Source organism: Ochrobactrum sp. PL_is483 (assembly GCF_055816855.1).
In genome coordinates this window covers 1-55938 of sequence record NZ_JBVPGS010000039.1, presented here as the reverse complement: position 1 = coordinate 55938, position 55938 = coordinate 1, and the positions used below count along the sequence as shown (strand labels likewise).

The window sequence follows — 55938 nt, the reverse complement described above, 5'->3', positions numbered from 1 at the left end:
CCTGCTTTCGAGCGCCATTGCTTTCGTCCTGCCGTTCCTGGTGCGGCTGCGTGGAAAGCTGCCCCTGTCGGACACCGCGCTCGACGGCCTCAACGCCGCCTATCCCAATACCGGCTATATGGGCATCCCGCTTTCGATGATCGCCTTCGGGTCGGGGGTTCTGGCGGCGACAACCATTTCGATCATCATCACCGTCTGCGCTACCTTCGCCTTTGCAATCGTGCTGATCGAAATCGGCCTGCAAACCGAAAAGAAACCGCTCCGTCTCATCTGGAAGGTCATGCGGTCCCTGATCCGCAATCCGCTGCTTGTCGCTCCGGCATTGGGCGCGGTCGTGTCCTTTCTGGGACTCACCATCCCCGCCCCGGCAGAAACCTTCCTCAAGATGCTCGGCGGTGCCGCCTCCCCTTGCGCGCTTGTCGCCCTTGGCCTGTTCCTCGCCCAGCCGCGCAAGATCGAACGCGAGAGCGTCAATGCCATCGCCTTCCTTGTTTCGGTGAAGCTCATCGTGCAGCCGCTCGCGACCTGGCTGCTTGCGGTCTATGTGTTCGGACTGCCGCCCCTGCTCGCGCAAAGCGCAACCCTCCTCGCAGCGCTTCCGACCGGCACCGGCCCCTTCATGCTGGCCGAACATTATCGTCGGGAGGCAGCGATAACCTCCAACGTCATCCTCTACTCCACCGTGTTATCTATCCTCACTTTGTCGGCATATCTGGCGCTAATTCGCTAAAAATCGCAAAAAACATGCCTAAAAACCTGTGGCAACTGCGGCGAAAACAGTACCAAACGTGGCAGTTCGGTGTCTTTTTCATGAAATGTGAATAAATTTTTCTGGTTATATATTTCAATAGTTTAGGTGGTAAACGATAGGTTTATTTCTCCATCACGGCAGATTGCAGAACGAAATCTTCTTTTGTTCGAGGCGTTTTGCGCTTAGATTCCGGTTTCCTACCAGCGCGCGTCCGCTCCGTCGGGCGCATATGAAGGAGACAGACCAATGGGACTTACGCGATCTTTGAATGTCCTCATGATCTGTGCGGCATTTGCATTTGTTGCAGCGTTGATAGCAGGCGTTATTCCTTAGAGCATGTCTCCCGAAAGTGGGAATCGGTTTCGGGATAAAGACATGCGTGGAAGCAAACCGATAGAGCATTTCTATTGTTTTAATCAAAACAGAAAATGCTCTGGGATTGAGCCTAAACCATTACGGCGGCTTCGGTTTTTGAGGATAGGCCGACCCGCACGAAAACGAGAAAGCCCGGCGAAATCGCCGGGCTTTCTTTGTTTCAGGCAACCTCCAGAGCCGCCTCGGCCTTCGGCCTTATCCCGATCATATGGCAGATCGCAAAGGGCAGATCGGCGCGATTCATCGTGTAGAAATGGAAATCCTGCACGCCGCGTTCGATCAGATCCATCACCTGTTCCGCGGCAATCGCCGCCGCCACCAGCTGATGCGTCTGCGGATCGTTGTCCAGTCCCTCAAAGCGCTCCGCCAGCCAGCTTGGAATATGCGTCGCCGACCGCGCGCAAAAATTCTTGACCTGCTTGAAGTTGTGCACCGGCAGCACGCCCGGAACGATCGGGATATAGATGCCTGCACGGCGAACCCGCTCGACATAACGTTCGTAAAGGTCGTTCTCGAAGAAAAACTGGGTGATGGCGCGCGTCGCCCCATTATCGACCTTGCGCTTCAGCATATCGATATCGGTCGCAAAATCCGGGCTTTCCGGGTGTTTTTCCGGATAGGCGGAGACCGAAATGTCGAAATCCGCAATATTGCGCAGGCCAGAAACCAGCTCGGCGCCGTTCTGGTAGCCACCCGGCGTCGGCACGTATTTTTCGCCGATACCCGCCGCCGGATCGCCGCGCAGCGCCACGAAGCGATTGACGCCAAGCGATGCGAACTCACGCACCACACGGTCGACTTCGTCGCGCGTCGCATCCACGCAGGTCAGATGCGCGGCGGGCTTGACGTCGGTTTCCTTGAGGATGCGCGCCACGGTGCGCGCCGTGCGTTCCCGCGTGGAACCGCCGGCGCCATAGGTCACCGAAACGAATTCAGGCTGTAGCGGGGCAAGCCGCGTAACCGTATCCCAGAGACGCTGTTCCATTTCCTCCGTCTTGGGCGGGAAGAATTCGAACGATACCCGGGTGGTCTGGCCAACATCCGGTCGGCGGGAAAGACCATAAAAACCCATCAAACTGTCTCCGTCATGCTCGGAGCATTTTGCAGCCAAATGGAAAGTTTGGCGTCGCATAAATGCGGTGAATACAAATATTGAGAGCGCGTTTTGTCTAATGTTATCAGGCCGAAACGCGCTCTATCGTTTTCGACACCGGGTCGGCGATCAGAAGGCGTGGATCGCGAGCAAGCCACAGCTTCACTGTCAGCCCCTCATCGCCATTGGCCGCCTTCGGTTCCAGTTCCAATGTCTTCTCCGGCTCAAGACCGGCATCCTTCATCCAGCCCAGCATCTGCTCATCGCTGAAACCAAGCCGCAAATGGGCGTGTTCCTCGCGCAGAAACTCAAGCCTGTGCGGCGCAAAATCGACGATCAGCAGCCGTCCATTGGGGCGCAGTGCCCGCGCGCCCTCCCGGATCGCAGCCAGCGGGTCATCGAGAAAGTGCAGAACCTGATGAATGGTCACCAGATCGAAACTCTCGCGCTCGACTGGAAGCGCATAGACGTCGCCCTGGCGAACCTGCGCATTGCCGATAGCCGCCAGATCGAGATTGGCACGCGCGACGGCCAGCATGTCGCGATTGATGTCGATGCCGACGCCGCGCAGGTAAAGCGGCGCAAAAAGCTCCAGCAAGCGGCCCGTACCAGTGCCAACATCCAGCATGGCCTGAAACGGCTTATCGCCGACAATCTTCTTGAGCGCGACCTCGACCGCATCCTCGGAAACATGCAGCCTGCGAATCTGATCCCAGCTTCCGGCATTGGCGCTGAAATAGGCGGCGGCCTTTTCCTGACGGCTGGACTTCACCTGTGACAGCCGCTCCATGTCGCGCTCAACCAGCGCATCGGCACTGTCCAGACGCGCCAGAAGACCACGTGCAAGATCGCCGCTGATCGCATTGTCGGCGAGGCGGAAATAGGCCCATGCGCCTTCCTGATAACGATCGATGAGATCAGCTTCGGCCAGCAGCTTCAGATGACGCGAAACCCGCGGCTGCGACTGCCCCAATATCGTCGTGAGGTCGGAGACGGTCAGGTCGCCCCGCGCCAAAAGCGCCAGAATGCGCAAGCGGCTTGGCTCCGCCACCGCTTTCAACACATCCACCATCTGATCGAGTTGCAGCTGCAAACCGCTCATCGCTTGCCCTCGGGCTGAATAAAAGACATAAAGATATGTTTATATGAAAAACAATTTCGGCGCAAGGACTTTTCATGCACAATGGCTGCGACAGGGGATTCGCGATCACGCAATAGAGCGCGTTTCGATCTGACTGGATCAGACCGGCGCTCTAACTATTTATTTTACCACGCATTTTTCCGAAAACCGTTTCCCGCTTTTCGGAATGCGCTCTAACGGAACGAAAGCAATGCGCGCAGGCACCAACCGCCAGAAGGCAATCGCCAAATCGCTGACACTTCTGCTTCCTGCTGTCCCCTATTCGGACTCCGAGCCCATTCGCGCCGCAGCACTTGCCCCGCACATGAAAACGCTGCCGCCGTCCACTGCCGTGTGGCTGGCGACCGTTGCGCATGTGCGCCACACCCATACGGATTACGACGCGCTTCGGGACGAAGGATATGACAAGGATTCCGCGCGCTTCTTCGTGCTGGACGCGATCAATGCCAAGCTGACGGAATGGCGCGCAACCCGGCTCGTCTCGCCGGAGGACGACGAGGCGATGCAGATGTAAATCAGCTACGGCGAAACGGGTTTATCGTATGGCTGATCCGCACTTTGCGCGTGAAAGTTTTACCGTGAAACGCCTGGGGCCGACCAGCCCGTCAGGCATTGGCATTGTAACGGTTGCGGCTTTCAGCCTGCACCGCCCCACCACAACATCGTAGGTGCCGAAATCCTCGCGCGGAGTAACGCTCTTGATGGCTTGGCCGGGAAACCTCTTTTGCACGGCTTCCGTCACTGCGGCCACTTCACGAGCCCGCTCGATGTCAGGCGCCAATACCGCATGCGCCGGTTGCGCCAATGAAAACAGCGTGAATAAAGTCAGCAGATATTTCATGATCACACCCCCATATGGGCATCACGACGCATTTCGACCTGATTGACCCTGACCGGCACGCTAACCATTTGTTTTGACGCGCATCCCGAAAACCGTTTCACACTTATCGGGATGCGCTCCAATGGGCGGAACAGGCCGTCAAACTTCTGCGTAATTTTTAGCGGTCAAGCGGATTCGATCAGCTAAATCATAGATTTCATCAAGGCTATCAATCTTAATGCGCTCTTCCTTCTCGCCATCGAAAAGCCCCACATATTTTACACTTCGGTTAAACCAAAGACGGGCAAGGGGTTTTCTATTATTATTGTCAACCAATATCCCGCAATAACTCTTCTGATCTCGAATAATAACCCTGGAAGGCTTTAGAATATCTCGCACTATCGCCCGGACCACCATAAAACCTTCGGTTTCTTCCTCGGTAGTGACAATTTCTTCTTCAAGTTCATCGTTGATAGCCAGCTCGGAAACCTGTGTCTCCGCCAAGGCATTGGATAATCTCGATTGCACTGACTCTCGAACAATATCACGGAACGCCGCCTTGACCATCGGCGCGAATTGTTCTTTTACCTGGGCGGTAAAGCGTCCAGAATAGAGGCCATTAGTAACCATCCGAATGAATTCTTCGGGAGGCTCCTCCATAACTTGATTAATTTCTTTCTTGATCGCCGACGTGTATTTCAACCGGTGGGCAGACTGCAGAATGCCATCCACATTGAATTCTGACTTGGCGAATTTTTTCAGTTCGGAGATCAGCTGCCCTTGAATATCCGAAAGATCGAATGTCAAGAATGGACGCTCATCCAGCTTATTGGGTGCCACCAGATCACTATGGAAGTGAAAAGTCCTGCCATTTGTGAGAATTGCGAATTTAGCATTCGTCACAGAAAAGTAGCGATAAAGCTGAGCTAAATGAACCTTATCAAGAAGCGTCGTGATAGGCTTGCACTCAATTAAGATCCGGATCTCATTATCGATCTTAATCGCATAATCAACTTTCTCGCCCTTTTTCCCGACAGCATCGGCAGTAAACTCTGGCACGACCTCTTCCGGATTGAAAACGTCATAATCCAGAGCTGCCAGGAATGGTAAGACAATGGCAGTCTTGATTGCCTCCTCAGTGACCATTGCACTGGAATGGGTCTTGATGCGTTCTGAAAGAACGCGAAGTTTTTCTTCTACGCTCATGCTTAACCCCGCCCTCTTAGCACAACTCTAAGATGACAGAAGAAGCAAGAAAGGCAACACCTTATGCGAGATCCATATTCAATTAGATATACCTAAAGTATACATGTAAGATCGAACGCAATGTCTGGGCTGCGTTCGATCCTATTAAGGGCCTCGCTGCTCATCCCTTGCAGATATCCATGCTCGCGCGGGTTCGGCATCATGACGCCGACGAGGACGGCAATCACCATGATCGCCGTCACATACCAGAAGAAGGCGCTTTCCATGCAGTGCCGTTTGAATCTTGCGATGACAAACCGCCCTTGAACCGGTGGCCTCGGCGTTCATTCCCATCGAAAATGCAAACAGAACAAAAGCATCGAAACCAGCGCCCTGAAAGAAATCACAACGGGATGAAACGCATCACGGCGTTGCGATCATGGTCTCCATATTCAGAGCGTTTCAGGATGCGGCCAGACCATAGGAACAAAATCGCTTGCATACAATCTATTCCAATTGAGAGCACCCCAATCGATATAAGCGATTGTATTATCTTGCAAATCATGACCCGCTTCTACACGGGAGACCGGTCATTTCCCGTGTAGAGCAATCTCGCGGGCAGCTATTTCTTCTGAACGACCAGAAAGATACGCGGAAAACGCAGCAGGACTTTTCCGTCGGCGGCAGCAGGATAATGCGGCGCGATCCGTGCCTTGTAGGCCTTCAGATAGTCAGCCTGCTCCTGTTCGTCGAGCGGATCGAGGAAAGGACGTAATCCGGTGCCCTTCACCCATTCCACAATGGCGTCCACGCCATCCAGCGGATGATTATAAATCGTGTGCCATATGTCGATACGGGCGGACTGTCCGGCCAGAGCGTTATAATATTCCATGACCGGCGGCAAAAGCCCCCTGCCCTTGTTACCGATTTTCGCAGCGAATGGCGCGGTCTGCGCCACCTCCCGCATCGCAACATGCGTCGGTTCGCCCATATTGTCCGGCATCTGGACAGCCAGCACCGCGCCGGAGCGAAGCAATGACAGCAAGCGCTTCATCTGCTCAACATGGTCCGGGAGCCACTGGAAAACAGCATTGGAAAATAGAACGTCTGTTTCCGCGTCAGGCTCGTAGCTCGTCGCGTCGCCGATAGTGAAATTGACCTGCGGCAGGCGCGCCCTGGCTTTTTCGATCATGTCCGGCGATGTATCGAAACCGGAGATATCGGCATCCGGCCAGCGTTCGGCCAGCAGTTCGGTCGAATTACCGGGACCGCAGCCGATATCCACCACCTTGCGCGGTGCGGCCAACGGTATCGCGGCCAGAAGGTCACGCGCCGGGCGGCTGCGTTCGTCTTCAAACTTCAGATATTGCTGTGCAGACCAGTCTTTCATCATGTTTTCCTTCATCAAATAAAAAGGCCGGTGCAATGCACCGGCCTTAACTCTAAATCGCCAAAGGTTCGTTGAAGTTCTGGGTATGGCGAGGCGAAAATGGTGAGGTTCGAGAACCGAAGCGGAGCGCACTTTGCGTAGGTGAGCACCGGAAGCGCGGAACCTCGCCATTTGCAGACCGCCAGAACCTGCACATATCGAACCTTACCGCGTCAGCGGCTTGTAGGTAACCCGCTTGGGGTTGACGCTATCCGGCCCGAGACGACGGATCTTGTCGGCTTCATAGTCCTCGAAGTTGCCTTCGAACCATTCGACGTGGCTATCGCCTTCGAATGCGAGGATATGCGTTGCCAGACGGTCGAGGAACATACGATCGTGGCTGATGATAACGGCGCAGCCAGCGAAGTTTTCCAGCGCATCTTCAAGCGCGCCGAGCGTTTCCGTATCAAGATCGTTGGTCGGTTCGTCGAGGAGCAGGACATTGCCGCCAGACTTCAGCATCTTGGCGAGGTGAACGCGATTGCGCTGACCACCGGAAAGATTGCCAACCTTCTGCTGCTGGTCGCCGCCCTTGAAGTTGAACGCGCCGCAATAAGCGCGGGAGTTCATTTCAAACTTGCCGAGCTTGATGACGTCATTGCCGCCGGAAATCTCTTCCCAGACAGTCTTGTTGGCGTCGAGCGCGTCGCGGCTCTGGTCCACATAGGACAGATGAACCGTATCGCCGATGCGAACCGAGCCGTTATCCGGCTGTTCCTGCCCCGTCAGCATCTTGAAGAGCGTCGATTTACCGGCGCCGTTGGGGCCGATCACGCCGACAATGCCGCCCGCAGGCAGTTTGAAGCTCAGATCGTCGATCAGCAGGCGGTCGCCAAAGCCTTTCGACATGTTCTCGACCTCGATAACCACCTGACCAAGGCGCTCGCCCACCGGAATGATGATCTGCGCATCGCCCGGACGGCGTTCTTCGGCGCTTCTGACCAGTTCGTCATAGGCCTTGATACGCGCCTTGGACTTGGCCTGACGGGCTTTCGGGCTTGCTGAAATCCACTCGCGTTCACGCGACAGCGCCTTTTCGCGAGCAGCTTCTTCGCGGCCTTCCTGCGCCATGCGCTTGGCCTTGGCTTCCAGATAGGCGGAATAGTTGCCCTCGTATGGAATACCGCGACCGCGGTCGAGTTCGAGAATCCAGCCCGTCACATTGTCAAGGAAGTAGCGGTCGTGGGTGATGATCAGCACGGAACCGGGATATTCACGCAGGTACTTTTCAAGCCATGCGGTGGTTTCGGCGTCCAGATGGTTGGTCGGTTCGTCGAGAAGCAGCAGGTCCGGCTTCGAAAGCAGCAGCTTGCACAGCGCCACGCGGCGCTTTTCACCACCCGAAAGCTTGGTCACGTCCGCATCGCCCGGAGGGCAGCGCAGCGCTTCCATGGCCATCTCGACCTGGCTTTCCAGATCCCACAGGTTCTGGCTGTCGATGATATCCTGAAGCTTGGCGCCTTCGTCGGCGGTTTCGTCGGAATAGTTCATCATCAGTTCGTTGTAACGGTCGATGATCGCCTTCTTGTCGGCGACGCCTTCCATCACATTGCCGAGCACATCCTTGGACGGATCAAGCTCCGGCTCCTGCGGAAGATAACCGCAGGTAGCACCTTCGGCGAGCCACGCCTCGCCGGTATATTCCTTGTCGAGACCGGCCATGATCTTGAGCACGGTCGACTTACCGGCGCCGTTCGGACCGAGAATGCCGATCTTGGCGTCAGGGTAGAAGGAGAGATGAATATTCTCCAGAATCTTCTTGTTGCCATAGGCCTTGTTGAGGCCGGACATGTGATAAATGAACTGGCGTGCCATAAAGCGCGTCGTCTCCGCAGGTTGAGAAGCGCGGGTCGTCAATCGTGCGAACCGCGCGGAAATTGCTGACGCGTATGTAGGCCAAATATGCCCCGGAAGCAAACGCCAACCCGCGAACTGGAAGTGGTCGGAACCACCCGTCTGTATCTGATTGTGAAACACATATAATGAAACCGGGCGCGGATATTTCCGTCACCCGGTTTCCCCTCTGGCCACCGTCCGCGAAAGTTTCCTCCCTTTCATCGGACGGCCTGCAAGTTATGACGTGAATTCTGTCTCTCGGCGCCCCTGAATGCCCTTCAAAAACCCGTCTGCAAAGCTAGATTTGCCCAAGTTTTTGCGCTTTTCAAGCAGAATCTGCACAAAAAACGCGGTTGCCTAAAATTCATACACCCGCCGTTCAAATGCCTGTTTAAGCGACGCCGCATCAGGGGAGATTGACTATTTGCACGGCATAAAATCAGATGGCGAAATGACATTCAAAACCATTCACCGTCTGCCGATCTCAGACAAATCAGAACTTCCGTTCCGCACAGTTCGCGCCGGTGCGCCGCGAGCGGTCGTCCAGATATGTCATGGCCTTGCCGAACATTCGGCGCGATACGAACGCTTTGCATCCGCACTCGCTGCGGCTGGCTGCCACGTCTACATTCATGACCACCGGGGGCATGGCAGCAATATCGGCGCGCATGCGCCTAGGGGAATGTTCGCGCCAAAGCAGGGGCATATCGTGGCCATCGGGGATGTCCGGGCGCTCAACCGCCACATTCACGAGAACCATCCCGGCTTGCCGGTTGTTCTTTTCGGCCACTCCATGGGCGGGCTGATCGCGCTGAACTATGTGCTGAATCACGCCGACACGGTCGATGCGGCGGCGATCTGGAATGCAAATTTCGATGGCGGAGTGGAAAGCGCTGCCGCCCTTGCGCTTCTTTATATGGAGCGCATGCTGAAAGGCTCGGACGTTCCGAGCAGCATCCTGCCGAAAATGACTTTCCGCGCCTGGGGCCGATCCATAAAGGGCCACCGCACGCTGTTCGACTGGCTTTCGCACGATACAGCCGAGGTCGATGCCTATATCGCCGATCCGCTGTGCGGCTTTGATGCCAGTGTAGCGCTGTGGATCGACATTTTCCGCATGATCCGGCGCGGCGCCGACGACCGCAACTTCTCAAAGGTTCCGCGAGACCTGCCGTTCAATCTGGTTGGCGGCGCGGAAGACCCGGCAACGGCAAACGGTGCGGCAGTGCGCAGGCTGGCGGAAAGAATGCGGAAGATGGACTTCAAGCGTGTCGATTGCACGATCCTGCCCGGCACCCGCCACGAAAGCCTCAACGAGATCAACCGGGATCAGGTGACGCAGAATTTTCTGGATTGGCTGGGGCAAGCTCTTCCGTATCCGCCAATGTCCGGCTAAAACGGCGGTCAACCGATTAATCGAGCTATTGGGCCAAAGCTCACGATTACTTGAACCGTCTTGGCTTTGCCATGCAATCAATGCTATGCAGCGCGCCTTGCGCACTATCGGGTTTCCCGCCCAAAAGCCGGGCTTAATCAGATAGCGCGAGGAACAAAGGAACACCCCGCTTGGACACACCGACGATTTCTGTGGTTATCCCCTGCCGCAATGAAGCCGACAATCTTGCCTTTCTGCTGGATGAAGTCGATGCCGCCATGCAGGGCCGCGCATATGAAGTCATCGTCGTCGACGACGGTTCGACGGACTCCACCAGCGATGTGCTCGCAGGCCGCATCCATGCAGGCAAGCCACTGCGCCATCTGCGCCATGACCGCTCGTCGGGCCAGAGTGCGGCTGTGCGCTCCGGTGTTTTTGCAGCGCGCGGCAAGATCGTGGTGACCATGGATGGCGACGGGCAGAACAACCCCGCCTATCTCCCGGTACTGGCCGACGCCTTGATGAAGGCCGGGCCTGATTACGGCATTGCTGCCGGACAGCGCCTCAAGCGCACCGATACGAAACTCAAGCAGTTGTCTTCCCGCTTTGCCAATAATCTGCGCGGCGCGATCCTCAAGGACAAGACGCGTGACTCCGGCTGCGGCCTGAAAGCGCTGCATACCGACCTGTTCCGGCAACTGCCTTTCTTCGACGGCTGGCATCGCTATTTGCCTGCCCTGGCGCTGCGTGAAGGCTACGACGTGGTGCATGTGGATGTGGTCGACCGCGAACGCCGCCACGGCAAATCCAATTACGGCATTCTGGACCGTGGAATACGGGGTATCCTGGACCTCTATGGCGTCTGGTGGCTGCGCAAGCGCCGCAAGGTCGTTCCTCGCGTGAGGGAGATCACCCATGACTGATATTTTCAACAGCCTGTCGCAATGGCTCCACGATGTTTTCGTGGCGCAGTGGGACGGCTGGATCGTGCTGGGCTTTGTCGCACAGGCTTGCTTCACCATGCGCTTCGTCGTGCAGTGGCTTGCGTCCGAAAAGGCGAAGCGTAGCGTCATGCCGGTCGCCTTCTGGTTCTTCTCGCTGTTTGGCGGTGCTTTGCTGCTGATCTATGCAATCCAGCGCAAGGACCCTGTCTTCATTGCAGGGCAAGCGCTTGGCCTGATCGTCTATATCCGCAATCTGTGGCTCATCGCCAACGAGAAAAAGCGGCTGACAGCCGGGGAGTAAACTCCCCGGTATTTCATTCAGATTGGAAGCGTGCGCCCCACCGAACGGTAATCAAGTCCGGTGCCTGCAATATCTTCGGCCTTATAGACATTGCGCAGGTCTATCAGCACATTTCCGGCCATGGCGCTGGCTATCCGTTTCAGATCGAGCGCACGATAGGCGTTCCATTCGGTCAGCAGAGCCACGACACCCGCACCCTCTGCCGCTTCATAGGCTGAATTGCACCAGACAACATCGGGCAGCGCCACCTTGGCTGCGTCCATGGCTTCCGGATCATGCGCCTGCACCTTGATCCCGGCTGTCTGGATGGCCGCGACAATGTCCAGCGCAGGAGACTCGCGAATATCATCGGTGTTCGGCTTGAAGGCGACGCCCAGAACCGCGACCGTATCCGCGCCGCTTTCCTTGGCGGCGGTCACGATCCGCTCGGCCATGGACTGCTTGCGCGTTTCATTGACCGCAATCACCTGCTCAATCAGCGACTGCCGCGCATCATATTTCTTGCCAGTTGCAGCAAATGCGCGCGTGTCTTTCGGGAAGCACGATCCGCCAAAGCCCGGTCCAGCATGCAGGAACTTGGAACCAATGCGGTTATCCATGCCGATGGCGCGCGCCACTTCCTGCACATTGCCGCCTGTCTTTTCGCAAAGGTCGGCAACCTCGTTGATGAAAGTCACCTTCATGGCCAAAAATGCATTGGCCGCATATTTGATGATTTCCGCATTTTCGAGCGACGTGACGACCATCGGCGTTTCACGCAGGTAAAGCGGACGATAGAGGCGCTGCATTGCGCCCTTGCCGCGCTCGTCCTCCACGCCGACAACCACGCGGTCAGGCCGCATGAAGTCCTCGATTGCCGAACCTTCCCGCAAAAACTCCGGATTGGACACCATCGAGAACGGCACGCCCGGATTGGCAGCCTTGATACGGTCGCGTATGCGCGCATTGGTGCCAACCACGACCGTCGACTTGATGACGACCACGGCACCGGGCTTCATGGCAGCAGCGATTTCATCCGCAGCCGCCTCGATATATTGCAGGTCTGCCTCGCCATCACCGCGACGCGACGGCGTGCCGACCGCTATGAAGATGACATCGGCATCCGCCACGCTTGCCGGAAGATCGGTGCTGAATTCCAACCGGCCATCGCGAATGTTGCGGGTCATCAACTCATCAAGCCCCGGCTCGAAGATGGTGACCTTACCGGCTTTCAGCCGTTCGATGATCGACGGATTCTTGTCGACGCAGGTGACGTGAAAGCCGAATTCGGCAAAACACACACCCGAAACCAGCCCTACATAGCCCGTTCCGATCATCGCCAGCTTCATATGTTCAGTCCTTCAGTTTGCCTTCACGAGAGCCTGATTGAGATTCCGGCTCCGGTTTGCCGGAAATGGAGGCGTTAGAGAACCGGAGCATCGTTCACTTAAAGTTACATGCGGACCGGAAGCGTCATACCACGCCATTTTCAGGCTGCCAGAACCGAAATCTCGGTAGGCTCACAGCCATTTGTCGTAGTCCGACACCAGCAAATGCAGCGGCTTCTCATTTTCTTCGATGTTCGAAAAGCGGCCGATCGGCTCGCGGAAAATATTGTCTGTCAGGTCATCGTTGACGGTCGAAACCTCGCCGATCAGCACATCGCCGCCCTCGCCCCAGAAGGCGTGCCAGTTGCCGGGCAAGAGAGTCACGCTTTCACCCGGCTGCAGCTTCAGATGCGCGCCAGCCTTCTGCGTCACAAGGCGACCATCGGTCGCGACCGTCACATCGGTTTCCTCGTCCACGCTGCCGTCCGGCAGCGAATTGAACAGTTCCAGCACCAGCGTGCCGCCGCCGCGATTGATGATGTCTTCCGCCTTCACCACATGACGATGCATCGGGGAAAGCTGGTTTTCACGCGAAATCATGATCTTTTCGGCATAAAGCATGCCGCCGCCGCGCTTGAGGTCCTCGGCATTGCCGTTGCGCGTGGTGAAGAGAAACAGTCCGAGATCGGCAAACTTCCCCTGTCCATAGTCGGTGATATCCCAGCCCAGGCGCGCGTCGCGGATTGCACGCGCATCGGACGAGGTGCGCGCCTTCAATTCCTCAGGCGACCAATAGGCGAATGGCGGCATGACGTAGCCGAAAGAGCGAATGAATGAGTCGCTTTCGCGAATGATCTCGTTGATTTCAGAACGTTTCATGGCCACCGACCTCCCATGGAATGAAACAGATTGGGATATGGTTGACGTGGTAACTGGCTTTTAAACCAATTTGCAATCCTGGAAACGTCGTGAACTCGATTTTTTGACGTGTCGTCTTTACGCGAAAACCATGTCGCATCCCAATGCGCGTTTAGAATAGTTCAGTGATTGAATCAGGAGAACGGAAGCCAGTCCGCAGACCTCGGGAGATGTGGGCAAGCCATTGAGATAACGGGACAAGCCGTGCTTCCGGAAGACAAAGGGAACACCGGATCGCGCCATAGTCGCTGGGAGAACAGCAGAAGGCCGGTCCAAGATGGAAAGCAAGGGTTCGAGGCTATGGACGTTCGCAACGAAATGCTGGGGCTGTTGACCGGGCGCGACCCCAATTTCAGCCTGGAGCAGAAATTCTATACCGATCCTGAATACTACAAGCAGGATCTGGAGAACATTTTCTACAAGGACTGGCTGTTTGTCGGCCACGACTGCGAGCTGCCGAAGACCGGTTCCTACATGACCGTGCAGATCGGCGCTTATCCCGTCGTCATCGTTCGCGACGCGCAGGGCGGCATTCGTGCTTTCCACAATTCCTGCCGCCATCGCGGTTCGCGCATCTGCGCCGCCGAAAAGGGAACTGCCGCAAAGCTCGTCTGCCCCTATCACCAGTGGACCTACGAGCTGGACGGACGCCTGCTCTTCGCGCGTCAGGTCGGCCCTGACTTCAAGCCTGCCGAATACGGCCTCAAGCCGGTGCATTGCGAAACCGTCGCTGGCTATATCTATATCTGCGTCGCCGATGAAGCGCCCGATTTCGCTGCCTTCCGCAATCTGGTCGAACCTTATCTCGCGCCGCACAACATCAAGGATGCCAAGGTCGCCTTCGAAATGTCGATCGTCGAAAAGGGCAACTGGAAGCTGGTCTGGGAAAACAACCGCGAGTGCTATCACTGCGCCGCCAACCATCCCGAACTCTGCCGCACCTATCCGGAAGCGCCATCGGCAACCGGCGTGCAGGGCGTCATGGAAGACCCGGAGATCAACCAGCTCTGGAAGAATTGCGCCAGCGTCGGCCTGCCTGCGCAATTCAACATGTCGGAAGACGGTCGTTACCGCATCACCCGCATTCCGCTTCTGCGCGACGCGGTGAGCTACACCATGTCCGGCAAGGCAGCGGTGAAGAAGCCGCTGAGCGATCAGGTGGCTGGCGGCACGAATATCGGCGCCATGCTGCTGTTCAACTATCCGTCGACCTGGAACCATCTGATGGCCGACCACGCGATTTCCTTCCGCGTTCTGCCGATCAGCGCCGAGGAAACGCTCGTCACCACCAAATGGCTCGTTCACAAGGATGCGGTCGAAGGCGTGGATTACGATCTCGACGAACTGACCCATGTCTGGATACAGACCAACAATCAGGACCGGCAGATCGTGGAGGAAAATGCCGTCGGCATCCGCTCGCCCGCCTATCAACCCGGCCCTTACTCGGTCGAACACGAAGGCGGCGTGATGCAGTTCCTTGAATGGTACACCAACACCATGACGCCGCGTCTGCGTGGCGAAGCGGCCAAGCTCAGCCGCGTCGCCTGATACTGTAATATGAATCGAGAAGTGAGAAGGCCATGCAGCCTCTGAAATATCTGGATGAGATGCTGCCGTGGAACGACAGGTTGCAGATGCTCGAATGCATCTCGGCCATCGAAGAAGCGCCAGACGTCATGACCTTCTCCTTCAAGACTGCCGAGGACAACTGGTTCCGCTATACGCCCGGCCAGTTCGTCACCCTCGAACTGCCGATTGAGCGGGCCGATGGCCTGGGGCCGGTGCTGCGGACCTATACGCTGTCCTCGACCCCTTCCCGTCCCTACCACATCTCCGTCACGGTCAAGGCGCAGAAGGGCAGCATCGGCACGCGCTGGATGCTCGACAATCTGCGCCCGCCGATGAAAATCAAGGCTTACGGGCCGAATGGCGATTTCTCCCTCGCCAACCATCCGGGCGAAAAATATCTCTTCGTCTCCGCCGGTTCCGGCATCACGCCGATGGTCTCCATGACCCGCTGGCTTTTCGACTGCGCCCCGGCAACCGACGTCGCCTTCATCAACTGCGCGCGCACGCCGGACGACATCATTTTCCGCCGGGAGCTGGAACTGCTTTCCGGACGCATGGAAGCCATGCGGCTGGCCTTTATCGTTGAGCAATCATCGGCACGCCATGTCTGGCCCGGCCTTCACGGGCGCATCGACCGCGCCCGGCTGGAACTGCTGGCGCCTGATTTCCTGCACCGCACGGTTTTCTGCTGCGGGCCGGAGCCGTTCATGAACGGCGTGCGCGGCCTGCTGGAAGATGCCGGCTTCAACATGGCCAACTATCATCAGGAAAGCTTTAATCCGGCGAGCGAGATTTCGTCGGTTCCAGTGCCTTCCACGCTTTCCGAGGCGGCTTCACCAGCACCTGCCACCCCGGCGGTAGCTTCCGCCAGCGTCGTCTTCAGCCTTTCAGGTGTCGAAGTCGAATGCACCGAAAACGACACGATCCTGCTTGCCGCCCGCAATGGCGGGCTCAAGATTCCAAGCGCCTGCGAGTTCGGCATCTGCGGCACCTGCAAGGTGAAGTGCCTCGGCGGCGAGACCGAAATGAACCACAATGGTGGCATCCGCGATGACGAGATCGCGGAAGGCTATATCCTCGCCTGCTGCAGCCGCCCTCGCGGCCGCGTGGAGATCGACGCCTGACCTTGCAGTCACAGCACGAGTTCTGGAAGAGGCTTAGGCTTTTTTCAGAAATTCGGTCCGCAGCACTAGTCCCTTGACCTGCTTGGTGCTGCAATCGACTTCCGCCGGGTTTCCGGTAAGGCGAATGCCCTTGACCAGCGTTCCGCGCTTCAATGTCGTGGAGGTTCCCTTGACCTTCAGGTCCTTGATGAGCGTGACGGAATCGCCCTCATTCAATTGAGTGCCATTGCTGTCGCGGACGATTACATCTGTCATGATGGGCTCCTGTCTGGTTGTCGTTTGAGCCGTCCGTAGCACTCTTGCCGATGTTATACCAGAACACGCATATTTGCTGGTTTCGCGGAAACCGCGTGGGTATAGTCCGCCAAACACCAGCGAAGCGGAGCGCATTATGATCGGTCATGCACTTGTGGTTATCGACGTCCAGAATGATTTCTGCCCGGGCGGTTCGCTGGCGGTTGATCGCGGCGATGAAATCATTCCCACCGTCAACCGGCTGATCGAGGAAAGCGAGAACGTCATTCTCACGCAGGACTGGCACCCGGCCAACCATTCAAGCTTCGCCTCGACCCACCCCCGCGCCAAGCCTTTCGATACGATCGAAATGGCCTATGGCCTGCAAACGCTCTGGCCCGACCATTGCGTGCAAGGCAGCCACGGCGCGGATTTCCACCCCGACCTGCATTGGACGCGGGCACAGCTTGTCATCCGCAAGGGCTTTCGCATCGGCATAGACAGCTATTCCGCATTCTTCGAAAACGACCATAAAACGCCAACCGGCCTTGGCGGATATTTGCGCGAACGCAATATCGGCTCGCTCACGCTGGTGGGGCTGGCCACCGATTTCTGCGTCGCCTATTCAGCGCTCGATGCCATGGCACAGGGCTTTCAGGTACGCGTCCGTCTCGATGCCTGTCGCGGCATCGATCTCAACGGCTCCATGGACATCATGCTGCAAAAGATGAAACAGGCCGGCGTCGAACTGATCGACGAGCCTGTTTCAGCATCACATCTACTCTAGCTCGCCGTCCGGCATCGCCACGAAGATAAGCACAGCGATGATGGTGATGAAGAACCGGAACGCGGATTCGATCCCGTTCCAGGTTTGCGACATCCACATGCCGAACCATTCTCCGCCAACGGACATGAAGCCCACCTGCCAGACCAGAAAGCCGAGCGACAGACCGGCAATGGCCCATTTCTTAGAACGGTTGAAGCTCACCGCGCGGTCGCTCAACCGGCCGAGCATGGCAAAAGCCCCGATCCAGCACAGGATTGCCGTCAGTGTTTCCGCCGCGATGATGAGAATATAGGCGGCGTTATGCAGCATCGGATTATCGATGGCACGATACTTGATCGTGGCATCTGGAAAGATCGTGTCCATCATCAGAACGTGCTGCACAAATCCGAAATTGGTGTCGTAGTCTGTGATGTTGCCGAACGAAACCAGCGTTGCGAAAAAGGCAATCGCCGCCACAAGGGCGGTTTTGCTCAACCGTGTCACTATCATGGAAATTCCCTTCCCCCGAATTGATCGCAGCGCACCGAAAACGATGTCGCTCGCATTCGGTGATGGTCCTCAACTGCGGCGATTCGGTCAAGGGCAACAAAAAGGGGCAGCCGAAGCGGCCCTTTTCAATCTTGCCGCATAAGGGAGATTTAGTGCCCCGTGGCCTCCTCGGCGTCTTCCTGCCAGTTCGGATTGAGCCGGTTATAGCGTAGCGACGACATGAAGGAGAGACCGATCAAAGCCGCACCGATAAGGCCGGTGATGACTTCGGGAATATGCACCAGCGTCTGGACATACATGATGACCGCCAGAACGAGGATCGCGTAGAAAGCGCCATGTTCGAGATAGCGATACTGTCCGAGCGTCTTGCGCTCGACAAGCATGATGGTCAGCGAGCGCACATAGAAAGCGCCGATGCCAAGACCGATGGCGATGATGAACAGGTTCGTGGTCAGCGCGAACGCACCGATAACCCCGTCGAACGAGAAGCTGGCATCCAGCACTTCCAGATAGATGAAAGCGCCAAGACCGCCGCGATGCACCATGTCCATCTGCTCCTGTGTGGCGTCCAGCACCTCGCCCAGCCCTTCGACAGCCAGGAAGGTCAGAAGACCGAACAGGGCAGCGATCAGAAACGTATGCGAATGCTCGGCATCGAGCTGATAGGAGAAGAAGATGATGAGAGCGATCGCGACGCCGATCTCCACCCCTTGCACCGAAGCGAACTTCGACATGCGGCTTTCGATGGCCTTGATCCAGTGCACATCTTTCTCGACGTCGAAGAAATACTTCATGCCGACCATCAGCAGGAACGTACCGCCAAAGGCCGCGATACCCGTATGCGAATCCGCAATCACGCGGGCATATTCATCAGGCTGCCAGATGGCGAGTTTCAGCGCGGAGATCGGATCGGTCCACATGGCAACCGCGACGATGGCCAGCGGGAAGATGATGCGCATGCCGAAAACGGCGATAATGATGCCCCAGGTCAGGAAGCGGTGCTGCCATTCCGGCGTCATGTCGCGCAGGATGCGGGCATTGACGATGGCGTTATCGAAGGAAAGTGAGATTTCCAGAACGCTCAAAACCGCACAGATGATGAAGACGGAGACCATTCCCCCAAAGGTGCCGGTCAATTCATAGCCGAGCCAGACGGCACCTGCGAGACCCAATACGGTGAAAACCATGGGCCAGATGAAATAACGAAGAGTGGCCATTGCAAACCATCGGATTATTATTGTTATCAAACGGAAACAGGCAGCGGGCACCGCACAACGGACCCGCGAAGCGAAATCCGCTTCCCGCATACGTTCTGCCTGACCACTGCTCTTCCCGCCAAGGCGTATCGGCTATGTAAGTAGGCGGCCAGATGCAAACAAGAGAAAGCGTGGCAATAAATTGGCAATTTTGCGGATTTGATGTGTTGAAATATTTCGTTACCGGGGGCCGTTACTAAACCGCAATCCCAAGCGCCCCTCCACACAGTAAAATTCCCAAAACATCCGATTTGTACGAATTGTCACGTAGCAAAAACTTCGTCTCAACATAGATTCATTATATGGGCCGGATGCCTCTCTCGGTCACGCCCGTTTCAGGAATGAGGAAATTCAGCAGATGATTGCTCCGGAAGAGCTACAGCGTCGAATAGAGAAAAGACTTGCCGAAAGCAGTTTCTCACAACCGGAACTTCTTATCCGGAGGGCCCACCGCATGACGCAGGACGACAAGAATGGTTCAGCCGCTCTCGCCGGCCAACTGTTAAGGGAAGCCGGGTCGGATATTGGCCTGCGTGAGCTTTCCGATATCATCGACCGCAAGCCCTGGCTGCTCGAAGCCATCATCAGCGGGGCAGGTAAAAAGGGCGGCAATTCCAGCCATCAATAGAACGGTTCCGATTGAGAGTATCCGCCCTGCCGGGGGAGAGCTGCCAATGGGCAGCGTCGGTCTCTTGATCAAACGGATACTTGGTTTTGAGCACACTCCAGCCAGAGAAAAAACCACTGAAAACAGCAGGGCACCCCCCAATACAAGTATCTGTTTTCTGTTTATTTCCCAAAACGATTAACATATATAGGGTAAAAGATTTGATTCCGATGTATTACCAAAAATGCTAATACATAAAATGAGGGGGTTTTCACAGTGAAAGACGGAAGATCACGTAACCAGAACGGGAATTTACTGTTAAAACTTTTTAGAGACAGTATATTAGCATCAACTGTTTTAATAGGTTCATCAATGGCATCGCTTGCCGCCGATGCCGTGGCGCCACAACCAGAAATTCAGGACCAGCAGCGCTGGCGCGTTATCTTCAGCCCCTATGTCTGGGGTGCATCCTTGAACGGCAGCGCCGGCCTGTTCGGCCGCAGCACCGATGTGAACATGCCGTTTCGCGAGATATTCGAAAATCTTGACATGAGCTTCATGGGCAATGTCGAAGTCAACAACGGCACATTCGGCTTCTACATCGACGGGCAGTACGTCAAGACCAGCCAGGATGAAAGCCTCCGCGATAACGAACTCTCGCTGGACATCAAAACGACAAGCCTGTCGGGCGGCGCATTTTACCGCATTTATGAGCAGCAGCTCGAAGGAACGACGCTGTTCGGAGGCCAGCGTATTTTCGCGATTGAACCGACAATCGGCGTGCGCTGGACAAAGCTCGAAGCGGGACTGGAAGTCGAGCGCTTCAGCGGTTCGCGCAAGGTGGAATGGACCGACCCGTTCATTGGCACCCGCGTCTTCTACGATATCAATGACCGCTGGAACATTTTCGCGGAAGCCGACATTGGCGGTTTCGGGGCCGGAACCAAGCTCAGCGCCAACGGCCAGATCTATCTCGGCTATCGCACGCTGGTTTTCGATGTGCCGACGACATTCCGCGTCGGTTACCGTGCGCTCTATCAGGATTATAAGGACAACGATACGGTTTCGAAATTCAAGTATGACGTGACCCAGCATGGGCCCGTCATCGGCCTTTCCGTCTCGTTCTGATCGCGACAGATTTGGCTTCACCCATTTGACCCGCCGGCTCAACCGGCGGGTTTTGCTATTTACCCCGCTTCAATTGGCGCAACATAGCAGGCCCAACGATCTCGTTAAAACAGCGACCGCTCTAAGTAAAATTCAACCACTTCTCCCTAATATTAGCTGGTACTATGCCGAATATCAGAGCGCAGCGGAAAGCAGCTTTCGGGAACGATATCCGCCAGAAATAGGTTGGAGCGGCACCGATTGACTGGAAGCGCTCCAAGTGGGGGAAGAATGGCCTTTATCTTCGAGCTGCCGATTTACCTGTCATTTGCGGCCTTCGTCATACTCGGAATCGTGTTCTACGCGGTCGGGCGCTTCGCACTGGACATGCTGTCAAAACACGCAGCCAGCGACGCTTTGTCTATTCCGATCGGCGCCTTCATCGGCACCATCGCAACGGCCTGGGCTTTATCACTCGGCTTTGTCGCAGCCGATATCTGGAGCGTCAATTCCCGGGCCGATCAGGCTGTCAGTGAAGAACGTTCGGCGATTTCCCGTCTGATCGGAACCTCCAAAGCGGAGATATTGGCCGCACCTGCCCTTACTACCGCCCTCACCGGCTATCGCCGCGCGGTGATCGACGATGAATGGCGCGACAAGATCAATGTCGAGCCGGCAAGCTCCGTCGAAACCGCGTTGCAGGACATAAGACGCGAAATCATCAATCTGGCGCGCACCGATGTCCCCGCGCCCGTAATCTCCCAGCTTATCAACGACTTCGATGAATTGCAGGACGCCCGCAATACCCGTCTGGCTGTTGGATCGACCTCAATCGACTACTACAAATGGTATCTGGTGCTTTCGCTGACATTTCTGACGGCGATAACCATCGCCGCAACCCACGCCGATCGCGTCCGGGCTGGCGTGAAAGCGCTCGTCATCTATTCGCTGACCGCCTCGTTCTGTCTGTGGATTCTGGCAATCCATGCCAATCCCTATCAGGGGCTGGAGCGCTTGGAACCGTCCCTGCTTTTCACCAGCCATAAGCAGCGCTAGGATAGCGGGAGATTCTGTCTATTTTATCTTACTGAAATTGCACGGAAATTCGGTCAATCGAATACGGAGCAGCGATTTGATAAAACTACTGGGTGCAGGCGTCCTCATTGGTTTGACCTTCCCGGTTCTACCGGCTTTGGCGCAGACCTTCAGCGTCTGCCACGGTTACGAATGCCATTACCGAACTAAGGTTACGCTGACCCCGAAGGAAGAGCAGCGCATTCGCAGCCTTCTGCAAACCGGCAATCGAAGCGCCGATAACGAACGCAAGGCATTGCGGGCGGCGGTGGCGATTTTCGAACAGCGCAGCACTACGACTATCGGCGTTCGTGACAACCCGAGAATGCAGTTCGGTAAAGCCCGCATAAGGGGCCAGATGGATTGCATCGATGAATCGACCAATACCGACAACTTCCTGCATTATCTGCAATCACGCGGGTTGCTGAAGCATCACACCGTCGCCCGGCGCACATCGCGCGGCGCTTTCATTGACGGCCGTTATCCGCACTGGACTGCTGTTATCGAAGACCGGCAGGGTCAGCGCTGGGCGGTCGATTCCTGGTACGAGGAAGGTGGCGGGCCACCGGACATCATGCCGCTCCGACAATGGAAGCAGCGCGGATATATGGGCGAACGCTAGAGCCGGTCAGCCTGTCTTTCCTGTAACCACTGCCTTATATTGCGTTACGGGACATTCGCTCGATAGCCAACGGGCATCCTGCCTTGATTGCCGGGCATCACCGAGGGGGACTATCCATGCCGATTTCGAAGCGGTCATTTTCCAGCATCTGCATCACAGCGCTTCTGGCAGGCAGCATGCTCGCCGCACCAGTTGCTGAAGCCTGTACGCGTTTCGTTTATCATGGGGCGAGCGATCAGGTGATGACCGCCCGATCCATGGATTGGAAAGTGGATGTTGCGACCAATCTCTGGATCTTTCCACGCGGCATGAAACGCTCCGGCGAGGCAGGCAAGAATTCGCTGCGGTGGACGTCCAAATATGGCAGCGTCATCGCCTCCGGTTATGACATCTCCACAACCGACGGCCTGAACGAAGCAGGCCTTTCCGTTGGCGCGCTGTGGCTGGTCGAATCCGAATATCCCAAATATGACGGCACCACGCCCGGCCTCAGTATCGCGGCATGGGCGCAATATGTGCTCGATAATTTCGCTACCGTCGATGAGGCGGTCAAGAACCTGCGCACCGATCCATTTACAATCGTGACGGACAAGGTGCCCGGCGAAGACAGACTGGCAACACTGCATCTGGCCATATCCGATTCCAGCGGCGACAGCGCGGTCATCGAATATATCGATGGCAAGCAGGTGATCCATCACGGCAGGCAATATCAGGTAATGACCAACTCGCCGACTTATGACGAGCAGCTGGCGCTCAACGCCTACTGGACCCAGATCGGCGGCACTGTCATGCTGCCGGGCACAAATCGCGCTGCCGACCGTTTTGCGCGCGCATCATTCTACGTAAATGCCGTTCCGAAAACCGAAGATCCGGTCAAGTCGATCGCCAGCGTGTTCAGCGTCATTCGAAACACATCGGTTCCTTTTGGCCTCACGACACCAGACCAGCCGAACATTTCCTCGACGCGCTGGCGAACGGTGGCCGACCAGAAGCGCAAGCTTTACTTCTTTGAGTCAGCTTTGACACCCAATGTCTTCTGGGTCGACCTGAAGAAAATCGACTTTTCAGCCGAGACCGGCAAGGTGAGGAAACTAGACCTCGGCGTCAATCAAACCAACACTTTCAACGGTGTCGTCAACGACAGTTTCAAGGAAAGCGAACCCTTCCAGTTTCTCGGTCTCTGAGCGGTTTCCGCAATTTTTTGCTGAACCATTTTTGGTCCGTTGCGTTAGTTAACCATAACCAACCCAGAACGGAGGAACGACCAATGGACTGGAATCGCGTTGAAGGAAACTGGAAACAGGCCAAGGGCAAGATCAAGGAACAGTGGGGCAAACTCACCGATGACGATCTTGATCAAATCAACGGCCGGCGCGAGCAGTTGGAAGGTAAAATCCAGGAACGCTACGGTATTGAGAAAGACCGCGTGCGTTCCGAACTGGACGATTGGTACAATCGTCAGACCTGGCTTTCATAAAGCTGCATTATTCACGAAAGAGCCCTGCCGCACGGCAGGGCTTTTGATTGCATTTTTATCGGCAGCTATCCACGCGCTGCAGGGACGCCGACAGCCCCATCAGGGAAAACGTATAGCGTGTCTGCGTACCACGTGCTGATGTCGCATGCACATTGAGCGTCTTGCCAGCGCGCATGGCACGCATCAGCTTTGCCTCGTCGGCAACATTTTCAGCCCAGGCACGGTTGCCCTCGCTGAAAAATGGAAAGCGTGCGCCATCCACCATGACGTTGACCGCGCTATCGGCTTTCAGCTCATACCCCATCACAAGTTGAGGGCTGTACTGACCGTCCGCCTTGGAAATAATCACAAAATTATCGCCGTGCCGCACTCCCGCCGGGTGAAAATTGACCGGGACTGTCAAAGCATAGCACTTGTTGCCCGCAAGTTCGGTGTTCTGGTAAACGCCCCAATCGCGGAATTCACCCAAATAACTCGTCTTCGCTGAAGCCGCGAGAGAACTCGCCACCAACCCTGCCAATGCCAGCGCAACGGTGGTTGCATTTTTTCTCATCGCTCAAAACCTCCATTTTGTTGCCAGTTCACGTCACTTAAAAAATTGTTTCATTGCGTTACTATTTCCTTAACGAACTGCTAAAATTTGTTGAAAGTTTGCGGGGGAGAACCGGAACGTCAATCAGCAGAAGGAAACCGGCGTGCGTGGGTGCGATTATCGGCAAGGCCCGCACGACAAAACTGCTGAAAGGAAAAATGGTGGGCCCGGAGGGAGGCTCCGGCCTCATCGGTCCTAAGTCGTTGATTCTTTATTGAGAATCGCGCTGCTTTTTCAAACGGGGTTTAACGTTTGTGCACCCAGATAGGTGCACAATTTGGTGCACCTAGGCAAGCAAAAAACGCGTTGTGCACGGTGAAAGGAGAAGAAGGGGCGCGCCCCTCGACATGCTTCGCATGTCTCACCTGCGGATATTTTTAGCTCAACCGGATGGGATGGGCATTGAAACTTGTTGGCCGACGTGAGGTAATGTGGTTGCAGAACAGGCAGGGATGCCGATGGCTGTGCGATATACGGATGATCTTCTTGAATTCCCGCCCCGTCTGAGTGGCGGGTTTTCTTGTTTTAGGCTTCGCGAATGCGACCGCGCTGCGGCTTCGCGTTCGCTGCGGCTTTGAGTGGTCTGCTGCCAGTGCCTTTGCGAGCAAATTTGGGGTTCACTTTCGATTTCGCCAGCTCGGTGTCCGACATAGGCGCGATGCGCTGTTGTGCTGCGCGTTGCATGGCATCCGCACCCGCCTGACGCCATTTGCGAAGCGCTTTCAATCGGCCTTTTGTGCATTCCTTCAAAAGCCGCTGCCAGTAGTATGGCGCATCGGCGCTGCCGTCCAGCGGTGCGGTAAGCGTCCAATACGCTTGCAACAGCGGGTCGGAATGGATTGAGACGTCAAGCCCCAACCATTTGCACCAGGCCGCGCCCTTCTGGCGGATTTTGCGATAAGGCATGGCCTTAGCAATTGCGAAATCTTCGCTGACGTACTGCCCGCCCGACGAGCATTCCAATGTTTGCAAGCCAACTACACGACGATAAAGGTAGCGGCGCAAGCTGTGTGCCTGCGCCGTTTCGGTATCGAGTTGAGACTGAAATTCGTTAGTGACAAAAATCATAGTCGCGGCCCCTGAGGTTCTGGCTCGTCGTCCAAAAAGTCGAAGCCGTCTTCGAAGTCTTCGTCAAAGTCGTCGTCGTCGTTGAATCCGATTTGCGTATCGAAACTAAAATCGGGTTCTACTGCGGGTGATGCCTGCACTTCCGGTCTACGAATACTGGAATCGAGCGTTACATCGTTTTCGGTGACGTATTTAGCTACCGCATCATTCCAGATTTGTGCTGACACAGGGCAATCCTGAATAATTTTCTCATACTCGGAATCGGACAGGATATTGCGGGGGCTTGTCCATAAATCAGGATGTTCCCAACTTATCTCACGCCCGATTTCCCGCAATTTAGGCAGTATCAAACCTGCATACTTTCTATCTGAATAGAAATCTTTCAAGCTACCATTTTCATTCTTATAAATGGTTGGCGAGTTGCCGAATGTATCTTCATCCATCTCCATGAAGTATGAATGGAAATCCTCATCGTGTTTTCTAATGCCATTGAAAGCCTGATGCCGGACTTCATCGCTTTGAGCTTCTTCTGATGCAGCTAGAAGCGCGATACTCCAATCATCCGTGTTTCTCAGTATCAGGTTAGTGAGGCCTATGGTCTTGCTCATTTTAGTTCCCCTTTCTTTGGTTAAGCTGGCGTCGGTGCTGGAGCCTTGGTTTTCTTTGGCTCCGGTTCGTCGGGTGTGTTGGCTGGCGTCGGTGCAGCGCTCTCGCGACCTTCGTCCGCGACGTCTTTGCCGAAGGCGCGATAACCATCCAACTGCGGCTCTAGGTCTTCCGACTTCTGCTGCTTGAATTCTTCAAGCTGGTCTGCGTCAAGAAACTCGGTGAGATACGCAAACAGATGTGGGTCACGTTCCTTAAGATCGGCCAGAGCCTGCTTGTCCGCGCCTGCGGCTTCAAGCATGAGGTCAGACAGCTTTTTGCGGGCTTTCACGCCTTCTAGGTCTAAGGCCTGCTCGGCCAATTTGGCGCGGTCAGCTTCATATTGGGCGCGGACTTCCGGCGATGGCTCGTATGGCTTGCCGTCCTTGTCGAAAACCTTGATTTCCTGACGTTGGGCTTCCAGCCACAGGCGGTCTTTGAATTCCTGCGAACCATAGATTTCAAGTTCACCGCCCCACTCGTCTGCCGCCTTGGCGAGAAGCGCATTGATTGCGGGATCTGAGGTTTTGCCGTGAATGCGAACTTCGTTGCCTAGGTCCTGAATTCTGGTGCCTGCCAGATTGATATAAACACCGTCTGGTGCTTCAAGAATGTTGGTGTAGCCACGCGAACGCCACTTGTCCGCGATGCTCTCCGCAACCGTTTCCGGCAACTTCCACTCGGCAGGAACTTCCTCCACCTCGGTCTGCGGGCGCTGGCGCGGCTTCTTATCACCATTGGTGAGGGCTGCGGCTTCTTGAAGACGGTCGATATAGTCGGCATGGTCTGCGGACACGATTGCTGCGGCAAGCTTATCTGCCTGACCTTTTGGGCCGTAGATGGTGGCCTTACGGTTCTCGACTTCAACCCACCCGCCGTCTCGCATCTGGATTTTCACGACGTTCGGCGTCTTGGTATCGATCATGTAAAGCTGGTCCGCCTTGACCGATACACCTGGCAGGCGCTCGGACAGAAGGCGGGCTTTATATTCCTGCTGGTGGCGTGGCTTCACGCCGTTGGGGTCGCTTTGGGTTCGTGGAAATTCACTCATGATTTCATCCTCCGTGGTTTTGAGTGCGTTTTGCAGGGCGCGGGCCTTGCGGTGTTGTGCGACGTCGTTCATGACGGCATCGCTCTTCTTGCGGCTGTTAGCAGCATGAAGTCTGGCTTCGCCCATGGTTGGCTCTGGCTCTTGCTCTAGGCCTCGGGCTGCATTTGAAAGGTGGCTGACACGGCGCGGGCTGTTGGCGCGCTCAAGGAATTCGTTCATCGTGGCCGCGATGCGCTCACGTTGGATTTTAAGGGCATCGCCGCGCTCGCCGCCGTAACGGCCTCCGCTGGCGTGAAGGGCTTCCAAACAGGCGTTTTTCTTCGTTGAAAAGCCTGTTTCCGTGGTCTCGTCCAACTCACGCAGTGCAAGCATGAAATGGAAGTGGGGCTGCGGCGATCCGTACTGATCCAGCGGACAGTGAATTGCGACGTCAACTACTGCGCCAGCTTCAACCCATGGGCCTGCGAGTTCGCGGCCCAATGCTTCCCATTCGTTCACAGGAACATCGCGGGGGATGCTGATTTCCCATTCGCGGGCAACCTGAGCGTCAACGCGCTTCTCCGATGCCTCAACTCGATTCCAAAGTTCTTCGCGGTTCTGCGCCCATGCTGGGGCTGCGGCGGGTGTCAGGATGAAAGCGGAAATAGCCTGTTTCTTGCGATAGTCGAAAACCTCGCCCGTGCGCTTATCGGTGATTTTGGATGCGCTGCGATAAGCCGCTGCGGCGGTCGCGCTGCGGCCTTCCGATCTTTTGAAGATCTTCGCAGCCGCATGATAAAGAGCCTGATCGGGGGCAAGGGACGTTTTCATTTACGCCCCTTCCAGTCGTCTAGTTGCTTCTCAATATAGGCCCATTCATCTTGAGGTGCGGCAGCATCAGGTTTGTTGTCCTGATCAGCAAGCGCACCCAGAGTTAGAACGTCGAAAGCTTTGACTATAGCGACAACCGCCGTCTCGATAGCGAGCGCGATCACCTGCAATATGCAAACAAAGCAGACCAGAAACACCACTTTCGTAAGTGGCCACGCGACGGCTAAGATGATGGCAATCGCCGTCAACAGCCAATCCCAAAACGTAAACGCGCCAAAGAATGAGGTGGGTGTCATCGTAGCACCTCTCCATCCTCTACGGCCTTTCGGGTAGCTCGCCGCTGCCAATACCTGACGATGTAGTGAAGAGCCTGAATCTCGTCGCCACGCTCTTCATAGGGCGTCGCAAAATCATCGGTGACGGCTTGGATGTAACGGGACACGGCAACCTTAAAGTGATCAAGGTCGGAATAGTCTGCGAACATATCCCGCGTGTTGTCGGTGCCAAACGGATCCGTTTTGCTTGCACGTTTTCCTTTAATCATGGCGGTTTTCCTTTCTGACGATTTCTTCGATGTCTGCCCATTCGTCATCGAGCGATGACGTGGCGGCGTCAGATTTCGGGCGGCGAACCAGCTTCACGACGAATGCCGAAAGCTTGGAAACAAGCTTCGCGACCAGCCAAAAAATGAGCGCTGTAAAAACGACTAGGATGCCCATGGCGATCCAGAATTCAGTTGGTACATCGGAGAGACTGTTGATCGGCTGGATCTCGATCATCTGTTGAGCCGTGTGGTGTGGTGTATCTGTCATTTTTGTTTCCCCTATTTTGCCTCTGAGGACATCTCAGAAGGTCTGCTTGAGCGGTGCGTCACGAAGGGACGCATAACCGCGCCCTTCTTGGCAGGGAGCCAATACTTTCGGCTTCAAGGTTATTTTGGGCTTGCGTCTTGACTGGCGCAAGTTGCCGAAAAAGAATTGTTAGAGAAGCCAGAAATACAGATACGGTTTTCCGTCTATATACATCGCGAAGTCTACATTTTTGGTTTTCGGATTTTGGCATCTGTCGGCGGTTATATTAGCCGACAGAAATTTTATTGGAGGACACGATGACTTATAGTTTAACGAATCCGCGTCTGCAAAAGTTGATGCAGCAAAAAGCGAAAATTGAGAGTGAACTTGCCCGCGCACAGGCAGCGGAAAAGACAGCCCAGCGAAAGTTGGATTCACGCAGAAAGATCGTGCTCGGAAGTTGTGTTTTGAAAGCTCTGTCCGAAGGCCGCTTGCGGTCAGACTGGGCAGAAAACTTGGTCAACGCATTCGCTAGCGAGCGTGACAAAGCGATCTTCGCGGATTTCGCTTTTCCATCGCCCGTGGCTGCTGAATCTGATGGCGTGGCAAGCGCACAGCGGGAGTAAGTGAAATGAATCCTTTCACTGATCTCCTGAGAGAACCATCTGAGCACAATATCGCGTGGGCCGCTATAAAAACACTGGTCCCTTCGGATTACACTTCGCCGCTTGGGCTTGGGATGGGAATTGTCACGTCAGTACTGGCCTACATCGGCGCGTTGTTCCTCATCTGGCACGTTATCCTTGGTATTGTTTCATCTGCATACAGTGGAAAGGTTTTGGGTGAAAAGTATCACCAGATCTGGGCTCCGATCCGCATAGTCATCGGGTTCGGTTTGCTTATACCGATAGCCGCATCTTTCTCGTCGGGTCATTATCTAATCCGCGACGTTGTTGCCCGTGCAGGCATTAATTTGGCTGATAACGTGTGGATCGCGTTCGTCGGACAAGGACAGAAGTCTCCTATGATCCCACCCGTCAAAAACGGTCTGCCGCTGGTTCTCGATATCTACGAGACAGAAATCTGCGCAGCGGTTGGCAACATGTGGGCTGAAATCGCTCGGCCCATCAAATACATTCCGCTCCCTGCGGGCATGGGGGATCGCTCCGACAGGTTCACGACATGGAGATATAGCGATTGCGGGTATGTCGCTATGCCAATGCTAGAAAAACACCAAGACCTGAATCTAGCGAGACAAGTCGCGGTAGGTAAGATCGTCATGGCTGCGCGTAATGACGTTAAGGCATTTGCAACGCACAGGTTTGACACACCGAAAGTGAAAAACGCAGCAGACGCAATTGCTTTCATCAAAGACGGCCTTATCCCGAGCCTTGCCGAAAAAGTTAAAACACTCGCAAAAGAGTACGACGACGCGAACACAAAAGCAGTGTTAGCTACGCTAAAAAATGACGAAGAGGGCAAGAGAATAAATGAGCTGCTTCTGTCGAAAGCCAAACAAGAAGGCTTTGCAACGGCAGGAATGTATTTCACGTATCTGGCCCAGCAAAGCCATTTAATTCTTTCAATAACCGATGTTAAGCACCAACGCGCCGTTGCTCAACGTGACGCCAATGGGCAAGGCCCCCAAGAAATGGCAAAACACGCCATTTCAGCATTCAGAATTGCGCTTTACGCCGAAGAACAAGAGATCGTTGTCGATGCGAACGTTTTCGCTTTTGCGAGTGATCAAGACAGCAACATTTTGACACGAATGACAGCCTCCATGACACGTAGTCTTGGAGAATGGATGGCGACAAAAAGTGCCGTCGACGGTGAACCAACAGTGCAACAGATTGCAAAAAGTAATCCAATCGGAGATCAGGTCCAGAGCGGACACATGTTCATGTGGATTGCTACAGGTGCGGTATTGGCTGCATTCTTTCCTATTATTGCAGCTTTCACGGCAGCAGGCTGGGCATCTGGTGCTTATGGCGCAGCAATTTGGGCCATGGGATGGCTCTCACCCATAATCGGCATTCTCTGGACGGTTGGTGCAGTTCGCGCTTACGTGCAGCCGATCCTGCCATTTATGTACATGTTTCTGTTCTTCTCGATCTGGCTACTAGCGTTCGTTGAAGCGCTGATTGCGCTCGGCGTTTGGGCTTTATCTTGGATTAGAATGGATGGTGATGACCTGATCGCCCAAGGCTCCAAGATCGGCACCATGCTGATTTATCAAGTCTTTCTGATGCCTGTTCTCGGCGTTCTTGCATTCTGCGCAGCCTTCATTTTGCTTCCGCTAATCATCGGTGGCGTCGAGATTCTTTGGGCTAGAGCGTTCTATGCACAAACGGGCGGGTATCTCGACAAGCTGGGCGAAACTCGTCGCGCTGAGCGTGAAAAGGTGCTGCTGGATCTGGTAGGTTGGGATGGGCTGGAAATTCTCGGCCTGCGTGCTGAGCCGCTGGCTAAGAAATCCGTGGCGATGGCTGCGGCATATACTGAGAAATTTCCAGCCCGCGACAAGGCTGACAACCCAATCAACCAGGCTGCGGAACATCTGCGCGGACGGGATTCGAGCCATCACCTGCGTAAGTTGAAAAAGCTCCAGAAGCGGGCGCTTTTGAGGGTAGAAGGCGCATTGCAGGCTGTCGGCGGGCCGAATGCGTGGGCAAGGCCGCTTTATGTGTCTGACTATCTGCTCGGACTGTATCGTGAGCACATCGACCGGACGGAAGAGATTTTGAGCGGCCTGCGGCTGATCAAAACCGATGATCCGACCGTGCAAATCCCAATGCTGGAATTGAATGAAAAGGCCAAAAGGGCCGATGCGTCAAAGCGCTCGCTGATGATCGACATGCACATAAAGCGCTGGCAAGCTCTCGGATGGCGAGTTTGCTGGATAACTGTCACATTGCCCGGTGAGTACGTTTGCCACTCGACCAATGAGGAAAAGCGCGTCAGCAAGCATGATCCAATGAAATTTGGACCATGGCAGGCGCTCGACAAAATTCAAACTGATATGAAAATCGTACTGCAAATCCTTCGGGACAAGGGTATTCGCCCGTCGGGTTTCTGGTGCCTCCAGCCCCAACAGAGCGGCGCGCCGCACCGTCACATTCTGCTTGCCGTGCCGACGCTGGAGGAGGCTCGCGGAGTTTGCGATGCATTCCGGCGAAAGTTCTCGACACGTCTGGAAGCCGACGCGAACGGGCAGGATCGCGGATGCGACGCCCGTGTCATTGGCGATAGTGACAAGCGCTATTCGCCAAAAGAGGCAAAGGACGGCGAACAGGAAACCGCGACGTCAGCCGCCCGTTATGCTGCACGGTACTCGACCAGAGCGGAACGCAAGGCCGATAAAGTGCGGATTGAGAAGTTCGAAAAACTCAAAGCCGAAATAGGCGACAGGGTGCTGATTGGTGCGGAAAAGGCCGATTTTGAAAAGGAAGAAAAGGCTGTGAAGGAATTGCGAGACACTGAGCGCTATCGCGCTTGGAAGTGGATTCGCAATGCCCGCACTCATACCTGGATCGACCTGGACAGCGCTCGTGCTCCTTCTGAGCAATGGGATACGCTGTGGGCATGCGCGCAGCGTGGCGAGCGCGAACCGGAAGACGCCCGCATGGCAATCGCGATGCGTCATTTGATCAAGGCACGGGACTTTTCGAAGCTAGCTGAAGCCACTAGGGCAGATGTTAAGGCGCTGGGCGACGAGGTTGAAGAGTCTGACGCGCTGGAAAAGTCAGTTGGAAATGAGAACGGCACTCCACGCCGCCAGCTTCTGGATAAGCTGCTGGAAGGCAAGACGGTCGCAAAGTGTGAGAAAGAGCGGCTGAACGAGGAATTGCGCAAGCATTCCGATGCCGCCGCGATTGAGGCATGGCATGCAGCCATCGCGATTGGAATGTGGCCTGATACGGATCTTGATCCGATTGAACTGAAATGGCTCAATGAAGCTGTGGCGGAATGGGTTATATCGGGGTTTGATGTTGATGAAGCTGAGGAAGCGGCGCAGATCATCAATCGCGATATGAATTTGTCCGATCCGCTTCCGCCTATGCCTCTGCGCGAAACACGCGAAAATGGCTATGGCGAGGAAGTTCAAAAGACCATTGGCGTCGTCGGTGCGGTAACGCAGTGGGTCTTTCAAAATCAAATGCCGCAATTTCAGGAAATTGCCGATGCTGCGGAAGCGCTCGGCCTCACAGCGGCCTATAAAACGATAATCGACAAGCTGATTGAAAAACGTCGCGGTAGAGAACTGACGATCTGGAAACAGCGCAAGGTGTTTTTCGGTCTGGCAGAAACTGCGGGATTCGGATTCAGCAAACGACCAAGCGGACGCTTGGCTGTCTTCAACAAATCTGGAGAGATAATGCTTCGGACTCCCGAAGCTTGGCAGATTGTCGATGAAGATACTGCTACGCAGTTATTGGAGGAATATCAGGCAGGATTTGAATCAAACGAACTTTTGGATTCCAGAACCTTCACTCCATTTACTCATACCAACCCAAGTTTAGAGGCTGCGCCTCTTACCTTGGGGGCTTTGCCCCCATCCGATGTCCCGCCAGATTAACGGCAGACATCCATAACCACCCAAAAAGTTGACGGCTCAGAGCTTCGAAGGATCGAAGACGGGAAAGCCTTATGCTATTTTCAAGGGATTAGATTTGCGTGGGGTTTTTATGAAACTTGCATTTTCTGGCTTGGCTATTTTCCTTGCAATGACTTCAGTGTCATCGGCCGCAGACAGCACCATCACTTGCAGCCGAGTAGGCGAAGACAAGCACAATGGGCGCGAGGCGTTAATTATCGACGGCGATAAAGGTGCGTATAGCTACAACGCGTTCGATGGGAACCGCGAGACCATTAGCTTGAAGTGCGACACCTTCACCACAGACGGCGAGCAATCCGCTATCTGTGCAAGGGTGTTTTCGCGACCGGAGGGCTTCACGACAGAGCATTACGTAGTCAAGAAGCTTGCAGATTTCTCGACCGTTTCAATATCGTCATTCATTGAAAACTCAGATTCGAAGAGCGCCCCGCATATGCACAGCGCTAACATTCGGCAGTTTTCAGCGTCGTGTAAAAATGGGCCGAAAAGCTGACAATCTGCTGATTTTCAACAAATTTGGCCGTTCGATCAAATTTGGAGGGCCATAAATTCGATTCTGTGCGTGTTTTGGAGGCTGGCGGGTATCAGCTCATCGGGATCTTCTGAAAAACTGAGACGCCACGTTTGATGAGATCGGGCATATCGCTGGATTTGATGCGCTCCCAAGCATGGCTAGATGAGATGTCGCGGCACAATGCAGCGATATCGCCCCATGTCTGATCGGCGTATGGCTGGCGCTCAAGTTTCGTCTGATGGACAGTTTGCACTTTGGACGTCGCGCCGCATTGTGATAGCTGCTCCAGTGCGTCAGTCAGCCATTGGCACGTTTCGCGAGTCTCCTTCATGAACTGGCCTTTGTTCGGAGATTTGCCCGACGCTAGAACGGTGTTGGCCTGCTCGAATGTGCTGCGGACTTCGGCCAGACGCCCGACGATCTGAGGAATAAGCGTTGTCGCGCCCCGTTGGGCAAGTTGGTGCAAGCTGGCTTCGGCTGCGGATATTGCGACGTCCGTTTTCAGAACGGCTCCAGCTTTGAGCTTCGCCATATGCCGCCGCTGCCGCTCGCGCCCCGACATTGGGCGGTCACCTTTCGTTGGACGTCCACGCTTCTTCTTTTCAATCACTTCCTCTGTCATGTTGCCTCCTCTATTTTGTCACTGACAAAATTATCAATGATGGCGCAACCCGACACAAGGCCTATTTTCCCTGCGCTGACGAAAAATGAGGCCCCAGAAGTGCCAAAATTTGCGCGAAAATAGCCGCTGGCGTGTTTAGACACGCAGTAAAAATGGGCGTCTGCGGCCATAGGCGGCTGCGCGGCTGATTGCTGGCACCTACTGCGACGCCCGATTTTCGTGCCGTGTCCCTTTGAAGGTTTCATACCATGCGACGCACGGCTCGCAATTACTGATTGGCGGGGCTGTTGCGATCTTTTAACGTCTGAAGCAGCTCGCGCAATATGACGTTTGTTTCGTCTTGTTTCTGGCTAACCTCACTCAAGAGCCTTTCAGCTACTTCGTCGTTACGCTCCTTCAGGGCTTCAATTAACTGTTGATTATCGGCGTTAGCTGACTGCCGAGAGGAAATGACCTCACTTGTTAGAGCCTCAATCGAAGGAACTGTGCGGTTAGGGGAAAAGTAGTCTACGACCATTGGAGCAAACGGGCTTAGCGTCGCGATTACAAGCGCAATTACGCCAACCAGAATTGCTTTCTTGGCCGACTTATCTGTCTGGGCGGACGCCTCCTCGAATTTGTCGATAAACGTAGTTGCCTGAGCTTGGATGTCGTTTCCGATGCGCGCCGCATTTGCCATAACATCCAACATGCTCTCGAACTTCTGTTCGATGTCGGCAAGCTTTGCGTTCGTGTCCAGAATTGGATTCCTCGGTATCTCGAATTCTGGCATTCTGGGAACGGGAATATGCTCATTGATCCCAGCACCTGACTTTTGGTCAAGTGCCTTTCCCGCAGAGAACGAGCCGAGCAGTCGCTGCTGATTCTCAACCTGATCCAGAATGGATTTCATGGCAGGATTCGGCTTGGTGAAAGACTCAAGTCGATCTCTGAGAGCTTCCACTTCCTTCGACGGACGAAGCAAATTGTCGTACATACTCTTTTGAGCTTCGATTTGCTTTCGAAACTGTTGTGCTGCCTTCAGTTCCGGCCCAAGATCAGCTAAAGCCTTGGCAGCATCTCCAAATGGCTTCATGTCATCTGGAAGGCCCAGCTTTGCAAGATCGGCTAGCTTTACAGGTTTAGGAGGATTAGACGTATCGTCAGTCATCTGTCAGATAAATTCCTAGCTGATGAGTAATTCTTGCAAATATAGGGGGAGCGCTCGCCTTCCGCGAGTATAGCAAAGTCTTCGGTTGCATTCCTCTTATTCAATGCGAAATCCACAATTCTAGGTGGCCGAGTCGACAACGGAAGCTCTGAAAGGCCCTGTTTCGTGTGTGGCTTTATGGGCGGGCATGACGTCGTGGCAACGACTATAGGGGCCACGGGAAATGAGCAAAATTGTTCGGTTGCTTGTCGGCTTTTGGTCCGTAATGAGCTTTGCAGCCACGGTAAAGACCACAACTCTGTTGCTTTCCTTCTGATTGAAACTGCTACCCTTTGACAACCTTCCTCGAGTCGATCACGACTAGCTCAGGGCAAAAGTATTGGGGCAAACATGTCTTTAAATCAGGATGTTCTTGTCGGCTATCTCCGATCAGAGTTTGGTCGTACAGCGAAGCTTCGCGTTTGGCTTTTCATCATTCAGTTGCTGGTCGCCGTTCCCGGAGCGGTGGCAGTCGTGGTGGTGGACGTCACCACGACATACGTTTTGGCGGTTTCCGGAGCTTTTTTGCTCACAATGTGGTGGGGATTTAATTTTTTTTACCAGCGAGGAAGGGCGGCCGCCCAAGCTGCAAGGCGGGCGGCAACGCTCATTGGCGGATTAGGACGAAATATCTCAGCCAACGAGATATCGTCGCTGAGAGATAAGATGACCGTCTCACTAGAGACCGCCCAAGCCAATGCAAAGGGCGACTACTATGCGACTAAGCTACCCCATGGATCAGCCCGCTTAGGCGAAATGATCGAGGAGTCCGCGTTCTACAGTGCGGAGCTGCAAAAGATAAGCGCGAATGTCATGCTGCTTCTCATGGGGCTATTCGCTTTGATGTTCGCTATAATCGCATTCTCCGCGTTTCCATTTGTAGAAAAAGGAAACGTGATAACCATCCTGAGAATCGTATTAGCAATTTTCGTCTTTGTAATGTCTTCGGACGTCATCGGTGCTTGGGCGCTTCATAGATCGGCTACCAATAGTCTGAACGACATTAAATCTCGACTGAAAGTCGCTCGTATTGCGGGATTTCCCGACACAGACGTCATGCTCATAATGGCCGATTACAACAGCGCAATAGAGGCTGCCCCAGAAAGCGTTCCTTATGCATATTCATGCCGCGAAGAATCTCTGAATGCTCGTTGGAAGCAATATCAAATAGATAACAATAATTCTGGGGCAGATGAACAATGAAACATTTAAAGCTTTTTGATGATTTTTTACGCGACACCGTCAATCTCAACACAACGCGTATCGAAAGCCTCGAAAGCAGTGTTGATGCGATTAAGAATTTCATTGAGGCATCGGATTGGGCACCTAATATCCGTGAATGGATGGCTCAAGGCTCATGGGCACATAAAACAATCATAAAGCCTGTTGATGCGGGCGAATTCGACGCTGATTTGATTGTCTTCGTAGATCCGGTGGATGGCTGGACAGCCAAGGACTACTTAAACAATCTCTATCTAGAGTTCCGAGGAAGCCCTGTTTATCAAAACAAGGTTCGGCGTTGGTCGCACTGTGTGACTATTACATACGCAAACGAAAAGAAGATCGATATTGCCCCCTGCATTATGAATCGCAGTTGGAATGGTTCTCTCGAAGTTTGCAATCGCGATAGCGATGAATACGAACATTCCGAGCCAAAACAATACACAGATTGGCTTGTTGAACGAAACACTTGGTCGGGAGCAAATAGTTTTCGAAAGGTCACCCGTTTAATTAAGTACCTTCGAGACATAAAGACTACTTTTACGTGCTCATCGATACTGCTTACAACGATGTTAGGCTATCGTATGAGTTCAATTGATCGCTACGGAAGCGATTTTGTAGATACTCCAACGGCACTGAAAACAATCTTCTCGCGATGGGATAATTGGCTTGCTAATAATTATAACAAGCCGAGGGTCAGCAATCCGTTCGTGGATTGCGATTTTGCTAGCGAGTTGACTGACGTTCAATACGACAATCTAAAAAAGATGGTCTCGAAGTACCGGGGATGGATTGACGATGCCTACGCCGAGACTGATCGGAATGAGAGTATCGCAAAATGGCGTCGCGTTTTTGGGGACGACTTTGCTAAGGACGAGGTGATTGAAGAGGCGAAATCCGTTAGCAAGAACGCAGTCCTTCTTCTAAAAGAAGCTCGGAACTTGGCAATTGATGCAACGGCGGACCTTGTTAGCCTAGTAAAACGCTTCGGTGGAGCTGCGCTACCATCCGGCTTCAACAATTTGCCTCATATGAAACGCCCAACATGGCGGGTCGCGACGAACACCAATATTTCGGTGCAGGTGAAAGCAGAATTATATCAATCAAAAGGCTACAACAAGCTTTACGATATCCAGTCGCTGCAACCTTTGCCACCAAATAACTGGATTAGATTCCGAGCTACCGCCTTAAATGGCTTTCCTTTTCCAAAGGATGATTATGAGGTTCACTGGCGGATAACCAATACGGATCAAGAGGCATACCGAGCGAACTGCCTTCGCGGTGGATTTGAACGATCTGACACGCACGGGGAAAAGTGGGAGCAGCTAGCCTATCGTGGTGTTCATCCTGTCGAAGCTTTCGTCTTGAGGAAACGGGATAATAATCTGGTTGCCAAGAGCGCGCCGTTCTATGTGACAATCGAATAGTTTGTCGCTGCTTCAATTAGGTTTTATGATTTGGTGAATAGAATGGACCTCAAGTTTCTTTTCCAACGGCAGCAGCGTCTTCTTGAGCTAGAGTTAGAGATAGCTCGTGAAAGATTTAAGCACTATGGTTTAAGAGGCAATGCAGTAGAGATTGCAGTTCGTAACTTCCTTGAAAACCATCTTCCTCGATCTTTGACTGCTGGCACCGGAGAGGTCGTGGCGTTGCACGGCGATACGCATGACAGAACCTCTGGCCAAATCGATATCGTAGTAAGCAATGCTCAGCAGCCGTTTATGGGGCCGCGTGACACGCCTACAACATTCTTTATCGAAGGGGTTCATGTAGCAGGTGAAGTCAAAACGTCATTGAATCGTTCGATATTGCAGGGCGAATTTACGAAAGCACGGCGGTTTCGCGCCTTACGTGCGCGAAATCTTTCTCGCTTGGTGGCTGTTCCAAAACCTGACAACTGGCTGAGCTATTACGTTTTTTACCGACCTTATTTCTTGCTAGGATTGGAAACTCCAGCCAACTGGCGAGTTATCCTGCTAGAGTTGATGGAGTACATTGAAAAGCATCGAGCCATTCCGTTAGATAGCATTTTCATGCTTGATCAGGATGTTGTAATACTTGTATCCCCCTATCTTGATTACCCGATGTCTAAACAAACAGGCATTCCATTCAAGCACTTTATTGATGGTAAGGAGAATTTAGGTTCTATTCATATATTTAATACTGACGCACCTCTGGCTTTTTTTATGGCTTGGATTGCTACTTTCAGAAGCAGTTTCTTCGATGATGAGAACCCGTTGGCATTTTACCTTCAAGATGTTTTGAGTTCAGTGCCGCCAAAAGAGATAACTATTTCAGAAAGCATTGCCAACACTGAGGGATTCATTAAATTGGCCGAGGAAGGCGATGCACTGAAAGCGCTCATCGACGCCTTGCGATTAGATTTTCCAGTTCGAAGTGAAACAGAGCCAAGAACATAGAAAAATTACATTCGCTAGGCCAAATAAGGGGATCGCCTAAGCGACGATCCGGCCCTTGCTGCGGGCGTCTGCCGCGTATTGCGACAGGGGCTTGTCTGCGCGGAAGTGCCTATCGCGCTCGACAAGCAGGCGGAGAGGGCCGCGCAAGGCTGAGATTTCGGAAAGCGAGGCATAGCCGAGTTCTGGCGTACCCTGTCCGAGATCGCAAAGACCGAAAAGCGTATCTTCGTCGGCTGCGAGTTCCGAAAACAACCAGGTTGCCTGAGCGTCGGGGGTGAAGAACTTTACGACTGGCTTGTGATCGACCTCGCCGCGTTCGGAAATATCTGCATTGCGACGAAGGTGGGTGCGGATTTCACGGGTGAGCAACATTGCTTGGCCTCCTGTCGGTCGCGGGATTGCGACCGTTCTGGAAGCCATGAACATCGGCAGAGTGGAGCTAGCTGGGTGACGTCAGGAACGCTTGCGCTTGCCCATAAGCGTAGCGACACGACCGATGTAGGCAGCAAAAGAACGGTGTATCAGGACTTGTGACCGACCTGGAAGGCCATGCACTGCATGCCCTAGCCCATCCGCCCTACTTTGCAATGCAATTCGGAGAGCAAATGAGCGGAATGATAAGCCAGTGGGCTATTTCTTCACAAAGCCCGAAAAATCGACTCCTTTTGGCAATGGAATGGCTTCGATTTTCGCAATCTCGTCGCTTTGGAGGACAGGGAAACCGTAGTTGTCGCCCACACTGGTAGGCTTGTGGCCGCATTGCCGATCCGCAATAAGCTTGCCCGTGTCGCCTTCGATATTGACGCGTAGCCAGTGCTTGGCGTTGTGTCGCAAACTGTGGAAGACATGCTTGTATTCCGAATGGATGCCCAGATTCTGCATCCACGTGCTCATTTGTTTGCCCGCTGCGCCTGCGGGGTCTTTGGCCTTATGAAACTCTCCGAAAACCCAGACACGGCGTTGCTTCGCCCATTTGACGAATCCACATTCAATCAAAAATGGATGAAGTGCGACAATACGAGGAGAGGTCTCTGTTTTCAGTTCACGACCAACTTCCTTACGGTCGATAACCAGCGGAAGACGAAGGTCTATGACTGTGTGACCGTCGATTTCCACGATGTCTTTTGGCTGGAGATAGACCAGTTCGCCAAGCCGCATGCCAGTCAAAAGACCGACTAGCGGGAGGTACTTTTTGAAATCGTCGCGAGGATAAAGCTCAGCTGCCGACTGCATCCAAATGCTTTGAGCTTTGACGGGCAGGCCTTCCCGCACGATGGCTTTTCGAGTGCCAGAAGGCTTCGTAATCTTGAGCGATTTGAGATTGCGGACACCTTCGACGTCTGCGGTCGCCTTTTCCCACAAATTACCGATCTCTTCGCAAAGGTTCTTAACAGTCGATTCGCTGAGCGTGTCGATTGGCTTGGGTCGCGCCTTGTTGGTCGCACCCATTTCGCGAAGGGTAAGCCCCTTCAAAAACCCATGCTTTGTGCGGTTTTTGGAGACTTTCGCCATGACATTGGCGAAATCCTGCATATGGGCGGGGACGTAATATTTAAGGGGTTTGTCGCCGTTTACGTCGATAAATGCCGCAAGCGCATGCTCAAGCCGTTCCTGATAGCGGTCGCCGCCGCTACCGACATCGCCCCTCGCCTCCCTGCGAAGATCAAGGATGATCTTGCCAGCCACGCTAAGCAAGGTTTCTGCTGTGATAGTGCGTTCGTCCTCATGTTCGCACCTCTCGACTAGTGCCACCCTGGTCACTGGCGCGGGCGGTGTTGCTGGCGGGACCAAATTAGCCTGAATGGAGGCGACGGCAGAAAGCGCATGCGCATATGCCGCCCGTTCTGCTGTCAGTGCTGCGGCATCGGTCTGGAGAGCTTGCCCGACTGCATCTAAGCGGGTGCGTATAGATTTGAGTGTATTTATCTTGGATCGAGCGGCAACCAGCAATTCCCGCTGCTCCTTATAAGCCAAGGGGTCTACCTCTAAGCCGCCCTCTTCCCTCTCCTCCAACTCTTCGAGGCGTTGAAGCGCGTTGCCGAGATCAAAAGTTGCGCCAAGCGTTTGCCGCTTCAACGTTAACAACTCGTCCGCCAACGCTTTAAGGCTTCGGTTTAAAGTGTCCCTATCCATCCCGCTTCTAAATCCTTCCAACGCCAACGCCGCCAGCGTTGTCGCTCGTCGTCTCGCTTCCGTTTTGGAAAGCTGCCCCAGCCAAATTCTGAAATGGCTTGTTCCTAAATCACCCCGATAGGACGGGGGCCGGATTTGGAAGAAATAGCCATTTTGCTTCTGCCAAAGATACATGATTCGGATATCTCCGCGTTCAGGTGCACATTTAGGTGCACAAAACGGAAAATCCGGAGAAAAAGCGCTAATAAAATCAAGAACTTAGGCGATGGTGGGCCCGGAGGGACTCGAACCCCCAACCAAGCGGTTATGAGCCGCCGGCTCTAACCAATTGAGCTACAGGCCCCACGCATCCTTGCCCTACCCTAAAGAAAGCCGGGACACAAGCTGTCAAATGCATCAGTTGCCCTAATGCGCACATATTCAGTTGCGAAGCATGCAACCGGGAGCATGTCTCCGAACGTGGGAACCAGGTTCGGGATAAAGACATGCGACGAAACAAATACTTAGAGCGGCTCCTAGCACTTCCGCTACTTTAACCGGAGGTTGCATTTGGCGCGCAATTCGAATCTGATATCGTCGGCTCCACGCATGAGAGGGAACTTAAGAAATAAATGATTTCAAAGACAAAGCGGCCAGCCCTTCCGGCACGGCCTGCTCTGCCAAAGCTGCCTCAACTTTCTCTACAGGAGATTTTATGAACAACCGCGCTACCACTCTTCTTGCAACCTCCTTTTCTGCAATCATGCTCGCAGGCGCGCTGACGCTGCCGGCTCTGGCACAGGAGAATCAGATGACGAAGCAGCCTGCGCGTATCGCCGTCACCGGCGAAGGCACCATGACCGCCTCGCCCGACATGGCCATTCTCAATCTCTCCGTGCTGCGCGAGGCGAAGACCGCTCGCGAAGCCATGACCGCCAACAACGAAGCCATGGCGAAAGTACTCGCAGCCATGAAGAAAGCCGGTATTGAAGACCGCGATCTTCAGACCGGCGGCATCAACATCCAGCCGCGCTTTGTCTACCCGGACGACAAGAACGGCCTGAAGGAACCGAGCATCACCGGCTATACGGTTTCGAACAGCCTGACGGTGCGCGTCCGCGATCTGGCCAAGGTCGGCAACGTGCTCGATGAATCCGTCACGCTCGGCGTCAATCAGGGCGGCGATCTGAGCTTCGTCAACGACAACCCGTCCGCCACGATCAATGAAGCGCGCAAGCGGGCCGTTGCCGACGCTATCGCCAAGGCGAAGACGCTTGCCGATGCTGCCGGTGTAGGTATCGGCCGCGTTGTCGAGATCAACGAGCAGAGCCGCCCGCCAATGCCGATGCCGATTGCTCGTGCCCAGTTCAAGACCATGGCCAGCGCAGCGCCGGAAGATGCCGTGCCTGTTGCAGCGGGCGAGAACAGCTATAATGTTTCGGTCAACGTCGTTTTCGAAATCAAGGAATAACGACAACTCATCTGGCAAGAGCAAAGGGGCGCACCAGCGCCCCTTTTCTTTACCTGTCGGCAAAGAAAAGCCCCGGCCTGATTGCTCAGGCCGGGGCTTTTCAAACTCAAACCTGATTTAGCGAATGATCGGGCAGCCGCGTACATTTGCGAATACGACCCCGGCGGGACGACCATGGCGGAAGCCGCGAACCTGAACCGACTTGCCGCGATAGACGACGCGCGCATTGCGGATGCCCATGCGGTTGGCCTTCATCTTGGCGCCTTCAACCGAGCAGGCAGGACCGCGATAAACCGGGCGGCCGTGGCGATGACCACGGTAGTCGACGTTCACGATGGCGGAGCCTGCCGACGTGCTGACAGCGGGAACGGCAACCGGCGATGCAGCGCTGGCCGTAGCTGCCGTCGTGAAGATGGCAGCAACACCAAGAGCGGCGGTTACGACGAACGACTTGAGCGAAATAGCAGACATCTTTGAACCTCTTTCGATTTGTTTCCAGGTCTTGCCTGAGACACCCGAGAAGTAGCCCGCAATAGATGAACAGAATGAAAAACCATCATTCATGTGCCGTTCAGCTTACCGTGAAGCGGAAGGGGCATCTGCACCGAACCCCTATAAAACAAATAAATTCAATATGTTATTCCATTAAAAAAATCGCGCAACTCTGTCCCGGTTGCGGATTAAATTTACGCAATGTTTGAAAAACGCAAGCCGGCCGTCACCGCTCGCCCGGCATCACCATATGGTCGAGATAATCATCGTCGTCTTCCATATCATGATCAAAGGCCGTCACCTTGCCGCGAACCGAGACACCTGCCTCATGCACAGTATCGGGCGATCCCGAAACAAGCGGATGCCACCAGTATAGGTCCGAGCCTTCCGCAACCAGGCGATAAGCGCAGGTCACGGGTAGCCAGTCCACCTCGTCAACGATTTCGGGCGTCAGGAACACGCAGTCCGGCACTGTCTTCTTCCGGTTGGGATAGTCGCGGCACTGGCACGTTTCGGCATTGAGCAGCGTACAGGCGACGCTGGTCCAATAGATCTCGTCGGTGTCCTCGTCCTGCAATTTATGCAGGCAGCATTGGCCGCACCCGTCACACAGACTCTCCCACTCGCTGCGGGTAAGCTGGTTCAGGGTCTTGGTACGCCAGAATGGTTTGTTGTTCATGATGCAGCGTATAATGGAATTGTGTCGGGAATGGCATGGACAAATCGCCGCCATTCAGAACAGTTGAAATCGATTCCTGATTAGGTTACTCATCCGGCGTCATCATCATGACCGTAAGCGTCTTACGTCAGGCAACGCATCAATCCCGCCGGGAACGGCAATTCGCTTTGATGTTTCGTTGCGCCTTCCCGGCATAATAATCAGGATTATACATGTCTCAGTTTGAATGCGCACGCCGCAGAAAGCTGCCCGCGCGCTATGCATCCATTGTGATGCCTTTCATCCTCTCGATCATGATGACATTCATCGTGTCGCTGATCGCGACTGCCAAGAGCCTTGGTCTTACCCATCCCGACCTCGCATCAAGCTGGATGGGCGCCTGGGGCCTTTCCTGGGTGGTGGCTTTTCCGGTGCTCCTCGCCATTCTGCCCATCGTGCGCAGACTGGTCGCCATCGTGTGCCACTCGCACTGAACTTGAAACAAAAAAGCCGCGCATTTTACGTGCGCGGCTTTTTTGATCTTCTTGCAGGCGGTCAGCGAAAAATAGCTTCGCCTTGCTCATCCACGATCTGCCGTCCCTTGTTCAGCGCAATGCTGGCGGCATCTTCGATACCGGGGCAACGGTCGGCGCGGACAAAGCGATATTCCTTCACTTCGCCATCGATTGCCTTGGAAATGACGCCGCAGACCTGATACTGCCCACCCTCGCTATAGGGCGTGGCAATGATCAAAAAGTCCTTGTGCTCAAGGCGACCAGCCTCTTTCGGCTCCGCTGGCGTTTCGGAGGCGGAGCCTCCACCAAAAAGACGCTTCAAAAAGGACATATCGCCTCCCCTTCCCGTATCGTTTAGCTGTCCAGGCCTAGATGTTCAGGCCTAGCTATCCAGGAACGAACGCAGCTTACGCGAACGGCTCGGATGCTTCAGCTTGCGCAGTGCCTTGGCTTCGATCTGGCGGATACGTTCGCGGGTGACCGAGAACTGCTGGCCGACTTCTTCCAGCGTGTGGTCGGTGTTCATGCCGATGCCGAAACGCATGCGCAGAACACGTTCTTCACGCGGGGTCAGCGAAGCCAGAACACGGGTCGTCGTATCGCGCAGATTGGCCTGAATGGCGGCATCGATTGGCAGAAGCGCGTTCTTGTCCTCGATGAAATCGCCCAGATGTGAATCTTCCTCGTCGCCGACCGGCGTTTCGAGCGAGATCGGTTCCTTGGCGATTTTCAGCACCTTGCGTACTTTTTCCAGCGGCATGGCGAGCTTTTCAGCCAGTTCTTCCGGCGTCGGCTCACGACCGATTTCATGCAGCATCTGGCGCGATGTACGAACGATCTTGTTGATCGTTTCGATCATGTGCACCGGAATGCGGATGGTGCGCGCCTGATCGGCAATCGAGCGGGTGATCGCCTGACGAATCCACCAGGTCGCGTAGGTCGAGAACTTGTAGCCGCGGCGATACTCGAACTTGTCGACAGCCTTCATCAGGCCGATATTGCCTTCCTGAATGAGATCGAGGAACTGCAAGCCACGGTTCGTGTACTTCTTGGCAATCGAGATGACGAGACGAAGGTTGGCTTCCACCATTTCCTTCTTGGCGATGGTTGCTTCGCGTTCGCCTTTCTGCACCTGATTGACGATGCGGCGGAATTCACCGATGGAGATCGCGGTTTCGGTCGCCAGCATCTGGATTTCCGAACGCAAGCGGTCGATGGTGCGTTCTTCCTTGGCCGCGAATTCCTTCCAGCCGCGCGCCGAAAGCGTGCTGACGCGCTCGACCCATTTCGGGTCCAGTTCGTGGCCCTGATATTCCTTCAGGAACTCCTCGCGGCGCACGCCGAAGGATTCGGCCAGACGCAGCAGCTTGCCTTCGTTCTGCACCAGACGCTTGTTGATGTCGTAAAGCTGTTCGACAAGCTGTTCGATACGGTTCTGGTTCAGCGACAGCGATTTCACCGCCTTGATGAGCTGATCCTTGAGTTCCTTGTAGCGGCGCTCCTGGCTTGACGACAGTTCGCCGGTCGCGGCCAGACGGCCCTCGACCTGCTGATCCTGCAGCTTGCGCAGCTTCTTGTAGGTGTCGGCGATGAGATCGAGCGTTTCCATGACCTGCGGACGCAGTTCGGCTTCCATGGCCGCCAGCGACAGGTTGGCTTCGTCCTCGTCTTCTTCTTCCTCTTCAACCGGCATGTCGCCGCCGACATTGGTAATGTCGTCGTCGTCACGCGAGCGGCGCTGAGGCTTGTCATCGCGGGACTTGTCCTCTTCCACGCGCTCGATCACCGGAGCCTGCTTGGCTTCCGGACCGGCATAGGTGGTTTCGAGGTCAATGATTTCGCGCAGCAGGATGTTGGAGTCATTCAGCTGGTCGCGCCAGATGATGATCGCCTGGAAGGTCAGCGGGCTTTCGCAAAGCCCTGCGATCATGGTTTCACGACCGGCCTCGATGCGCTTTGCAATCGCGATTTCACCTTCACGCGACAGAAGCTCGACCGATCCCATTTCGCGCAGATACATGCGCACCGGATCGTCGGTACGGTCGGTCGGCTCTTTCTTGGTCGTGGTGGTGGCAACAGCCGTGCCGCCGGATTCGACCAGATCGCCGCCCTCTTCCGAGTCGTCGTCGCTGTTGTCTTCGCGGTCGTTGTCCTGCTCGTCGTCTTCAACGACGTTGATGCCCATGTCTGACAGCATCGACATCGTGTCTTCGATCTGTTCGGATGTCACTTCCTCGGAAGGCAGCACGGCGTTCAGCTCGTCCATCGTGACGTAGCCGCGCTTCTTCGCGAGTTTGATCATCTTCTTGACAGCATCGTCAGAAAGGTCGAGAAGCGGACCGTCGGCAGCACCTTCGCGCTCGACTTCGGCTTCTTCGTTTTCCTTAACCTTCGTTGCCATATGTTCTTCTCCAGGCGACCCCGGTCGCTTCTAAGATATATAGAGTTCTCGGACAGTTTTGCGAGGCCGCAATCCGTCAGTTGATTCTGCGAGTAGCCGATTTCCTGTTAATGGCGGATTAACCTTGCCTTCGGTATCGGGCTTCTTCATCTCCGATTTCTTGTGGGCAGATCGGGCGGTCAACCGGACAATACCGATTTTCCGGGCCGCTTTTTCGGGCCACTTCCCGGCCCGTACCCAGCTTGCTGCCTTGCAGCCTCGGATATCACCGGTTTCTGTTCTTTTCCTTGTTCGAACTGTCGTGATTCCGTCATTTACGCCATACGTCAAGAGCGACTCACCTGATTCGCGCTTAAAAAGCGAATCATTTTGTTGTCACGGCCTTTCCGTCAGCCAGATAGAGCACGATTTTCGGATCGCAACCCCGCATTTCCGGCTGTTCTGGCAAGTCTGATTCGTGAAACCGAATCAGAAGCCGCCGGGCGGACGTCCCGAAGACAGGCCGAAACCGTCAATCAGGGCTTCTGTCGCGTCAGCTTTCAAAATCTGATTTTGTATATCCCTGAGACGCGCGAACAACTCGCCAGTTTCATCTGTTTCAAGCGCGGCTTCAACGGCTCGCAGCTCCTTATGTAGTGTGCGCGCCCGCTGATGCAAGTGAAGCGCCTGCCGAAGCGCTTCCCGCGCATCGTCTTCCGCAGCCAGTGCGGTTGCGGTCCAGAGCTTCGCGCCCTTCACCACAAGTTCGAGCATTTCGATCTGTTCGCCATGCCCGGCATTGACCAGCGCTCGCCGCATCGCATGACCATCTTCCATGTGTCCGGCGGCCAGCACATCCAGCATGGCCAGATGCAGCGACTTCAACGCTTCATGCCCCAGATCGAGCGCTGCCACCGTCTCGAAATCCTCTTCGATCAGACGCGGATGGTTGAGAAGCGTCAGCACGATTGCGGTTTCGCGCAAGGGCGCATGCGATCCCGCCCCCGGCCTGCCGCCCTTTACCAGCGTGGAACGCACCAGACTGTCGGAAATCGCAAGACGACCGCTGCCACCGGCCGGTCCGCCGCGCCCGCGTCCGCCATCGTTCCTGCGGTTGAAAGACGAATTGCGCTGCCCTCCGCCCTGATATCCCTGACGTCCCTGTCCGAAGAAAGCCTGCGCCCGGTCGCGCATATCCTGGCTGTAATGGCGGCGAATATCCTCATTGGCGATGCGGCTGGTAATCTCGCGCAGCCGCGCTTCAAGCTCGGCTCGGCGTTCCGGCGTATCGAAGACACCGCCCGTCGTTTCCCGCGTCCACACCATGTCGACCAGCGGCCTGGCATCGCGCAGGACCGCGTGGAACGCAGCTGGACCTTCCGCCTTGACGAGATCGTCCGGGTCCTGCCCCTCCGGCAAAAGCGCGAAACGCAGCGACTTGCCGGGCTGCAAAGCGGGCAATCCCAGATCGACGGCGCGATAGGCGGCACGAAGCCCCGCCCCGTCGCCATCGAAGCACAGAACGGGTTCCGGGCTGATGCGCCAGAGAAGTTCAAGCTGTTCTTCCGTCAGCGCCGTGCCCAGCGGAGCCACCGCCTGATGGATACCGGCCTGCGCCAGCGCGATCACATCCATATAGCCTTCGACGGCAATGATGGATTTGGCCGGTTCGCCGCCTTGCGGCTGGCAGGCCTTGCGCGCCCGCAAGCCGTTGTAGAGCACACGGCCCTTGTGAAACAGTTCGGTTTCCGGCGAGTTCAGATATTTGGCAGGCGCATCGGCGGAAAGCGCCCGCCCCCCAAAAGCGATGATGCGCCCGCGCAGATCCTCGATCGGGAACATGACGCGATCGCGAAAACGGTCATAGGAAACGGCAATGCCCTCGCCGTGCACGACAAGACCGCACGCCTCGATCTGCTCGCGCGACACGCCCTTGCCTGCCAGAAATTCCTTCAATGCATTGCGCGATTCCGGCGCATAACCGATGCGGAACGTCTGCTGTGTCGCGGTCGAAAGGCCGCGGTCGCGCAGATAGGCGCGCGCTTTGGCGCCGACTGCGCTTTGCAATTGGCTCTCAAAAAACTGTGCCGCCAGTTCCATGACATCGTAGAGCGTGGCGCGTTGCGCCTCGCGCTTTTCCATTTCCGGGTCCCGCGCGGGCATCGGAACGCCTGCCATGTCGGCAACACGTTCCACCGCTTCCGGAAAACTCAGACCTTCAAGATCGGTCAGAAACTTGAAGTGGTCGCCGGTCACACCGCAACCGAAACAATGATAGCGGCCCTTGCGATCTTCACAGTGAAAGCTCGGCGTCTTCTCGCCGTGAAACGGACAGCAGGCCCAAAAATCGCCCTTTGGCGGATTGCTCTTCTTGCGGTCGAACGATGCGCGCGTTCCTATCAGCGTCGAGATCGGGACGCGGTCTCTGATCTCATCGAGAAAGGATGGCGGAAAACGCATTACAGATTTCACTTTCGGATCAAGCAGCAGGCAGATGATAGTCCATAGCCTATATAGGCTCGCCCGCCTTGACAGTCCATCGCGCCCGCGTGTCCCTCCCCGCTAATCACATGTCGCTGCCAAACAAGCGGATTGTCACAAAACTGTCATATATTCGTCACGACACTATAGGAGGAGATTGCAATTTATTGCGAATAAGCCCATATCTCCTGGATATTTGATTAGCCGGAACATATTTTTTCTTCATTTGTTGCGTTAGCTCAACCAATGTTGGTTTCACCCCACCTCCAACCCGAAGGGATTTTGCCGTGAATGGTTCTTTGGTCCTTTTGCATCTGGCCGGTGCAGTTGCTCTTTTGCTTTGGGCGACACGCATGGTTCGGACCGGGGTGGAGCGTGCCTATGGCGACCGGTTGCGCCGACGCCTGCGCAGCCAGATGCAGAATCCGCTGCTTTCCGTCGCCTTTGGCCTCGCCCTCGCCGTCGCCCTGCAAAGCTCGACAGCGGTCACGCTTCTCGTCGGCTCCTTTGTCGGTTCAGGCATTGTAGGCGGCATCGCGGGCCTCATGGCCGTGCGCGGCGGCGAGCTTGGCTCCGCCCTCGTCGTCAAGATTTTGAGCTACGACCTCACGCTTCTGGTGCCGCTCTGCCTTGTCATCGGCACGGGCATCTTCATGACGACCGAGCGGCGCGACTGGCGCCAAATCGGGCGCATCGTGGTCGGTGTCGGCCTTCTCATCATGTCGCTGGAAATGACCGGACAGGCCACAGAACCGTTGCGGCAAAGCGAATTGCTGCCGGTCATCGTTGACTATCTGTCGGGCGACCCGGTCACCGCCTATCTGCTCGCGGCCCTGATGACATGGCTGTTTCATTCCAGCGTCGCCGCCGTCATCCTGCTTACCACTTTCGCCTCACGCGGCCTGATTCAGCCGGAACTGGCGGTGGTGATGGTGCTTGGCGTCAATCTGGGTTCGTCGATCATCGCCCCGATCCTGACCCGCCATGCGCCGCCTGAAACCCGTGTCGTGCCGCTCGGCAATCTGTTGATGCGCGGCGCGGGATCGCTCATCATGCTGGTGCTTTACCAGACCTTCAAACCGTCGGTCGCCTTCCTCGGCGCCGATCCGGTCTCGCAGGTGGTCAACGCGCATATCCTGTTCAATGTCGTCGTGATGATTGCCGGCATTCCGCTTTCCAGCCTCGTGTTGCGCACCACCGAAACGCTGGTGCATCTCAACGCCGACAAGAATGCATCCGCGCAGCCCTTGGCGGTCGAGGAATATAGCGCGCTCGATACCGCCGTACTCGACCGGCCTTCGCAGGCACTCGCCAATGCGACCCGCGAAGTGGTCGGTGTCTGCGACACGATCGAAGTCATGCTGCGCCGCATCATCGAGCTTTATGAAAAGCCCGATCAGGCACGCATTGACGAACTGGCAGCACTGGACGACCGGGTGGACAAGAAACACGCCGCGATCAAACTCTATCTCACCAGGCTCGCCACGCAGAACCTGACCGATTTTGAGTCACTGCGCATGCAGGAATTGCTCGGTGCCTGCGTCAAGCTCGAGCAGGTGGGCGATATCATCGTGCGCAACATGCTGGTGCATGTTCAAAAGAAGATGGATCACAACCTCGAATTTACCGAGGAAGGCTGGAAGGAACTCAGCCATTTCCACGCCATGGTTCTGGCCAATGCGCATATGGCGTTCAACGTGATTGTTTCGCGCGATGGCCGCACGGCGCGCCAGCTTGTGCAGGAAAAGGACCAGCTGCGCGAACTGGAAAAGCAGACGAGCATGCGCCATTTCACGCGCCTGCGCGAAGGCGCCACCCGCAGCATCGAGACAAGCTCAATCCACCTCGACACGATCCGCGACCTCAAGCAGATCAATTCGCTTCTGGCCTCGATGGCCTACCCCGTGCTTGAGGAACAGGGCCTGCTCAGCGACACGCGCCTCAAGGCCGCCAAGCAGAACTGACAATCGAGTCCCGCGACGGCAGGCCGATACCTGCTGCCGCATGGCCCCAAATCTTAGAACGAAATATCCGCGGCGGGGCGCACCCGCACGCGGGCATTTCCAGCCTTGAAACCATTCAATGTTTCATTGTGATGCGCAACGATATCCGCAAATTGCAGGCTGGCGGTGTCGCCGGTCGTGTGCGCGTCCCCGATCAACGTGACATCGTAACCAAGAGAAACAGCGCGCCGCACTGTGGTGTCGACGCAATATTGCGTCTGGCAGCCACCAATAATGAGGTGCGAGATATTCTGCTGGTCCAGAACGGCTTGCAGGTCCGTTTTATGGAAAGAATCGCAGCTTCGCTTTTCAACGAGAACGTCACCCGGTTTCAAGGCAAGCTCCTCGCGGATTTCCCATCCTGCTGTGCCTTTTTCCAACTCGTCACCGGGACCGCCGTCATGCTGCACCATGATGACCGGAATTCCAGCCTGACGCGCCTTCTCCTGCAAGTCGCGCAGCCGCACAACGATCTCATCAAGGGCCCGGTCGATAGCTGGCTGCCGTTCCGGCGCACCCATTCCGGCCACGATGTCATTTTGAACGTCTATAACAAGCAAAGCTGTTTTCATCAGTCCGCATCCGGTGATTGTTGGGCTTTCGCCATGCATAGCACAAACAAAAGCCCTCGCCAGGGCGAGGGCTAAACAAAGTCAAAAGCCTTCAGGCCTCACGCTTTCACTGCAAAAGCGATTTCACGATGGCGCTGGCCTTGGTGAAATCCATCTTGCCTGCATGACGCTCTTTAAGAACGGCCATGCATTTTCCCATGTCGCGCAGACCCTGAGCGCCAATTTCGGCAATCACATCAGCACAGGCCTGCTTGATCTCATCATCGGTCATCTGCTGCGGCAAAAACTCGGAAATGATCGTGATTTCCTCGCGCTCGGCCTCGGCGAGCTCAAGGCGGCTGCCCTCTTCATAGATGCGCGCGGATTCTTCCCGCTGCTTGACCATCTTGCCGAGGATGCCCAGCAATTCTTCGTCCCCGACCGGGTCCTTGCCAGCGGTGCGGTTGGCGATATCACGGTCCTTGACCGCAGCCAGAACGAGGCGCAGCGTCGACATGCGGCGCTTGTCCTGTGCTTTCAGCGCGGTTGTGAGGGCCTGGGAAATCTCCTGGCGAAGCATAACGTCTCTCCTGACGGTGTTTGTTCTGTGTTGTTCGTTTCCTGCATCTATACAGCAAGCGAATAGATCCGCCGAGCTGTCCGAACCGCCATCCCGCAAAATAATATTACGACGATTATCGCCATTTTTCAGGAAAGCATGATCCCGGACGATTGACCCGGCCTTCAAGTTTCTCTATTGCTCAAGGCTTAGCAGGACATCGGCACGTGCTGGCAGTGGGAGGTTTGAAATCCCCGCTGCCTTTTGGCGCATATATGCCCCTTGACGCTTCATCTTTCAAGCTACCTTACCGGTGGCGGGTTGAAACACGAACGCGTGCCGCATGAAGCATGCCACCCAAAAGCGGAAACCGGTTTTGGGACAGCGGCATGCATGAAGACTGGTAACGAAATAACAGCACACGCTGGCGTGCGCTAACAAGCAGGAGTGCAGACCATGACAGACACCACACCGAAAACAGCACCCTGGACTGTGGAGAAGCGAACCGCCATCCTCGTACTTGCCGATGGAACAGTGATCGAAGGCAAGGGCCTCGGCGCAATCGGTGCCATCGAAGCCGAAGTCGTGTTCAACACGGCGCTGACCGGCTACGAAGAAATCCTGACCGATCCGTCCTATGCCGGGCAGATCGTCACCTTCACCTTCCCGCATATCGGCAATGTCGGCGCCAATGCCGAAGACATTGAAGACCTGACACCGGCCAATCGCCACGGCGCGGTCGGCGCGATCTTCAAGGCCGACATCACGTCGCCGTCGAATTTCCGCGCTACGGAAGATCTGGACACCTGGCTGAAGCATCGCGGCATCATTGCGCTCGCCGGTATCGATACCCGCGCGCTGACCGCGCTCATCCGCGAACGCGGCGCGCAGAACGCGGTCATCGCCCATGATCCGAGCGGCAAGTTCGACCTCGATGCGCTCAAGGCACGCGCCGCCGCATGGAGCGGCCTTGAAAACCTCGATCTCGCCAAGGACGTCACCATTGGCCAGAGCCTTACGTGGAAGGAAACGCCGTGGACGCTCGCCAACAGCTATGGCGAACAGGAAGCCCCGGAATATCACGTGGTGGCGCTCGATTTCGGCGTGAAGCGCAACATCCTGCGCCTGCTCACCGGCCTTGGCGCAAAAGTCACCGTGCTGCCTGCAACAGCGACGGCTGAGGATGTTCTGGCCTACAACCCGGACGGCATCTTCCTGTCCAACGGCCCCGGCGACCCGGCGGCGACCGGCGAATATGCCGTTCCGACCATCAAGAAGCTTGTCGAAACCGGCCTTCCGGTATTCGGCATCTGCCTCGGCCACCAGATGCTGGCGCTGGCGCTCGGCGGACGCACCGAGAAGATGCATCAGGGCCATCACGGCGCCAACCATCCAGTCAAGGACTACACGACCGGCAAGGTCGAGATCGTGTCGATGAACCACGGCTTCGCGGTGGATTCAGATTCGCTGCCGGAAAACGTCGAGGAAACGCATGTGTCGCTCTTCGACGGCACCAATTGCGGCCTGCGCGTGGTCGGCAAGCCGGTCTTCTCGGTGCAGCATCACCCGGAAGCATCGCCCGGCCCGCAGGATTCGCACTATCTGTTCCGCCGCTTCATCAATCTGATCCGCGAACGGAAGGGTGAAGCGCTGCTTCCCGAACGCGAACAGGCAGCGTAAACCCGCCGCGAGTTATCAAAAGAAAAAGGCCGGAGCGAAAAACTCCGGCCTTTCCGTTTTCCCATCCATCAAACCTCTGATGGCTTCGCCGCAGGCGCGGGCCGCACCCGCGCCACCACGATGACCAGCGCCAGAAAGACCAGCCCGGCGCCCACCGCATAGGGCATGCCCGCAAAGACGAACGGCGCATTCTTGCCGGTGAAAATCGCGAAAAGCTGCGTGAAGATGAGCGGACCGATAATGGTTGTAATGCTCGACACGCTGGTCAGCGCGCCCTGCAATTCGCCCTGCGCCGAAGGCGGAACCTTGCCCGCCGCAATGCTTCGCAGCGGCGGATCGGCCAGACCTTCCAGCGCCGTCAGGAAGATGACGGCATAGACCATCCATCCCTCCCATGCGATGGCGTAGCCGATGAGCCCGAGACAGGAGAACAACACGCCGGTGATCGCCGTGCGTCTTTCACCGAGTATCGGCAGAACCCGCGGCAGAACCACCGCCATCACGAAGGCCGCACCGACGCCGAACAGGCCCAGCGACAGGCCGATCTCCGCCTCGCTCCAATTGTAGCGATAGGCGCCCACGAAAGACCAGACCGATGGGTAGACCGCGTGCGCCAGCCAGAACAGGAAGAAGACCAGCACGACCCAGCCGATGCCCGGATAGCTCCGCATCTGCTTGAGCGCACCCAGCGGATTGGCCCGGCCGATCTGGAACGCACGCCGGTTTTCGCGCTTCAACGTTTCCGGCAACAGGAAATAGGCCAGAATGAAGTTGATGAAGGACAGGAACGCCGCACCGTAGAACGGAACGCGCGGGCCGAACTCACCCAGCAAGCCGCCCAGCACCGGGCCAAGCGCAAAGCCGACACCGAAGGCAATGCCGATCAGGCCGAAATTACGCGCACGGTTGCTGTCATCGCTGACATCGGCAATGTAGGCCGAAGCCGTCGCGAAGCTCGCGCCACTGATACCCGCCAGCACACGACCCACAAAGAGCATCCAGTAGGAAGCTGCGAGCGCGCAGATCAGATTGTCGAGCGCGAAAGTGAAGATCGAGGCGAGCAGCACCGGGCGCCGCCCGAAACGGTCGCTCAGATTGCCGATCATCGGTGCGAACAGAAACTGCATCCCGGCATAAACCAGCAAAAGCCAGCCGCCATCCACGGCAGCGGTGCTGATATCCGCGCCGGTCAGTTCTTCAAGAAAAGTCGGCAGAACCGGCATGATGATCGCAATGCCGATAATGTCGAGAAAAAGCGTCATAAAGACGAGTAACAAGCCCCGCCGTACAAACTGGGGATCATGCATGGGACACCTGAAATATGCTCCACGATGGACACGGTGGAACAGTCATAAATTGTGTTGATTGTAGAACTCGCGCGCCATCGTCGCTCAAAACTGAACGTCACGCTTGTAAATCGGAAAAAAGGCCGCGCCGGTGCGAAAGCATTTATCTGGAAAATTATTTCACGACAAGACCGTATTGCAGAATGTCAGCAGTAGTCCTGCCAGAATTGAAAAAGGCGGCCGAAGCCGCCTCAGGCTGCTGACAAACCCCTGGCTATGTCGGGGGTTTTGTGATTCTGTGGGTCATGTTGAAGAAACCCGCCGCCGAACAGACCGCGCTCGAGATGGTGACGCTCGATCAACTGGTCCCGAAAGATCATCTGCTTCG

Annotated in this window: 54 protein-coding genes, 1 tRNA gene and 2 pseudogenes (1 of these 57 only partly in view); 25 read left to right on the top strand and 32 right to left on the bottom strand. The window is 55.3% G+C overall.

The window, feature by feature from the left end:
* Nucleotides 1-730 carry the 3' portion of an AEC family transporter gene (locus AC0TNJ_RS17250; protein WP_473769613.1) on the top strand. The gene continues 206 nt to the left of window position 1, outside the view, so 730 of the gene's 936 nt are visible here — the last part of the coding sequence; its start codon lies beyond the left edge, outside the window; the stop codon is at nucleotides 728-730.
* A 556-nt stretch (nucleotides 731-1286) separates the two neighbouring features.
* On the opposite strand, the gene metF is transcribed toward AC0TNJ_RS17250, so the two are convergent.
* Together metF and AC0TNJ_RS17240 are read right to left on the bottom strand one after the other, a co-directional pair.
* Entirely contained in the window at nucleotides 1287-2198 is a 912-nt protein-coding gene (gene metF, locus AC0TNJ_RS17245) for a methylenetetrahydrofolate reductase [NAD(P)H] (RefSeq protein ID WP_122002708.1), read from the bottom strand.
* Between the two features lie 106 nt (nucleotides 2199-2304).
* Nucleotides 2305-3321: an ArsR family transcriptional regulator gene (locus AC0TNJ_RS17240; protein ID WP_122002707.1), complete on the bottom strand. Its 1017-nt coding sequence runs from the start codon at nucleotides 3319-3321 to the stop codon at nucleotides 2305-2307.
* 229 nt (nucleotides 3322-3550) lie between these two features.
* Between AC0TNJ_RS17240 and AC0TNJ_RS17235 the strand changes: the two genes are divergently transcribed.
* A complete protein-coding gene (locus tag AC0TNJ_RS17235) occupies nucleotides 3551-3874 on the top strand; it encodes a DUF2293 domain-containing protein (RefSeq protein WP_473771823.1) in 324 nt (107 codons plus the stop codon).
* Nucleotides 3875-3895: 21 nt separating this feature from the next.
* Here AC0TNJ_RS17235 and AC0TNJ_RS17230 read toward each other — a convergent pair whose 3' ends face one another.
* From AC0TNJ_RS17230 to ettA, 5 genes and pseudogenes are all read right to left on the bottom strand, one after another.
* Complete coding sequence (locus tag AC0TNJ_RS17230) at nucleotides 3896-4201, bottom strand: hypothetical protein (RefSeq protein WP_473771822.1); 306 nt, start codon at nucleotides 4199-4201, stop codon at nucleotides 3896-3898.
* 138 nt (nucleotides 4202-4339) lie between these two features.
* Complete coding sequence (locus AC0TNJ_RS17225; protein WP_473771821.1) at nucleotides 4340-5386, bottom strand: type I restriction enzyme HsdR N-terminal domain-containing protein; 1047 nt, start codon at nucleotides 5384-5386, stop codon at nucleotides 4340-4342.
* A gap of 92 nt (nucleotides 5387-5478) precedes the next feature.
* Nucleotides 5479-5682 (bottom strand): annotated as a pseudogene (locus tag AC0TNJ_RS17220) (hypothetical protein); the annotation flags it as partial.
* A gap of 305 nt (nucleotides 5683-5987) precedes the next feature.
* Nucleotides 5988-6755 carry a trans-aconitate 2-methyltransferase gene (gene tam, locus AC0TNJ_RS17215; protein WP_473771820.1) on the bottom strand — a complete coding sequence of 256 codons (768 nt, stop codon included), beginning with the start codon at nucleotides 6753-6755 and terminating at the stop codon, nucleotides 5988-5990.
* A gap of 204 nt (nucleotides 6756-6959) precedes the next feature.
* Nucleotides 6960-8609: an energy-dependent translational throttle protein EttA gene (gene ettA / locus AC0TNJ_RS17210; RefSeq protein ID WP_122002702.1), complete on the bottom strand. Its 1650-nt coding sequence runs from the start codon at nucleotides 8607-8609 to the stop codon at nucleotides 6960-6962.
* Nucleotides 8610-9081: 472 nt separating this feature from the next.
* On the opposite strand from ettA, the gene AC0TNJ_RS17205 reads away from it, so the two are divergent.
* From AC0TNJ_RS17205 to AC0TNJ_RS17195, 3 genes are all read left to right on the top strand, one after another.
* Nucleotides 9082-10026, top strand: coding sequence for an alpha/beta fold hydrolase (locus AC0TNJ_RS17205; protein ID WP_473771819.1), 945 nt, complete (start codon nucleotides 9082-9084; stop codon nucleotides 10024-10026).
* Between the two features lie 170 nt (nucleotides 10027-10196).
* Nucleotides 10197-10928 (top strand): glycosyltransferase family 2 protein, encoded by a 732-nt coding sequence (locus AC0TNJ_RS17200; RefSeq protein ID WP_473771818.1) that lies wholly within the window; start codon nucleotides 10197-10199, stop codon nucleotides 10926-10928.
* Nucleotides 10921-11250, top strand: coding sequence for a lipid-A-disaccharide synthase N-terminal domain-containing protein (locus AC0TNJ_RS17195; RefSeq protein WP_122002699.1), 330 nt, complete (start codon nucleotides 10921-10923; stop codon nucleotides 11248-11250). Before AC0TNJ_RS17200 ends, AC0TNJ_RS17195 begins: the two co-directional genes overlap by 8 nt.
* A gap of 17 nt (nucleotides 11251-11267) precedes the next feature.
* On the opposite strand, the gene AC0TNJ_RS17190 is transcribed toward AC0TNJ_RS17195, so the two are convergent.
* Together AC0TNJ_RS17190 and AC0TNJ_RS17185 are read right to left on the bottom strand one after the other, a co-directional pair.
* Entirely contained in the window at nucleotides 11268-12578 is a 1311-nt protein-coding gene (locus AC0TNJ_RS17190) for a UDP-glucose dehydrogenase family protein (protein ID WP_473771817.1), read from the bottom strand.
* 171 nt (nucleotides 12579-12749) lie between these two features.
* Nucleotides 12750-13436 (bottom strand): D-lyxose/D-mannose family sugar isomerase, encoded by a 687-nt coding sequence (locus AC0TNJ_RS17185; RefSeq protein ID WP_473771816.1) that lies wholly within the window; start codon nucleotides 13434-13436, stop codon nucleotides 12750-12752.
* Nucleotides 13437-13775: 339 nt separating this feature from the next.
* Here AC0TNJ_RS17185 and AC0TNJ_RS17180 point away from each other — a divergent pair, with 339 nt between their 5' ends.
* The gene (locus tag AC0TNJ_RS17180) at nucleotides 13776-15023 is read left to right on the top strand and encodes an aromatic ring-hydroxylating oxygenase subunit alpha (RefSeq protein WP_473771815.1); all 1248 of its coding nucleotides are present in this window, start codon (nucleotides 13776-13778) and stop codon (nucleotides 15021-15023) included.
* Between the two features lie 32 nt (nucleotides 15024-15055).
* Nucleotides 15056-16168: an FAD-binding oxidoreductase gene (locus tag AC0TNJ_RS17175; protein ID WP_473771814.1), complete on the top strand. Its 1113-nt coding sequence runs from the start codon at nucleotides 15056-15058 to the stop codon at nucleotides 16166-16168.
* Nucleotides 16169-16201: 33 nt separating this feature from the next.
* Here AC0TNJ_RS17175 and AC0TNJ_RS17170 read toward each other — a convergent pair whose 3' ends face one another.
* A complete protein-coding gene (locus AC0TNJ_RS17170) occupies nucleotides 16202-16423 on the bottom strand; it encodes an alkylphosphonate utilization protein (protein ID WP_473771813.1) in 222 nt (73 codons plus the stop codon).
* Between the two features lie 136 nt (nucleotides 16424-16559).
* Between AC0TNJ_RS17170 and pncA the strand changes: the two genes are divergently transcribed.
* Nucleotides 16560-17189, top strand: coding sequence for a bifunctional nicotinamidase/pyrazinamidase (gene pncA, locus AC0TNJ_RS17165; protein ID WP_473771812.1), 630 nt, complete (start codon nucleotides 16560-16562; stop codon nucleotides 17187-17189).
* Here pncA and AC0TNJ_RS17160 read toward each other — a convergent pair.
* Nucleotides 17181-17678 (bottom strand): DUF2165 family protein, encoded by a 498-nt coding sequence (locus tag AC0TNJ_RS17160; protein ID WP_473771811.1) that lies wholly within the window; start codon nucleotides 17676-17678, stop codon nucleotides 17181-17183. The two genes, pncA and AC0TNJ_RS17160, sit on opposite strands and share 9 nt — an antisense overlap.
* Nucleotides 17679-17827: 149 nt before the next feature.
* Nucleotides 17828-18895, bottom strand: coding sequence for a DUF475 domain-containing protein (locus AC0TNJ_RS17155; protein WP_122002692.1), 1068 nt, complete (start codon nucleotides 18893-18895; stop codon nucleotides 17828-17830).
* A gap of 493 nt (nucleotides 18896-19388) precedes the next feature.
* Between AC0TNJ_RS17155 and AC0TNJ_RS17150 the strand changes: the two genes are divergently transcribed.
* The 6 genes from AC0TNJ_RS17150 (at nucleotide 19389) to AC0TNJ_RS17125 (ending at nucleotide 23821) form a co-directional block, all read left to right on the top strand.
* Nucleotides 19389-19562, top strand: coding sequence for a hypothetical protein (locus AC0TNJ_RS17150; protein ID WP_473771810.1), 174 nt, complete (start codon nucleotides 19389-19391; stop codon nucleotides 19560-19562).
* 351 nt (nucleotides 19563-19913) lie between these two features.
* Nucleotides 19914-20669, top strand: a complete 756-nt coding sequence (locus AC0TNJ_RS17145) for a porin family protein (RefSeq protein ID WP_473771809.1) — start codon at nucleotides 19914-19916, stop codon at nucleotides 20667-20669.
* A gap of 270 nt (nucleotides 20670-20939) precedes the next feature.
* A complete protein-coding gene (locus AC0TNJ_RS17140; protein WP_473769624.1) occupies nucleotides 20940-21704 on the top strand; it encodes a bestrophin-like domain in 765 nt (254 codons plus the stop codon).
* A gap of 79 nt (nucleotides 21705-21783) precedes the next feature.
* On the top strand, nucleotides 21784-22344 hold the full coding sequence (locus AC0TNJ_RS17135; protein ID WP_473771933.1) for a hypothetical protein: 561 nt from the start codon (nucleotides 21784-21786) through the stop codon (nucleotides 22342-22344).
* 176 nt (nucleotides 22345-22520) lie between these two features.
* Nucleotides 22521-23528, top strand: coding sequence for a linear amide C-N hydrolase (locus AC0TNJ_RS17130; protein WP_473771932.1), 1008 nt, complete (start codon nucleotides 22521-22523; stop codon nucleotides 23526-23528).
* Nucleotides 23529-23611: 83 nt separating this feature from the next.
* Complete coding sequence (locus AC0TNJ_RS17125) at nucleotides 23612-23821, top strand: CsbD family protein (RefSeq protein ID WP_006467262.1); 210 nt, start codon at nucleotides 23612-23614, stop codon at nucleotides 23819-23821.
* 55 nt (nucleotides 23822-23876) lie between these two features.
* Here AC0TNJ_RS17125 and AC0TNJ_RS17120 read toward each other — a convergent pair whose 3' ends face one another.
* The 7 genes from AC0TNJ_RS17120 to AC0TNJ_RS17090 all read right to left on the bottom strand — a co-directional run bounded on the left by AC0TNJ_RS17120 (nucleotide 23877) and on the right by AC0TNJ_RS17090 (nucleotide 28799).
* A complete protein-coding gene (locus AC0TNJ_RS17120; RefSeq protein ID WP_122002687.1) occupies nucleotides 23877-24374 on the bottom strand; it encodes an invasion associated locus B family protein in 498 nt (165 codons plus the stop codon).
* A gap of 564 nt (nucleotides 24375-24938) precedes the next feature.
* Nucleotides 24939-25481: a hypothetical protein gene (locus AC0TNJ_RS17115; RefSeq protein ID WP_473771808.1), complete on the bottom strand. Its 543-nt coding sequence runs from the start codon at nucleotides 25479-25481 to the stop codon at nucleotides 24939-24941.
* Nucleotides 25478-26089 carry a hypothetical protein gene (locus AC0TNJ_RS17110; RefSeq protein WP_473771807.1) on the bottom strand — a complete coding sequence of 204 codons (612 nt, stop codon included), beginning with the start codon at nucleotides 26087-26089 and terminating at the stop codon, nucleotides 25478-25480. The genes AC0TNJ_RS17115 and AC0TNJ_RS17110 overlap by 4 nt, the downstream gene beginning before the upstream one ends.
* 20 nt (nucleotides 26090-26109) lie before the next feature.
* A complete protein-coding gene (locus AC0TNJ_RS17105) occupies nucleotides 26110-27987 on the bottom strand; it encodes a MobA/MobL family protein (protein ID WP_473771806.1) in 1878 nt (625 codons plus the stop codon).
* Nucleotides 27984-28283: a hypothetical protein gene (locus AC0TNJ_RS17100; protein WP_473771805.1), complete on the bottom strand. Its 300-nt coding sequence runs from the start codon at nucleotides 28281-28283 to the stop codon at nucleotides 27984-27986. The genes AC0TNJ_RS17105 and AC0TNJ_RS17100 overlap by 4 nt, the downstream gene beginning before the upstream one ends.
* The gene (locus tag AC0TNJ_RS17095; RefSeq protein WP_473771804.1) at nucleotides 28280-28531 is read right to left on the bottom strand and encodes a hypothetical protein; all 252 of its coding nucleotides are present in this window, start codon (nucleotides 28529-28531) and stop codon (nucleotides 28280-28282) included. Before AC0TNJ_RS17095 ends, AC0TNJ_RS17100 begins: the two co-directional genes overlap by 4 nt.
* Nucleotides 28524-28799: a hypothetical protein gene (locus AC0TNJ_RS17090; protein ID WP_473771803.1), complete on the bottom strand. Its 276-nt coding sequence runs from the start codon at nucleotides 28797-28799 to the stop codon at nucleotides 28524-28526. Before AC0TNJ_RS17090 ends, AC0TNJ_RS17095 begins: the two co-directional genes overlap by 8 nt.
* A 296-nt stretch (nucleotides 28800-29095) precedes the next feature.
* Here AC0TNJ_RS17090 and AC0TNJ_RS17085 point away from each other — a divergent pair, with 296 nt between their 5' ends.
* From AC0TNJ_RS17085 to AC0TNJ_RS17075, 3 genes are all read left to right on the top strand, one after another.
* Entirely contained in the window at nucleotides 29096-29404 is a 309-nt protein-coding gene (locus AC0TNJ_RS17085) for a hypothetical protein (protein WP_473771802.1), read from the top strand.
* 5 nt (nucleotides 29405-29409) lie between these two features.
* The gene (locus AC0TNJ_RS17080; protein ID WP_473771801.1) at nucleotides 29410-33357 is read left to right on the top strand and encodes a DotA/TraY family protein; all 3948 of its coding nucleotides are present in this window, start codon (nucleotides 29410-29412) and stop codon (nucleotides 33355-33357) included.
* A gap of 109 nt (nucleotides 33358-33466) precedes the next feature.
* Nucleotides 33467-33889: a hypothetical protein gene (locus AC0TNJ_RS17075; protein WP_473771800.1), complete on the top strand. Its 423-nt coding sequence runs from the start codon at nucleotides 33467-33469 to the stop codon at nucleotides 33887-33889.
* Between the two features lie 91 nt (nucleotides 33890-33980).
* Here AC0TNJ_RS17075 and AC0TNJ_RS17070 read toward each other — a convergent pair whose 3' ends face one another.
* Together AC0TNJ_RS17070 and AC0TNJ_RS17065 are read right to left on the bottom strand one after the other, a co-directional pair.
* A complete protein-coding gene (locus tag AC0TNJ_RS17070; RefSeq protein WP_473771799.1) occupies nucleotides 33981-34532 on the bottom strand; it encodes a hypothetical protein in 552 nt (183 codons plus the stop codon).
* A 268-nt stretch (nucleotides 34533-34800) separates the two neighbouring features.
* Nucleotides 34801-35682 carry a hypothetical protein gene (locus tag AC0TNJ_RS17065; protein ID WP_473771798.1) on the bottom strand — a complete coding sequence of 294 codons (882 nt, stop codon included), beginning with the start codon at nucleotides 35680-35682 and terminating at the stop codon, nucleotides 34801-34803.
* 390 nt (nucleotides 35683-36072) lie between these two features.
* Between AC0TNJ_RS17065 and AC0TNJ_RS17060 the strand changes: the two genes are divergently transcribed.
* From AC0TNJ_RS17060 to AC0TNJ_RS17050, 3 genes are read left to right on the top strand one after another with little or no spacing between them, the layout of a single operon-like run.
* Nucleotides 36073-36924, top strand: a complete 852-nt coding sequence (locus tag AC0TNJ_RS17060; protein ID WP_473771797.1) for a hypothetical protein — start codon at nucleotides 36073-36075, stop codon at nucleotides 36922-36924.
* Nucleotides 36921-38369: an SMODS domain-containing nucleotidyltransferase gene (locus AC0TNJ_RS17055; protein ID WP_473771796.1), complete on the top strand. Its 1449-nt coding sequence runs from the start codon at nucleotides 36921-36923 to the stop codon at nucleotides 38367-38369. The genes AC0TNJ_RS17060 and AC0TNJ_RS17055 overlap by 4 nt, the downstream gene beginning before the upstream one ends.
* Nucleotides 38370-38411: 42 nt before the next feature.
* Nucleotides 38412-39362, top strand: coding sequence for a DUF6602 domain-containing protein (locus tag AC0TNJ_RS17050; RefSeq protein ID WP_473771795.1), 951 nt, complete (start codon nucleotides 38412-38414; stop codon nucleotides 39360-39362).
* A 36-nt stretch (nucleotides 39363-39398) separates the two neighbouring features.
* On the opposite strand, the gene AC0TNJ_RS17045 is transcribed toward AC0TNJ_RS17050, so the two are convergent.
* The 3 genes and pseudogenes from AC0TNJ_RS17045 to AC0TNJ_RS17035 form a co-directional block, all read right to left on the bottom strand.
* Entirely contained in the window at nucleotides 39399-39734 is a 336-nt protein-coding gene (locus tag AC0TNJ_RS17045) for a DUF2958 domain-containing protein (RefSeq protein WP_473771794.1), read from the bottom strand.
* Nucleotides 39735-41108: 1374 nt separating this feature from the next.
* Nucleotides 41109-41669 (bottom strand): annotated as a pseudogene (locus AC0TNJ_RS17040) (hypothetical protein); the annotation flags it as partial.
* Nucleotides 41670-41761: 92 nt separating this feature from the next.
* Nucleotides 41762-41838 (bottom strand) — tRNA-Ile (locus tag AC0TNJ_RS17035).
* 351 nt (nucleotides 41839-42189) lie between these two features.
* Between AC0TNJ_RS17035 and AC0TNJ_RS17030 the strand changes: the two genes are divergently transcribed.
* On the top strand, nucleotides 42190-42945 hold the full coding sequence (locus tag AC0TNJ_RS17030; protein WP_473771793.1) for an SIMPL domain-containing protein: 756 nt from the start codon (nucleotides 42190-42192) through the stop codon (nucleotides 42943-42945).
* Between the two features lie 117 nt (nucleotides 42946-43062).
* Here AC0TNJ_RS17030 and AC0TNJ_RS17025 read toward each other — a convergent pair whose 3' ends face one another.
* Together AC0TNJ_RS17025 and AC0TNJ_RS17020 are read right to left on the bottom strand one after the other, a co-directional pair.
* The gene (locus AC0TNJ_RS17025; protein WP_025090513.1) at nucleotides 43063-43416 is read right to left on the bottom strand and encodes a hypothetical protein; all 354 of its coding nucleotides are present in this window, start codon (nucleotides 43414-43416) and stop codon (nucleotides 43063-43065) included.
* 247 nt (nucleotides 43417-43663) lie between these two features.
* On the bottom strand, nucleotides 43664-44116 hold the full coding sequence (locus AC0TNJ_RS17020; protein ID WP_473769626.1) for a YcgN family cysteine cluster protein: 453 nt from the start codon (nucleotides 44114-44116) through the stop codon (nucleotides 43664-43666).
* Nucleotides 44117-44328: 212 nt separating this feature from the next.
* Here AC0TNJ_RS17020 and AC0TNJ_RS17015 point away from each other — a divergent pair, with 212 nt between their 5' ends.
* A complete protein-coding gene (locus AC0TNJ_RS17015) occupies nucleotides 44329-44589 on the top strand; it encodes a DUF2798 domain-containing protein (protein ID WP_473769627.1) in 261 nt (86 codons plus the stop codon).
* Nucleotides 44590-44650: 61 nt separating this feature from the next.
* On the opposite strand, the gene AC0TNJ_RS17010 is transcribed toward AC0TNJ_RS17015, so the two are convergent.
* Both AC0TNJ_RS17010 and rpoD read right to left on the bottom strand, forming a co-directional pair.
* On the bottom strand, nucleotides 44651-44941 hold the full coding sequence (locus AC0TNJ_RS17010; protein WP_122001240.1) for an HlyU family transcriptional regulator: 291 nt from the start codon (nucleotides 44939-44941) through the stop codon (nucleotides 44651-44653).
* A gap of 51 nt (nucleotides 44942-44992) precedes the next feature.
* Nucleotides 44993-47011: an RNA polymerase sigma factor RpoD gene (rpoD, locus tag AC0TNJ_RS17005; RefSeq protein WP_122001241.1), complete on the bottom strand. Its 2019-nt coding sequence runs from the start codon at nucleotides 47009-47011 to the stop codon at nucleotides 44993-44995.
* A 124-nt stretch (nucleotides 47012-47135) separates the two neighbouring features.
* On the opposite strand from rpoD, the gene AC0TNJ_RS17000 reads away from it, so the two are divergent.
* Nucleotides 47136-47465, top strand: coding sequence for a hypothetical protein (locus tag AC0TNJ_RS17000; RefSeq protein WP_473771792.1), 330 nt, complete (start codon nucleotides 47136-47138; stop codon nucleotides 47463-47465).
* A gap of 14 nt (nucleotides 47466-47479) precedes the next feature.
* Here AC0TNJ_RS17000 and dnaG read toward each other — a convergent pair whose 3' ends face one another.
* The gene (gene dnaG / locus AC0TNJ_RS16995) at nucleotides 47480-49450 is read right to left on the bottom strand and encodes a DNA primase (RefSeq protein WP_473771791.1); all 1971 of its coding nucleotides are present in this window, start codon (nucleotides 49448-49450) and stop codon (nucleotides 47480-47482) included.
* 308 nt (nucleotides 49451-49758) lie between these two features.
* Between dnaG and AC0TNJ_RS16990 the strand changes: the two genes are divergently transcribed.
* Complete coding sequence (locus AC0TNJ_RS16990) at nucleotides 49759-51435, top strand: Na/Pi cotransporter family protein (protein ID WP_473771790.1); 1677 nt, start codon at nucleotides 49759-49761, stop codon at nucleotides 51433-51435.
* A gap of 53 nt (nucleotides 51436-51488) precedes the next feature.
* Here AC0TNJ_RS16990 and AC0TNJ_RS16985 read toward each other — a convergent pair whose 3' ends face one another.
* The gene (locus AC0TNJ_RS16985) at nucleotides 51489-52046 is read right to left on the bottom strand and encodes a cysteine hydrolase family protein (protein ID WP_473771789.1); all 558 of its coding nucleotides are present in this window, start codon (nucleotides 52044-52046) and stop codon (nucleotides 51489-51491) included.
* A gap of 106 nt (nucleotides 52047-52152) precedes the next feature.
* Entirely contained in the window at nucleotides 52153-52605 is a 453-nt protein-coding gene (locus AC0TNJ_RS16980) for a GatB/YqeY domain-containing protein (RefSeq protein WP_473769632.1), read from the bottom strand.
* A 435-nt stretch (nucleotides 52606-53040) separates the two neighbouring features.
* Between AC0TNJ_RS16980 and carA the strand changes: the two genes are divergently transcribed.
* Entirely contained in the window at nucleotides 53041-54264 is a 1224-nt protein-coding gene (carA, locus tag AC0TNJ_RS16975) for a glutamine-hydrolyzing carbamoyl-phosphate synthase small subunit (RefSeq protein ID WP_122001245.1), read from the top strand.
* 68 nt (nucleotides 54265-54332) lie between these two features.
* Here carA and AC0TNJ_RS16970 read toward each other — a convergent pair whose 3' ends face one another.
* Nucleotides 54333-55571: a TCR/Tet family MFS transporter gene (locus AC0TNJ_RS16970; RefSeq protein WP_473771788.1), complete on the bottom strand. Its 1239-nt coding sequence runs from the start codon at nucleotides 55569-55571 to the stop codon at nucleotides 54333-54335.
* Between the last annotated feature and the right edge of the window lie 367 nt (nucleotides 55572-55938).

Excerpts from the sequence above, each read along its gene's own strand:
- metF (WP_122002708.1), bottom strand. The coding sequence starts at position 2,198 with ATGGGTTTTTATGGTCTTTCCCGCCGACCGGATGTTGGCCAGACCACC.
- AC0TNJ_RS17240 (WP_122002707.1), bottom strand. The coding sequence starts at position 3,321 with ATGAGCGGTTTGCAGCTGCAACTCGATCAGATGGTGGATGTGTTGAAA.
- AC0TNJ_RS17235 (WP_473771823.1), top strand. The coding sequence starts at position 3,551 with ATGCGCGCAGGCACCAACCGCCAGAAGGCAATCGCCAAATCGCTGACA.
- AC0TNJ_RS17230 (WP_473771822.1), bottom strand. The coding sequence starts at position 4,201 with ATGAAATATCTGCTGACTTTATTCACGCTGTTTTCATTGGCGCAACCG.
- AC0TNJ_RS17225 (WP_473771821.1), bottom strand. The coding sequence starts at position 5,386 with ATGAGCGTAGAAGAAAAACTTCGCGTTCTTTCAGAACGCATCAAGACC.
- tam (WP_473771820.1), bottom strand. The coding sequence starts at position 6,755 with ATGAAAGACTGGTCTGCACAGCAATATCTGAAGTTTGAAGACGAACGC.
- ettA (WP_122002702.1), bottom strand. The coding sequence starts at position 8,609 with ATGGCACGCCAGTTCATTTATCACATGTCCGGCCTCAACAAGGCCTAT.
- AC0TNJ_RS17205 (WP_473771819.1), top strand. The coding sequence starts at position 9,082 with ATGACATTCAAAACCATTCACCGTCTGCCGATCTCAGACAAATCAGAA.
- AC0TNJ_RS17195 (WP_122002699.1), top strand. The coding sequence starts at position 10,921 with ATGACTGATATTTTCAACAGCCTGTCGCAATGGCTCCACGATGTTTTC.
- AC0TNJ_RS17190 (WP_473771817.1), bottom strand. The coding sequence starts at position 12,578 with ATGAAGCTGGCGATGATCGGAACGGGCTATGTAGGGCTGGTTTCGGGT.
- AC0TNJ_RS17185 (WP_473771816.1), bottom strand. The coding sequence starts at position 13,436 with ATGAAACGTTCTGAAATCAACGAGATCATTCGCGAAAGCGACTCATTC.
- AC0TNJ_RS17180 (WP_473771815.1), top strand. The coding sequence starts at position 13,776 with ATGGACGTTCGCAACGAAATGCTGGGGCTGTTGACCGGGCGCGACCCC.
- AC0TNJ_RS17175 (WP_473771814.1), top strand. The coding sequence starts at position 15,056 with ATGCAGCCTCTGAAATATCTGGATGAGATGCTGCCGTGGAACGACAGG.
- AC0TNJ_RS17170 (WP_473771813.1), bottom strand. The coding sequence starts at position 16,423 with ATGACAGATGTAATCGTCCGCGACAGCAATGGCACTCAATTGAATGAG.
- pncA (WP_473771812.1), top strand. The coding sequence starts at position 16,560 with ATGATCGGTCATGCACTTGTGGTTATCGACGTCCAGAATGATTTCTGC.
- AC0TNJ_RS17160 (WP_473771811.1), bottom strand. The coding sequence starts at position 17,678 with ATGATAGTGACACGGTTGAGCAAAACCGCCCTTGTGGCGGCGATTGCC.
- AC0TNJ_RS17155 (WP_122002692.1), bottom strand. The coding sequence starts at position 18,895 with ATGGCCACTCTTCGTTATTTCATCTGGCCCATGGTTTTCACCGTATTG.
- AC0TNJ_RS17150 (WP_473771810.1), top strand. The coding sequence starts at position 19,389 with ATGACGCAGGACGACAAGAATGGTTCAGCCGCTCTCGCCGGCCAACTG.
- AC0TNJ_RS17145 (WP_473771809.1), top strand. The coding sequence starts at position 19,914 with ATGGCATCGCTTGCCGCCGATGCCGTGGCGCCACAACCAGAAATTCAG.
- AC0TNJ_RS17140 (WP_473769624.1), top strand. The coding sequence starts at position 20,940 with ATGGCCTTTATCTTCGAGCTGCCGATTTACCTGTCATTTGCGGCCTTC.
- AC0TNJ_RS17130 (WP_473771932.1), top strand. The coding sequence starts at position 22,521 with ATGCTCGCCGCACCAGTTGCTGAAGCCTGTACGCGTTTCGTTTATCAT.
- AC0TNJ_RS17125 (WP_006467262.1), top strand. The coding sequence starts at position 23,612 with ATGGACTGGAATCGCGTTGAAGGAAACTGGAAACAGGCCAAGGGCAAG.
- AC0TNJ_RS17120 (WP_122002687.1), bottom strand. The coding sequence starts at position 24,374 with ATGAGAAAAAATGCAACCACCGTTGCGCTGGCATTGGCAGGGTTGGTG.
- AC0TNJ_RS17115 (WP_473771808.1), bottom strand. The coding sequence starts at position 25,481 with ATGATTTTTGTCACTAACGAATTTCAGTCTCAACTCGATACCGAAACG.
- AC0TNJ_RS17110 (WP_473771807.1), bottom strand. The coding sequence starts at position 26,089 with ATGAGCAAGACCATAGGCCTCACTAACCTGATACTGAGAAACACGGAT.
- AC0TNJ_RS17105 (WP_473771806.1), bottom strand. The coding sequence starts at position 27,987 with ATGAAAACGTCCCTTGCCCCCGATCAGGCTCTTTATCATGCGGCTGCG.
- AC0TNJ_RS17100 (WP_473771805.1), bottom strand. The coding sequence starts at position 28,283 with ATGACACCCACCTCATTCTTTGGCGCGTTTACGTTTTGGGATTGGCTG.
- AC0TNJ_RS17095 (WP_473771804.1), bottom strand. The coding sequence starts at position 28,531 with ATGATTAAAGGAAAACGTGCAAGCAAAACGGATCCGTTTGGCACCGAC.
- AC0TNJ_RS17090 (WP_473771803.1), bottom strand. The coding sequence starts at position 28,799 with ATGACAGATACACCACACCACACGGCTCAACAGATGATCGAGATCCAG.
- AC0TNJ_RS17085 (WP_473771802.1), top strand. The coding sequence starts at position 29,096 with ATGACTTATAGTTTAACGAATCCGCGTCTGCAAAAGTTGATGCAGCAA.
- AC0TNJ_RS17080 (WP_473771801.1), top strand. The coding sequence starts at position 29,410 with ATGAATCCTTTCACTGATCTCCTGAGAGAACCATCTGAGCACAATATC.
- AC0TNJ_RS17075 (WP_473771800.1), top strand. The coding sequence starts at position 33,467 with ATGAAACTTGCATTTTCTGGCTTGGCTATTTTCCTTGCAATGACTTCA.
- AC0TNJ_RS17070 (WP_473771799.1), bottom strand. The coding sequence starts at position 34,532 with ATGACAGAGGAAGTGATTGAAAAGAAGAAGCGTGGACGTCCAACGAAA.
- AC0TNJ_RS17065 (WP_473771798.1), bottom strand. The coding sequence starts at position 35,682 with ATGACTGACGATACGTCTAATCCTCCTAAACCTGTAAAGCTAGCCGAT.
- AC0TNJ_RS17060 (WP_473771797.1), top strand. The coding sequence starts at position 36,073 with ATGTCTTTAAATCAGGATGTTCTTGTCGGCTATCTCCGATCAGAGTTT.
- AC0TNJ_RS17055 (WP_473771796.1), top strand. The coding sequence starts at position 36,921 with ATGAAACATTTAAAGCTTTTTGATGATTTTTTACGCGACACCGTCAAT.
- AC0TNJ_RS17050 (WP_473771795.1), top strand. The coding sequence starts at position 38,412 with ATGGACCTCAAGTTTCTTTTCCAACGGCAGCAGCGTCTTCTTGAGCTA.
- AC0TNJ_RS17045 (WP_473771794.1), bottom strand. The coding sequence starts at position 39,734 with ATGTTGCTCACCCGTGAAATCCGCACCCACCTTCGTCGCAATGCAGAT.
- AC0TNJ_RS17030 (WP_473771793.1), top strand. The coding sequence starts at position 42,190 with ATGAACAACCGCGCTACCACTCTTCTTGCAACCTCCTTTTCTGCAATC.
- AC0TNJ_RS17025 (WP_025090513.1), bottom strand. The coding sequence starts at position 43,416 with ATGTCTGCTATTTCGCTCAAGTCGTTCGTCGTAACCGCCGCTCTTGGT.
- AC0TNJ_RS17020 (WP_473769626.1), bottom strand. The coding sequence starts at position 44,116 with ATGAACAACAAACCATTCTGGCGTACCAAGACCCTGAACCAGCTTACC.
- AC0TNJ_RS17015 (WP_473769627.1), top strand. The coding sequence starts at position 44,329 with ATGTCTCAGTTTGAATGCGCACGCCGCAGAAAGCTGCCCGCGCGCTAT.
- AC0TNJ_RS17010 (WP_122001240.1), bottom strand. The coding sequence starts at position 44,941 with ATGTCCTTTTTGAAGCGTCTTTTTGGTGGAGGCTCCGCCTCCGAAACG.
- rpoD (WP_122001241.1), bottom strand. The coding sequence starts at position 47,011 with ATGGCAACGAAGGTTAAGGAAAACGAAGAAGCCGAAGTCGAGCGCGAA.
- dnaG (WP_473771791.1), bottom strand. The coding sequence starts at position 49,450 with ATGCGTTTTCCGCCATCCTTTCTCGATGAGATCAGAGACCGCGTCCCG.
- AC0TNJ_RS16985 (WP_473771789.1), bottom strand. The coding sequence starts at position 52,046 with ATGAAAACAGCTTTGCTTGTTATAGACGTTCAAAATGACATCGTGGCC.
- AC0TNJ_RS16980 (WP_473769632.1), bottom strand. The coding sequence starts at position 52,605 with ATGCTTCGCCAGGAGATTTCCCAGGCCCTCACAACCGCGCTGAAAGCA.
- carA (WP_122001245.1), top strand. The coding sequence starts at position 53,041 with ATGACAGACACCACACCGAAAACAGCACCCTGGACTGTGGAGAAGCGA.
- AC0TNJ_RS16970 (WP_473771788.1), bottom strand. The coding sequence starts at position 55,571 with ATGCATGATCCCCAGTTTGTACGGCGGGGCTTGTTACTCGTCTTTATG.